The sequence below is a fragment of the Kitasatospora sp. NPDC049258 genome (assembly GCF_040678895.1).
Classification (GTDB): Bacteria; Actinomycetota; Actinomycetes; order Streptomycetales; family Streptomycetaceae; genus Kitasatospora.
On sequence record NZ_JBFAQT010000046.1, the window covers coordinates 1 to 53,375 of the forward strand.

Annotated in this window: 47 protein-coding genes and 1 pseudogene; 12 read left to right on the forward strand and 36 right to left on the reverse strand. The window is 73.3% G+C overall.

Annotated elements, in window-relative coordinates; translation table 11 throughout:
- Positions 1-368 precede the first annotated feature (368 nt).
- The 3 genes from AB0K43_RS27405 to AB0K43_RS27415 all read right to left on the reverse strand — a co-directional run bounded on the left by AB0K43_RS27405 (position 369) and on the right by AB0K43_RS27415 (position 2,251).
- Positions 369-1,169, reverse strand: a complete 801-nt coding sequence (locus AB0K43_RS27405; RefSeq protein WP_363644309.1) for a DUF3710 domain-containing protein — start codon at positions 1,167-1,169, stop codon at positions 369-371.
- A 78-nt stretch (positions 1,170-1,247) separates the two neighbouring features.
- The gene (dut, locus tag AB0K43_RS27410) at positions 1,248-1,715 is read right to left on the reverse strand and encodes a dUTP diphosphatase (RefSeq protein WP_363644311.1); all 468 of its coding nucleotides are present in this window, start codon (positions 1,713-1,715) and stop codon (positions 1,248-1,250) included.
- A complete protein-coding gene (locus AB0K43_RS27415) occupies positions 1,712-2,251 on the reverse strand; it encodes a PaaI family thioesterase (RefSeq protein ID WP_363644393.1) in 540 nt (179 codons plus the stop codon). Before AB0K43_RS27415 ends, dut begins: the two co-directional genes overlap by 4 nt.
- 244 nt (positions 2,252-2,495) lie before the next feature.
- On the opposite strand from AB0K43_RS27415, the gene AB0K43_RS27420 reads away from it, so the two are divergent.
- Positions 2,496-2,954 (forward strand): DUF3093 domain-containing protein, encoded by a 459-nt coding sequence (locus tag AB0K43_RS27420; protein WP_363644313.1) that lies wholly within the window; start codon positions 2,496-2,498, stop codon positions 2,952-2,954.
- Between the two features lie 247 nt (positions 2,955-3,201).
- On the opposite strand, the gene AB0K43_RS27425 is transcribed toward AB0K43_RS27420, so the two are convergent.
- The 4 genes from AB0K43_RS27425 to AB0K43_RS27440 all read right to left on the reverse strand — a co-directional run bounded on the left by AB0K43_RS27425 (position 3,202) and on the right by AB0K43_RS27440 (position 7,291).
- Positions 3,202-3,501, reverse strand: a complete 300-nt coding sequence (locus tag AB0K43_RS27425) for a DUF4193 domain-containing protein (RefSeq protein WP_033817777.1) — start codon at positions 3,499-3,501, stop codon at positions 3,202-3,204.
- A gap of 485 nt (positions 3,502-3,986) precedes the next feature.
- Complete coding sequence (locus AB0K43_RS27430; protein WP_363644315.1) at positions 3,987-4,961, reverse strand: acyl-ACP desaturase; 975 nt, start codon at positions 4,959-4,961, stop codon at positions 3,987-3,989.
- Positions 4,962-5,255: 294 nt separating this feature from the next.
- The gene (locus AB0K43_RS27435) at positions 5,256-6,572 is read right to left on the reverse strand and encodes a HAMP domain-containing sensor histidine kinase (protein WP_363644317.1); all 1,317 of its coding nucleotides are present in this window, start codon (positions 6,570-6,572) and stop codon (positions 5,256-5,258) included.
- 65 nt (positions 6,573-6,637) lie between these two features.
- The gene (locus AB0K43_RS27440) at positions 6,638-7,291 is read right to left on the reverse strand and encodes a response regulator transcription factor (RefSeq protein WP_350640684.1); all 654 of its coding nucleotides are present in this window, start codon (positions 7,289-7,291) and stop codon (positions 6,638-6,640) included.
- Positions 7,292-7,889: 598 nt separating this feature from the next.
- Here AB0K43_RS27440 and AB0K43_RS27445 point away from each other — a divergent pair.
- Positions 7,890-8,075, forward strand: a complete 186-nt coding sequence (locus tag AB0K43_RS27445) for a hypothetical protein (RefSeq protein ID WP_350640699.1) — start codon at positions 7,890-7,892, stop codon at positions 8,073-8,075.
- A gap of 167 nt (positions 8,076-8,242) precedes the next feature.
- On the opposite strand, the gene AB0K43_RS27450 is transcribed toward AB0K43_RS27445, so the two are convergent.
- Positions 8,243-9,049 carry an inositol monophosphatase family protein gene (locus tag AB0K43_RS27450; RefSeq protein WP_363644320.1) on the reverse strand — a complete coding sequence of 269 codons (807 nt, stop codon included), beginning with the start codon at positions 9,047-9,049 and terminating at the stop codon, positions 8,243-8,245.
- Positions 9,050-9,114: 65 nt separating this feature from the next.
- Positions 9,115-10,251, reverse strand: coding sequence for a ferrochelatase (locus AB0K43_RS27455; protein WP_363644322.1), 1,137 nt, complete (start codon positions 10,249-10,251; stop codon positions 9,115-9,117).
- 136 nt (positions 10,252-10,387) lie between these two features.
- Between AB0K43_RS27455 and AB0K43_RS27460 the strand changes: the two genes are divergently transcribed.
- Positions 10,388-11,635, forward strand: coding sequence for an MFS transporter (locus AB0K43_RS27460; RefSeq protein ID WP_363644324.1), 1,248 nt, complete (start codon positions 10,388-10,390; stop codon positions 11,633-11,635).
- Positions 11,636-11,714: 79 nt separating this feature from the next.
- Positions 11,715-13,031 (forward strand): D-arabinono-1,4-lactone oxidase, encoded by a 1,317-nt coding sequence (locus AB0K43_RS27465; RefSeq protein WP_363644326.1) that lies wholly within the window; start codon positions 11,715-11,717, stop codon positions 13,029-13,031.
- 4 nt (positions 13,032-13,035) lie between these two features.
- On the opposite strand, the gene AB0K43_RS27470 is transcribed toward AB0K43_RS27465, so the two are convergent.
- Positions 13,036-13,860, reverse strand: coding sequence for a hypothetical protein (locus AB0K43_RS27470; RefSeq protein WP_363644328.1), 825 nt, complete (start codon positions 13,858-13,860; stop codon positions 13,036-13,038).
- Positions 13,861-14,297: 437 nt separating this feature from the next.
- On the opposite strand from AB0K43_RS27470, the gene sepH reads away from it, so the two are divergent.
- Positions 14,298-15,395: a septation protein SepH gene (gene sepH, locus AB0K43_RS27475; RefSeq protein ID WP_363644330.1), complete on the forward strand. Its 1,098-nt coding sequence runs from the start codon at positions 14,298-14,300 to the stop codon at positions 15,393-15,395.
- Positions 15,396-15,479: 84 nt separating this feature from the next.
- Here the strand turns inward: sepH and AB0K43_RS27480 are convergent, their stop codons facing one another.
- Positions 15,480-16,328: a sulfurtransferase gene (locus AB0K43_RS27480; protein ID WP_363644332.1), complete on the reverse strand. Its 849-nt coding sequence runs from the start codon at positions 16,326-16,328 to the stop codon at positions 15,480-15,482.
- A gap of 133 nt (positions 16,329-16,461) precedes the next feature.
- On the opposite strand from AB0K43_RS27480, the gene AB0K43_RS27485 reads away from it, so the two are divergent.
- Positions 16,462-17,241 (forward strand): VOC family protein, encoded by a 780-nt coding sequence (locus tag AB0K43_RS27485; RefSeq protein WP_363644334.1) that lies wholly within the window; start codon positions 16,462-16,464, stop codon positions 17,239-17,241.
- A 28-nt stretch (positions 17,242-17,269) separates the two neighbouring features.
- Here the strand turns inward: AB0K43_RS27485 and AB0K43_RS27490 are convergent, their stop codons facing one another.
- The 4 genes from AB0K43_RS27490 to AB0K43_RS27505 all read right to left on the reverse strand — a co-directional run bounded on the left by AB0K43_RS27490 (position 17,270) and on the right by AB0K43_RS27505 (position 22,610).
- Positions 17,270-17,926, reverse strand: coding sequence for a thymidine kinase (locus AB0K43_RS27490; RefSeq protein ID WP_363644336.1), 657 nt, complete (start codon positions 17,924-17,926; stop codon positions 17,270-17,272).
- A gap of 34 nt (positions 17,927-17,960) precedes the next feature.
- A complete protein-coding gene (locus AB0K43_RS27495; protein ID WP_363644338.1) occupies positions 17,961-19,124 on the reverse strand; it encodes a nucleotide pyrophosphatase/phosphodiesterase family protein in 1,164 nt (387 codons plus the stop codon).
- 13 nt (positions 19,125-19,137) lie between these two features.
- Positions 19,138-19,728 (reverse strand): DUF5998 family protein, encoded by a 591-nt coding sequence (locus tag AB0K43_RS27500; protein WP_363644340.1) that lies wholly within the window; start codon positions 19,726-19,728, stop codon positions 19,138-19,140.
- Positions 19,729-19,823: 95 nt separating this feature from the next.
- Complete coding sequence (locus AB0K43_RS27505; RefSeq protein WP_363644342.1) at positions 19,824-22,610, reverse strand: GNAT family N-acetyltransferase; 2,787 nt, start codon at positions 22,608-22,610, stop codon at positions 19,824-19,826.
- 98 nt (positions 22,611-22,708) lie between these two features.
- On the opposite strand from AB0K43_RS27505, the gene AB0K43_RS27510 reads away from it, so the two are divergent.
- Positions 22,709-22,987: an HPr family phosphocarrier protein gene (locus AB0K43_RS27510; protein WP_363644344.1), complete on the forward strand. Its 279-nt coding sequence runs from the start codon at positions 22,709-22,711 to the stop codon at positions 22,985-22,987.
- Positions 22,988-23,056: 69 nt separating this feature from the next.
- Here AB0K43_RS27510 and AB0K43_RS27515 read toward each other — a convergent pair whose 3' ends face one another.
- The 4 genes from AB0K43_RS27515 to AB0K43_RS27530 form a co-directional block, all read right to left on the reverse strand.
- Positions 23,057-23,977: a glutaminase gene (locus AB0K43_RS27515; protein WP_363644346.1), complete on the reverse strand. Its 921-nt coding sequence runs from the start codon at positions 23,975-23,977 to the stop codon at positions 23,057-23,059.
- 115 nt (positions 23,978-24,092) lie between these two features.
- Positions 24,093-25,286 carry an RtcB family protein gene (locus AB0K43_RS27520; RefSeq protein ID WP_363644348.1) on the reverse strand — a complete coding sequence of 398 codons (1,194 nt, stop codon included), beginning with the start codon at positions 25,284-25,286 and terminating at the stop codon, positions 24,093-24,095.
- Positions 25,287-25,583: 297 nt separating this feature from the next.
- Complete coding sequence (locus tag AB0K43_RS27525) at positions 25,584-26,951, reverse strand: pitrilysin family protein (RefSeq protein WP_363644395.1); 1,368 nt, start codon at positions 26,949-26,951, stop codon at positions 25,584-25,586.
- 20 nt (positions 26,952-26,971) lie between these two features.
- Complete coding sequence (locus tag AB0K43_RS27530) at positions 26,972-28,312, reverse strand: pitrilysin family protein (RefSeq protein ID WP_363644350.1); 1,341 nt, start codon at positions 28,310-28,312, stop codon at positions 26,972-26,974.
- A 337-nt stretch (positions 28,313-28,649) separates the two neighbouring features.
- Between AB0K43_RS27530 and AB0K43_RS27535 the strand changes: the two genes are divergently transcribed.
- Positions 28,650-31,097, forward strand: coding sequence for a DNA topoisomerase IV subunit A (locus AB0K43_RS27535; protein WP_363644352.1), 2,448 nt, complete (start codon positions 28,650-28,652; stop codon positions 31,095-31,097).
- Positions 31,098-31,159: 62 nt separating this feature from the next.
- Here AB0K43_RS27535 and AB0K43_RS27540 read toward each other — a convergent pair whose 3' ends face one another.
- Genes AB0K43_RS27540 through AB0K43_RS27555 form a run of 4 tightly spaced genes read right to left on the reverse strand, consistent with a single transcriptional unit; the run spans position 31,160 to position 34,205 of the window.
- Complete coding sequence (locus AB0K43_RS27540; protein ID WP_363644354.1) at positions 31,160-31,858, reverse strand: hypothetical protein; 699 nt, start codon at positions 31,856-31,858, stop codon at positions 31,160-31,162.
- Between the two features lie 59 nt (positions 31,859-31,917).
- Positions 31,918-32,481, reverse strand: coding sequence for a hypothetical protein (locus tag AB0K43_RS27545; protein WP_363644356.1), 564 nt, complete (start codon positions 32,479-32,481; stop codon positions 31,918-31,920).
- The gene (locus AB0K43_RS27550) at positions 32,482-33,912 is read right to left on the reverse strand and encodes a putative T7SS-secreted protein (protein ID WP_363644358.1); all 1,431 of its coding nucleotides are present in this window, start codon (positions 33,910-33,912) and stop codon (positions 32,482-32,484) included.
- Positions 33,909-34,205, reverse strand: coding sequence for a type VII secretion target (locus tag AB0K43_RS27555; RefSeq protein ID WP_363644360.1), 297 nt, complete (start codon positions 34,203-34,205; stop codon positions 33,909-33,911). Before AB0K43_RS27555 ends, AB0K43_RS27550 begins: the two co-directional genes overlap by 4 nt.
- A 161-nt stretch (positions 34,206-34,366) precedes the next feature.
- On the opposite strand from AB0K43_RS27555, the gene AB0K43_RS27560 reads away from it, so the two are divergent.
- The 3 genes from AB0K43_RS27560 to AB0K43_RS27570 all read left to right on the forward strand — a co-directional run bounded on the left by AB0K43_RS27560 (position 34,367) and on the right by AB0K43_RS27570 (position 37,268).
- Positions 34,367-35,269: a sucrase ferredoxin gene (locus AB0K43_RS27560; RefSeq protein WP_363644362.1), complete on the forward strand. Its 903-nt coding sequence runs from the start codon at positions 34,367-34,369 to the stop codon at positions 35,267-35,269.
- A gap of 217 nt (positions 35,270-35,486) precedes the next feature.
- A complete protein-coding gene (locus tag AB0K43_RS27565; protein ID WP_363644364.1) occupies positions 35,487-35,891 on the forward strand; it encodes a hypothetical protein in 405 nt (134 codons plus the stop codon).
- Between the two features lie 111 nt (positions 35,892-36,002).
- On the forward strand, positions 36,003-37,268 hold the full coding sequence (locus AB0K43_RS27570; protein WP_363644366.1) for a pyroglutamyl peptidase: 1,266 nt from the start codon (positions 36,003-36,005) through the stop codon (positions 37,266-37,268).
- A gap of 60 nt (positions 37,269-37,328) precedes the next feature.
- Here AB0K43_RS27570 and AB0K43_RS27575 read toward each other — a convergent pair whose 3' ends face one another.
- From AB0K43_RS27575 to AB0K43_RS27600, 6 genes are all read right to left on the reverse strand, one after another.
- Entirely contained in the window at positions 37,329-38,960 is a 1,632-nt protein-coding gene (locus tag AB0K43_RS27575) for a cation acetate symporter (protein ID WP_363644368.1), read from the reverse strand.
- The gene (locus AB0K43_RS27580; protein ID WP_363644370.1) at positions 38,957-39,334 is read right to left on the reverse strand and encodes a DUF485 domain-containing protein; all 378 of its coding nucleotides are present in this window, start codon (positions 39,332-39,334) and stop codon (positions 38,957-38,959) included. The genes AB0K43_RS27575 and AB0K43_RS27580 overlap by 4 nt, the downstream gene beginning before the upstream one ends.
- 369 nt (positions 39,335-39,703) lie before the next feature.
- On the reverse strand, positions 39,704-40,444 hold the full coding sequence (locus tag AB0K43_RS27585) for a response regulator transcription factor (protein WP_363644372.1): 741 nt from the start codon (positions 40,442-40,444) through the stop codon (positions 39,704-39,706).
- Positions 40,414-41,574: a histidine kinase gene (locus AB0K43_RS27590; protein ID WP_363644374.1), complete on the reverse strand. Its 1,161-nt coding sequence runs from the start codon at positions 41,572-41,574 to the stop codon at positions 40,414-40,416. Before AB0K43_RS27590 ends, AB0K43_RS27585 begins: the two co-directional genes overlap by 31 nt.
- 31 nt (positions 41,575-41,605) lie before the next feature.
- Positions 41,606-42,085 carry a DUF1453 domain-containing protein gene (locus AB0K43_RS27595; protein WP_363644376.1) on the reverse strand — a complete coding sequence of 160 codons (480 nt, stop codon included), beginning with the start codon at positions 42,083-42,085 and terminating at the stop codon, positions 41,606-41,608.
- 159 nt (positions 42,086-42,244) lie between these two features.
- Complete coding sequence (locus tag AB0K43_RS27600) at positions 42,245-44,356, reverse strand: DNA topoisomerase IV subunit B (RefSeq protein WP_363644378.1); 2,112 nt, start codon at positions 44,354-44,356, stop codon at positions 42,245-42,247.
- A 496-nt stretch (positions 44,357-44,852) separates the two neighbouring features.
- Here AB0K43_RS27600 and AB0K43_RS27605 point away from each other — a divergent pair, with 496 nt between their 5' ends.
- Complete coding sequence (locus tag AB0K43_RS27605) at positions 44,853-45,083, forward strand: hypothetical protein (protein WP_350640652.1); 231 nt, start codon at positions 44,853-44,855, stop codon at positions 45,081-45,083.
- Positions 45,084-45,280: 197 nt separating this feature from the next.
- On the opposite strand, the gene AB0K43_RS27610 is transcribed toward AB0K43_RS27605, so the two are convergent.
- From AB0K43_RS27610 to AB0K43_RS27640, 7 genes and pseudogenes are all read right to left on the reverse strand, one after another.
- Positions 45,281-46,195, reverse strand: a complete 915-nt coding sequence (locus tag AB0K43_RS27610) for a serine protease (RefSeq protein WP_363644381.1) — start codon at positions 46,193-46,195, stop codon at positions 45,281-45,283.
- Positions 46,196-46,429: 234 nt separating this feature from the next.
- Positions 46,430-48,049: an RNA polymerase sigma factor gene (locus AB0K43_RS27615; RefSeq protein WP_363644383.1), complete on the reverse strand. Its 1,620-nt coding sequence runs from the start codon at positions 48,047-48,049 to the stop codon at positions 46,430-46,432.
- Positions 48,050-48,472: 423 nt separating this feature from the next.
- A complete protein-coding gene (locus tag AB0K43_RS27620) occupies positions 48,473-49,348 on the reverse strand; it encodes a FadR/GntR family transcriptional regulator (RefSeq protein ID WP_363644385.1) in 876 nt (291 codons plus the stop codon).
- A 178-nt stretch (positions 49,349-49,526) separates the two neighbouring features.
- On the reverse strand, positions 49,527-50,372 hold the full coding sequence (locus AB0K43_RS27625) for a hypothetical protein (protein ID WP_363644387.1): 846 nt from the start codon (positions 50,370-50,372) through the stop codon (positions 49,527-49,529).
- Positions 50,369-51,595, reverse strand: coding sequence for an ABC transporter ATP-binding protein (locus AB0K43_RS27630; protein ID WP_363644389.1), 1,227 nt, complete (start codon positions 51,593-51,595; stop codon positions 50,369-50,371). Before AB0K43_RS27630 ends, AB0K43_RS27625 begins: the two co-directional genes overlap by 4 nt.
- Positions 51,596-51,796: 201 nt before the next feature.
- The gene (locus AB0K43_RS27635; protein ID WP_363644391.1) at positions 51,797-52,540 is read right to left on the reverse strand and encodes an NUDIX domain-containing protein; all 744 of its coding nucleotides are present in this window, start codon (positions 52,538-52,540) and stop codon (positions 51,797-51,799) included.
- Between the two features lie 97 nt (positions 52,541-52,637).
- A pseudogene (locus AB0K43_RS27640) lies at positions 52,638-53,375 on the reverse strand (glycogen debranching protein); the annotation flags it as partial.

Genomic DNA, 53,375 nt, shown 5'->3' on the forward strand with positions numbered 1-53,375 from the left:
CAACCGATCCAGAGGACCGGCCGGGGATGTCAACATATCTGGCGTTGACTTTTGGCACGCTGTTGAGTTCTCAAGGAACGGACACTTCCTTCGAGTCACTCTCGTGAACTCTCCGGGCGCTTCGTTCTTTCGTGTTTCCCAGCCTAGCAGATGTTTTCCGCTCCGTTTTCCGGAGTTTCATTCACCAACTGGCCGGTCTTTCGTGTTTCCAGCTTATCAGATGCTTTCTGCTCCGTTTTCCGGAGAATCATTCATCCGATTTGCTGTGGCCGCCCCTCGCGGTGCGACTCCGGAACTGTACGGGGCTCGGCCCCTCGCAAGCAAATCGCCCCCGCCGGCCGGGCCGGCGGGGGCGACAGGGCTGTTGCTCAGCGGACCTCGGTGATCTCCGGGCCGCGGGCGAAGGGGTCCAGAGGGGCGGTGCCGTACCGGCTGCCACCCTCCTCCGCCCCGGTGCCAGGGCCGCCGTCGGCGACCATCTGGGCGTCCTCGGGAAGCTTGAGCACGATCGGGTCGCGCGGAGCCATCGGGGTCTCGCCGCGAACGACGACCGTCTGCTGGAAGACCTGCTCCAGAATGCCGGCCATCTCGGGCTGGACCGCGGCCTGGCCGGAGATCACACCGCGCAGGAACCAGCGCGGTCCGTCGCAGCCCACGAACCTGACCAGCTGGACACCCTGGGTGCCGTCCGGCAGCTGCACGGGGACCTGGGCGCGGAGGTGCCAGCCCAGCGGGCCCTCTTCCTCCTCGATCAGGCCGCCCTGGGCGGTGATGCCGTTGGCGATCTCCTCGCGGACCTCGCCCCAGATGCCCTCGGACTTGGGGGCGGCGAAGGCCTGCAGCTGGATCGCACTGTTACCGAGGACGAGCGTGGCGGCGACGATGGAGTCACCGGCCACCTCCACCCGCAGCTCCATGCCTTCGACCCCGGGGACCAGCAGGCCCCCCAGGTCGACCCGGCCTTCCTCGGGGCCCTCCAGCTCGGAGACGTCCCACGGGCCGTCCGGACGGGGCGCCGGCGGCAGGCCGACCCGGTCGGCCGGGTCCAGCTCGGCGTCGTTCTCGCTCTCGGCGGAGTCCTCGACGTCATCGGCCGTCTCGTCGGCGCTGGTGGCGTCCTCGGCGAGCTGCTCGACAGCGTCCTCGCTCTTGTGGCGACGACGGAACACGGTCACTGTCCTTCCCGGCCCGGACGGATCCAGGTCCGAAGCGAATACCTGCTCGGCTACTGCGAGACCGCGGGCATGCTAGACCGCGGCGTGGCCACCGGTCGACCCGAACCCACCCGCGGCGCGTGCCGACCCCGGCAGCTCGGCCACCTCGTGGAACCGCGCCTTCTCGACCTGCTGGATGACCAGCTGGGCGATGCGGTCCCCTCGGCGGAAGCTGACCCCCTCGCGCGGGTCCAGATTGACGACGATCACCTTGATCTCACCACGGTACCCGGCATCGACGGTCCCTGGGGCGTTCACCAGTGCAACGCCGCAACGAGCTGCGAGTCCCGAACGCGGGTGCACGAACGCCGCGTAACCGTCCGGTAGCGCAATGGCGACACCGGTCGGCAGCACGGCCCGCTCGCCGGGGGCGAGTTCCGCGTCGACCGTGGTGCGCAGGTCGGCTCCGGCGTCGCCCGGGTGCTCGTAGGCGGGCAACGGCAGGTCCGGGTCGATCCGGTTGATCAGGATGTCCACCGGCGGACGCGGGGTGGTGCTCACGGGTTCACCTCGAAGGCTCGGCTGCGCTTCAGCAGATCGGGGTCGTCCAGGGCCTTCTTGATGTCCTCCGGACGACCGTGCGTGGTGAAGTGTTCCAGCTTCACCTGGATGAAGAGTGCCTGGGCTCGCACCGCGACCGGTCCTTCCGGGCCGCCGATCCGTCCCTCCGCCGCGCTGTAGATCTTGCGGCCGTGCACCCCGGTCACCCAGGCGTGGATGTGCAGCACCGAGTCGACCGGCACCGGGCGGACGAAGTCCGTCTCCAGCCGGCCGGTCACGGCCGGGGCGTGGAGCAGCCAGTTCAGCGTGCCGAGGGTCTCGTCCATCGCCGTCATCAGGACGCCGCCGTGCGCCAGCCCCGGTCCGCCCTGGTGGCCGGGGCGGACGGTGAACTCGGCGTCGACCGTGAGGCCCTCACCGGCCACCGCGTCCAGCCTCAGGCCCTGCGGGTGCTGCGGCCCGCAGCCGAAGCAGTGGTCGTAGTGCGAGCCGAGCCGGGCGCCCGGGGCCGGCGCCTCAGGGGCTCGGTCGGGGATGGTGGCACCGGCCGGCGGCGTGGTGGGGGTGAGGAACGGGGCGGCCGCCTTGGGCTCGTCCGCGGGCTGCGACGTGGGCAGCGGGGCGATGGATCCGGTCACAGCCGCGACCCTACCGGCTGGTAGCAAGCCGCGGGGAGGCAGTGTCACACCAGTTGTGTCACAGCCGGCACCCCGGCCGCCCCGGCGCTTCCGGGCGGCTCCCCGGGGGCGGCGTCGGGGGGCGGCCGGCCCGGCGCACACAATGGAGGGCATGTACGACGAACGCCTCACCGTCCCGCGCTCCTGGTGGCTGCTGCCCGTCGCGACCGGGCTCTCGCTCGCGTTGATCATGCTCAGGCTCAGTGAGCTGGGCGCCCTGGCCGGGCTGGTCGTCGGGTTCGTCGCGGCCGCGGCCGCGATCAGCAACTACGGCTCGGCCCGGATCCGGGTGGTCCAGGGCTCGCTGGTGGCCGGCCAGGCCCGGATCCCGGTGGGAGCGCTGGGCGAGGCCCGGCCGCTGGACCGGGCGGAGGCGCTCGCCTGGCGCTCGGTCAAGGCGGACCCGCGCGCCTTCATGCTGCTGCGCAGCTACGTGCCGACCGCCCTGCGGGTCGAGATCTCGGATCCGGCCGACCCGACCCCGTACGTCTATCTCTCCACCCGCTCCCCGCAGCGGCTGGCCGAGGCGATCGAGGCGGCCCGCGGCCGGAGTGCGCGCTGACCGGACCCCGAGCCCGGGCCGGGCACGGCCCCGGACACGGCCCCGGACACAGAGGAGGGACGGCTCCGCATCGCTGCGGGACCGTCCCGTTCTCCGGTGGTGCGCCGGTCACGGCAGGACTCGCCTACCGGGTGCCACCGCTCGCGGCGGCGGCTGATGCTGCCTCCGGCCCTGCTGCCGAGGGTCGGTCGGGGCGGCGTACCGGGCCGGCCGTGGAGGGCCTGCCCGGGCCATGGCCGCGTGGTGCTCAGGCGCCGCAGTCCCGGCAGATCGGCTGGCCGTTCTTCTCGCTGTACAGCTGGCTGCGGTGGTGCACAAGGAAGCAGCTCATGCAGGTGAACTCGTCGGCCTGGCGCGGAAGCACCCGGACGGACAGCTCTTCGTTCGAGAGGTCTGCGCCCGGAAGCTCCAGACCCTCGGCCGCGTCGAACTCGTCGATGTCGACCGTGCTGGTCGCCTTCTCGTTCCGACGTGCCTTGAGCTCCTCGATGCTGTCCTCGTTGAGGTCGTCATCGGTCTTGCGCGGGGTGTCGTAGTCCGTTGCCATTTTCGCTCTCCCCCTTTGGGTGTGTGCGGTATCTCCAGCGCACGTAACGCTTGGGGGGTCGGTCTTGTGCCCGACCCGAGGCCGAGATTGTGCCTTACTTCAAGCCCTGTTACTCAATCGACACCCAACCTCAAGCCCGTTGGGGTGATCGAACAGGTCCCGGACAGCGTCACCGTGCGGCGTCGGTGCCATGACCCCCGGCCACTCGGACAGTCACCCCCGGTAGCCGTCGGAGCGGCGTTCGATCCCCAACTTCCCTGACGCCGAAAGGCTTTGGCGACACGTCAACAAATCCGCCGGCCCGACGCACGGTCACCCCCGGGCCGACCATCACTCGAACGAGTGATCACCCAGAGAGATCACCCGACCGTACCGAGCTACCGGATGTGAGATAGGACACAGCGGGGACTTTTTTGCCGAAATCCAGACATTCGGCACGCCTGGGGCGCACGGCCGGCGCACCACCGGCGCCCGGGCGCCCCTGGTCAGCGCTTGGCGGCGTTGGCCGCGCGGCGCGCGAGCAGGGCGGCCTGGCGCTCGTCGAACTTCGCGGCCTGGGCGTCCAGACCCGCCAGGAACAGGCCGAGCTCCTGCTGGGCCTGAGCGCCCTCCGGGCCCAGACCGGTGGTCTCCATGACCTTGAGGTGCCGCAGCACGGGCTGGAGCACGTCGTCGTGGTGGATCCGGAGGTTGTACACGCCGCCGATGGCGATCTGGGCGGCGGAGCGCTCGAAGCCGGGCATGCCGTGGCCGGGCATCCGGAAGTTGATCACGACGTCGGCGATCGCCCGCATGGCCTGGTCCGGGGCGATCTCCAGCGCCGCGCGCAGCAGGTTCCGGTAGAAGACCATGTGCAGGTTCTCGTCGTTGGCGATCTTCGCCAGCAGCTGGTCGCACAGCGGGTCGCCCGAGGTGTGGCCGGTGTTGCGGTGGGCGATCCGGGTGGCCAGCTCCTGGAAGGCCACGTAGGCCACCGAGTGCAGCATGCTGTGCGAGTTGTCGGAGGCGAAGCCCTCGCCCATGTGCGCCATCCGGGCCCGCTCCAGCTCCACCGGGTCGACGGCCCGGGTGGCCAGCAGGTAGTCGCGAATGGCTATCCCGTGCCGGCCCTCCTCCGCCGTCCAGCGGTGCACCCAGGTGCCCCAGGCGCCCTCGCGGCCGAACATGGTGGCGATCTCGTGGTGGTAGCTGGGGAGGTTGTCCTCGGTCAGCAGGTTGACCACCAGCGAGATCCGGGCCAGCGGGGTGACCTTGGACTGGTCGAGTGCCCAGGCCTCGCCGCCGAGCACGCCGTCGAAGTCCCGCCCCTGGCTCCACGGCACGTACTCGTGCGGCATCCACTCCCTGGCGACCTTGAGGTGCCGGTTGAGCTCGGTCTCGACGACGGCTTCGAGCTCCAGGATCAGCCGCGCGTCGGTCCAGGCGGACGTGGCGGTGCGCTGCACGGGGGCGATGGTCACGGCGGTTCTCCCGGGGGCGGACGAGGGTGGCGGACAAGGGCGGCGGCCGATCGGGCCGGCCGGCCGGGACACCGGCGGAGCCGGTCGGGACGACTGACCTACGGCTGCGTAGGTTACGACACCGTAAGTTGTCTCGGCGCGAAAAGACAAGCCGCCCCTGCCAGGCCTTATGTCAATCCGACACGGCGGGCAGGGGCGGCGAGGACGGTCCGGGCACGGACCGCGGGCCGCCTGGCTGGTGGGCGGCTTCGAGAAGCTCTCGGGGGCGCCCGGCGGGGCTTGGGCGCCCCTTGGTCAGCCGGGGATGCGGACCCGGATGGTCAGGCCTCCCCCGGGCCTGGAGGAGGCGTCGATGACACCTCCGTGGGCCCGGACCACCGAGCGGACGATGGACAGGCCGAGGCCCACCCCCTTGTCGCTCCTGGTCCGGTCGGCGCCCTTGACCCGCCGGAACGGTTCGAAGATGTGCTCCAGCTCGTAGCCGGGCACCACCGGGCCGGTGTTGCTCACCACCAGCTCGCCGCCGCCCTCCGGGGTGGCCCGGGTGATGATCTCCGCCCAGCCGTCGGGGGTGTTGTACCGCACCGCGTTCTGCAGCAGGTTCAGCGCGATCCGCTCCAGCAGCACGCCGTTGCCCGAGACGGTCACCGGAGCCAGTTCGGGGCGCAGTGAGACCTCCCGGGTGACCGCCTCCGGCCGGATCTGCTCGAGGGCCCGCAGGGCGACCTCGGAGAGCTCCACCGGCCGCCGGTCGGTGAGTTCGTTGTCGCTGCGGGCGAGCAGCAGCAGGCCCTCGACCAGCTGCTCGCTGCGTTCGTTGGTGGCCAGCAGGGTCTTGCCGAGCTGCTGGAGGTCGGGCGAGGCGGCCGGATCGGAGAGCTGCACCTCCAGCAGGGTGCGGTTGATCGCGAGTGGGGTGCGCAGCTCGTGCGAGGCGTTGGCGACGAACCGGCGCTGGGAGTCGAAGGCCCGGTCGAGGCGCTGGAGCATGTCGTCGAAGGTGTCGGCGAGCTCCTTGAGCTCGTCGTCCGGGCCGTCCAGCTGGATCCGCCGGTGCAGGTCGGAGCCGGCCACCTCGCGGGCGGTGCGGGTGATCCGGCCGAGCGGGCGCAGCACCCGGCCGGCCATCGCGTAACCGGCGGCGAAGGCGATCACGGCGAGGCAGACCAGCGCGGTGAGGGCCTTGCGGAGCAGGGTGTTGAGCGCCTGGTCGGCCTCGACGGCCTGGTAGTTGTCGATGTAGCGGTCCAGCGCCGTCTGGTTGTTGATGACGATGCCGTCGGGCGTGGTGATCTGGACGTTCGGGCCCAGCCTGAGCGGGGGCAGCGAGGCGCCCTGGAAAGCCTGGCGGACGAAGTAGTACATCAGCAGCAGCAGCACCACGCCGGCCATCAGGAACATGCCGCCGTAGAGCAGGGTGAGCCGGATCCGGATGGTCGGCCGGAGGGCGAGCCAGGCGAACAGGCCGTCGCCGGGGCGGTAGGCCGGGGTCTCGCGCCGGTGCTCGACCGGGTCGGCGGCCCGCGGGGGCCGGGCCGGGCGCGGCGGGATCGGGCCCGGGCCGCCGGTGGGCGTGCCGGGGGCCCCGCCGGCGGGGGGCGGGGTGTTCATGGCTGGTCCTCTCGGGTGCTGCGGTGGCGGGGTGGCGGTGCCTTCGGGGCCGGCTCCGGCGGCCCTCAGATCCGGTAGCCGGAGCCGGGCACCGTGACGATGACCGGCGGGTCGCCGAGCTTGCGGCGCAGGGTCATGACGGTGACCCGGACGACGTTGGTGAACGGGTCGGTGTGCTCGTCCCAGGCCTTCTCCAGCAGCTGCTCGGCCGAGACCACGGCGCCGCCGGCCCGCATCAGGACCTCCAGCACCGCGAACTCCTTGGGGGCGAGCTGGACCGTCCGGCCGTCCCGGATCACCTCGCGGCGGCCGGGGTCGACGCTGATCCCGGCGCGTTCCAGCACCGGCGGCAGCGGGACGGTCGCCCGGCGGCCCAGCGCCCTGACCCGGGCGACGAGTTCGCTGAAGGCGAACGGCTTGGGGAGGTAGTCGTCGGCGCCGATCTCCAGTCCCTCGACCCGGTCGCTGATGTCGCCGGAGGCGGTCAGCATGATCACCCGGGTGGCGAGGCCCTGCTCGACCACGCGGCGGCAGACGTCGTCACCGTGGACCAGGGGGAGGTCGCGGTCCAGGACGACCACGTCGTAGTCGTTGACGGCGATGCGCTGCAGCGCCGCCTCCCCGTCGTAGACGACGTCGACGGCCATCGCCTCGCGGCGCAGGCCGGTGGCGACGGCTTCGGCGAGGAGTTGCTCGTCCTCCACGACGAGTACCCGCACGGTGGTGGTCCCTTCTGCTGGTGCGGCCCCACCGTGGACGCCCGTGCGGGCCGTTGTGCGCCGGGCGCGGGGTCGACACGCCGCGGGCCGCGGGCGGCCTCGGGGCTGGCGGACGACTCCGACGGTGCTGCCCATCCTGCCTGGTTCCCGGCTAAAGCCGCAGTAAGACCGGCCGGCCGGCCCTTGCCCCCCGCCGCCGCGGGTCCTGGCCGGGCCGGGCCGGCGCCCGGGGCCGGACGGAGCCGGGGCCCGGGGCCCGGTGGCCGGGGCGGCCCGGAGCAGGCGGGGCACCCGATCCGGCGACGGCCGCTCCGATTGGACTGTGACGCGGGCAACTTTCTCGCTCGGGGAGGTTTCCCCGGCCCCCGGGCGGGGAGGACAACCCCACACCAGCGATGCCGCCACCGCGCGGGTCGCACCCACCCGCCGCGTGTTCATCCGCACCGGCCTGGGGATCGAATGTCACCGGTAGCCGCCGCAGACCGGCTCCCGCGCCCGACCGGAGAGACAGTCACCGGGCTCGGCGCTTCCGTTGATCTCGATCCGTCGGCCGGGGAGCATGCGGACCGTGCCCGTTCGACACAGCAAGGGGGCCCGTATGGACGCCTTCACCGACGGAATCCTGCAGCGCATAAGGAATGCGGAGCAGGATCTCCACCGCGCACTCGAGTCCGGGGACGATTTCCTGGCCGAGGTCGAGCAGTCCGAGCTGGAGGACCTGCGCAGACTGGCTGCCGAGCACGGGGTCGACGCAGTGCACGAGATGCACCGCGCGGCCGCCTGACCGAGCCCGCAGCCTTACCAGCAGCGGTCGTACCACAGCACCGCACCCGCCCCGCAGCACCGGGGGCGACAAGAAAACGCGAGCCCTGGCACAACCCCTGTGCCAGGGCCCTTCACTGCCCCGCCGCGCGGGGCCGGCCGCTGCGGCGGGCGGCCCCGGGCGGCGGTTCAGTCCCGCCAGGCCCCGATCTCGTCCAGCCGCTGCTGCAGCTGCTCGAACAGCCCGGGCGGGGCGGCCACCGTGAGGTCGCCGTCCGGCTCCTGCCCCGGGCGCCCGCCGGCCAGTGCGCCGGCCTCCCGGGCGATCAGCACCCCGGCCGCCCGGTCCCACGGGGCGAGGCCCCGCTCGAAGTAGCCGTCCACCCGGCCCGCGGCGAGGTCGCAGAGGTCGACGGCGGCCGCGCCCCCGCGCCGGATGTCCCGGAACTCCGGCATCAGGTGCAGGAGCACCTCGGCCTGCCGGACCCGGACCGACTGGACGTAGTTGAAACCGGTGCTGACCAGCGCCTGGCCCCAGGGCGGCGCGGGCCGGCAGGAGACCGGGTGGCCGTCCAGGTAGGCGCCGCCGCCGAGCACGGCGTGGAACAGCTCGCCCCGGGCCGGTGCGTAGACGACGCCGACCACCGCGCGGCCGTCCAGCTCGGCGGCCACGCTGACGGCCCAGTTGTGGAGGCCGTAGAGGTAGTTGACCGTGCCGTCGAGCGGGTCGACGACCCAGCGGACGCCGCTGGTGCCGTTCCGCTCGGCGCCCTCCTCGCCCAGGTAGCCGTCGGCCGGGCGGCGCTCGCCGATCAGCTCCAGGATCAGCTTCTCCGAGGCGAGGTCCATCTCGGTGACCACGTCCACGGGGCTGCTCTTGGTGGCGGCCACCCCGAGGTCGGCCGGACGGCCGTCCCGCAGCAGCGAGCCGGCCCGGATCGCGGCCTCCTTGGCCAGCTCCAGCAGTTCGGCGAGCAGGTCGGGGCTGGGTGACACGGGCTGGTTCCTCCTGAGGGCCTGGACGGACGGCGGGGCAAGGCGGGGCGGCAGCGGGACGGACGTCAGAGCTGGGCGGCTGCGGGCCGGGGCGCGCGCGGGTTGGGGCAGCAGGCGACGGCGCAGACGTCGTGGCTCGCGCCGAGCGTACCGAGGGCGCAGCGCTCCACCGGCACGCCCCGCTCGACGGCCGCCCGCTCCAGCACGAGTTCCCGGACCGCGGCGGTGAAGCGGGGGTCGGTCCCGACGGTGGCCGCCCGGGCGACCGGCAGGCCGAGCTCGGCGGCCTTCGCGGCGGCCTCGGTGTCCAGGTCGTACTTGACCTCCATGTGGTCGGAGACGAAGCCGATCGGGACCAGCACGGCGGCGGCCGCGCCGGCCTGGTGCAGGGTCTCCAGGTGGTCGCAGATGTCCGGCTCCAGCCACGGGATGTGCGGGGCCCCGCTGCGGCTCTGGAAGACCAGCTGCCAGGGGCGGTCCGGCACGCCGGTGGCCTCGGCGACCGCGTCGGCCACCAGCCGGGCGACCTCCAGGTGCTGGGCGACGTAGGCGCCACCGGGCTCGCCGCGGGCCGGGTCGTCGGGGGCGCCCGAGCTGTCGGCCATCGCGTTCGGGATGGAGTGCGTGGTGAAGGCGAGGTGCGCGCCGTCGCGGACGCCGGCGGGCAGCGCGTCGAGCGCGGTCAGGGTGGCGTCGATCATCGGGCCGACGAAGCCGGGGTGGTTGTAGAAGTGCCGGAGCTTGTCGACCCGCAGCTCCGGCAGCCCTTCGGCGCTCAGTTGCGCCAGCGCGTCGGCCAGGTTCTCCCGGTACTGGCGGCAGCCCGAGTAGCCGGCGTACGCGCTGGTGGCGAGGGTGAGCACCCGGCGGTGGCCGTCGGCGGCCAGCTCGCGCAGGGTGTCGGTCAGGTAGGGGGCCCAGTTCCGGTTGCCCCAGTGGACCGGCAGGTCGAGGCCGTGCTCGGCGAAGTCCTTGCGGAGCGCGGCGAGCAGTTCGCGGTTCTGCTCGTTGATCGGGCTGACGCCGCCGAACAGGAAGTAGTGCTTGCCGACCTCGGCCAGGCGCTCCTTGGGGATGCCTCGGCCGCGGGTGACGTTCTCCAGGAACGGCACCACGTCCTCGGGGGCCTCGGGGCCGCCGAAGGAGAGCAGCAGGAGCGCGTCGTAGGGCGCGTGGTCGGTGGCGGTGGGCGTGTCGGACATGGCACCGATCCTGCCACCAGCCGACCCGGGCGCGGCGGCGGGCCGCCGTGGGGGCCTGCGGGGGATTTCCGGTTGCCGGAGTTCGTAAGCTGTGTCTGCGAACCTTGTTCCTTACCCCTTCTTCCGCGGAGCCCCCGTGCTGTCCAGTTACCGCCAGATCTTCGCCGCCCCCGGCAGTCTGGCCTTCTCCTCCAGCGGCTTCGTCGCCCGGCTGCCGATCTCGATGACGGGCATCGGCATCGTGACGATGCTCGCGCAGCTGCGCGGCTCGTACGGGCTGGCGGGCGCGGTCTCGGCGGTGCTCGCGCTCTCCGCGGCCGGTCTCGGCCCGCAGGTCTCCCGGCTGGTCGACCGGTACGGGCAGCGCCGGGTGGCACGGCCCGCCACCGCGGCCACCCTGCTCGCCGCGGTCGGGCTGCTGCTGTGCGCCCACTTCGGGGCGCCGGCCTGGACCCTGTTCGCGTGCGCGGTCGGGATGGGCGTGATGCCCAGCACCGGCTCGATGGTCCGGGCCCGCTGGGCCCACCTGTACAGCGCCGAGCCGCCCAAGCTGCACACCGCGTACTCGCTGGAGGCGGTGGTGGACGAGATCTGCTTCATCGTCGGGCCGATCCTGTCGATCGGGCTGGCCACCGCGGTGTTCCCGGAGGCCGGGTTGGTGCTGGCGGGGCTGTTCCTCGGCGTCGGGGTGCTGCTGTTCACCGCGCAGCGCCGGACCGAGCCGCCGGTGCACCCCTCGGCGCACCACAGCGGCGGCTCGGCGATCGGCTCGGCGGGCCTCCAGGTGCTGGTGCTGACCTTCGTGGCCACCGGTGCGATCTTCGGCTCGGTGGAGGTGGTCACCGTGGCCTTCGCCCAGGCGCAGGGGCAGAAGTCCGCGTCCGGTCTGGTACTCGCGGTGTACGCGCTGGGCTCGTGCCTGGCCGGGGTGGTGTTCGGGACGCTGAAGCTGAAGGGCTCGATGGCGATCCGCTTCGTGGCCGGGATCGCCGTGATGGCGGTCAGCATGGTGCCGCTGCTGCTGGTCGCCTCGACCCTGCGCGGCACCGCCGGCCTGGTCGGCATCGGCGCGGCGCTCTTCCTCGCGGGGCTGTCCATCTCGCCGACCCTGATCACCGCGATGGCCCTGGTCGAGCGGCTGGTCCCGGCCGCTCAGCTGACCGAGGGGATGACCTGGACCACCACCGGGTTGGCCTTGGGCGTGGCGCTCGGCTCCGCCGCGGCGGGCTGGCTGGTGGACGCCGCCGGCGCGGCCGCGGGCTACTGGGTGCCGGTGGCGGCCGCGGGCTTCGGTGTCCTGGTCGCGCTGGCCGGCTTCTCCCGGCTGCGGGGCGGGCTGGCCGCCGAGTCGCCGGCCCCGGCCGGAAGCAGCCTGCCCGGCTGAGCGGGGACCATGGACCGGTGGGGGGTGAGTGACTACGCTCACCCTACCCACTGGTAGTCCGTGAGCAGGAGGCCTCCGCATGCCCCAGAGCACCGCCACCGCAGGCTGGCGCAACTGGGCCGGCAACCAGAGTGCCCGGCCCGGTCAGGTGGTGGCCCCCGCCGGGGTCGATGAGCTCGCCGAGGTGGTCCGCCGGGCCGCCGGGCAGGGGCGCACGGTCAAAGCGGTCGGCTCCGGCCACTCCTTCACCTCGATAGCCTCCCCCGGCGACGGCGTGCAGATCCGCCCGGACGCGCTGACCGCGGTGCGCGGCATCGACCCGCAGGCGGGCACCGTGACCGTGGAGTCCGGCCTCCCCCTGCACCGGCTCAACCGGCTGCTGGAGGCCGCCGGGCTCTCGCTCACCAACATGGGCGACATCGAGGTGCAGACCGTGGCCGGCGCCACCAGCACCGGCACCCACGGCACCGGCCGCGACTCCGGCTCGCTGGCCGCGCAGATCAAGGCGCTGGAGATCGTGCTCGCCGACGGCTCGGTCCAGCAGTGCTCGCCCACCGAGAACCCCGAGCTGTTCCAGGGCGCCCGCCTCGGCCTCGGCGCGCTCGGCGTGGTCAGCGCGCTCACCTTCGGCGTCGAGCCCGCCTTCCTGCTCACCGCGCACGAGCAGCCGATGGTCTTCGACGAGGTGCTGGAGCGCTTCGAGGACCTGGCCGCCGTCAACGAGCACTTCGAGTTCTACTGGTTCCCGCACACCGACCGCTGCTCCACCAAGCGCAACAACCGCAGCCAGGGCCCGGCCGCCCCGCTGCCGCGGTTCAAGGCCTGGCTGGACGACGACTTCCTCTCCAACACCGTCTGGGAGGGCGCCTGCCGGGTCGGCCGCCGCTTCCCCGCCACCATCCCGACCATCGCCCAGCTCGCCAGCCGCGCCTGGTCCGAGCGCACCTTCACCGACACCGCCTACAAGGTCTTCACCAGCCCGCGCAAGGTCCGCTTCATCGAGATGGAGTACGCCGTCCCGCGCGCGGCGGCCACCGAGGTGCTGCGCGAGCTGAAGGCGCTGGTGGAGCGCTCCGACTGGCGGATCAGCTTCCCGGTGGAGGTCCGGGTCGCGCCCGCCGACGACCTCTGGCTGTCCACCGCGAGCGGGCGGGACACCGTCTACCTGGCCGTCCACCTCTTCCGCGGCAGCTCCGAGCAGGGCTACTTCACCGCGGTCGAGCAGCTGATGGCCGCTCACCAGGGCCGCCCGCACTGGGGCAAGCTGCACACCAGGGACGCCGAGTACCTCGCCTCGGTCTACCCGCGCTTCGGCGACTTCACGGCGCTGCGCGACAAGGTCGACCCGGGGCGGCTGTTCGGCAACGACTACCTGCGCCGGGTACTGGGCGCCTGACCGGTCAGCCGACCGGCGTGCCGGAGGGCGGCGCCGCGCCGCCCGGGGCGGTCGACGCCGCGCCGGACGAAGCGCCCGACGGGCTGCCGGACGGACCTCCGGAGGGGCTGCTCGACGGGGTGCCGGACGGGCTGCCCGAGGGCGTGCCGGACGGCGTGGCCGAGGAGCCGCGCGACGGGGTCGCGGACGGCGTGCCGCCGGCGCCCGGGGAGCCGCCGGGCGCGGAGGGCGGCACCGCCGCCGGATCGGAGCCGCCGGTGGAGCGCTCGGGGCCGGACGGGCTGCGCACCGACTCGCCGCGGCCCGGGTTGAACGAGGTCCCGGTCCGCGAGTCCCCGCCGGTCAGGCTGCTCACCGGCTCCCCGGCCAGCACCTCGACCGCCAGGATCGGCACCATCGCGAGAGCGAACACCAGCACGGACACCGCCGCGCCGGTGCGCCAGGTCCAGCGTCTCCTGGCCCGGACCAGCTGCGGCTCGTTCCACTCCCCCGACGGCGCCGCGGGCCCGGCCTCGCACGCCGCGGGCACCTGGCGCAGGCCGTTGGCGGTGGCGCCCGGTCCGCGGTCGACCGCGCCGCGCAACTGCTCGCCGGTGCGCCGGAAGAGGTGCTGGAAGAAGGCGCTGCCGACGGTGGCGCCGACACTGACCACGGCCGCGCCGATGATCGTGCCGTACACGCCGAGCTCGGAGGCGAGCACCGCACCGACCACCGTCGCCAGCGCGCTCGCGGCGACCTGGGCCACGCTCAGGTCCAGCCGCCCGCGGCCGCCCTCGGCCTTCGCCGCGGTGCCGGCCTCCGGTGCGGACTGCTCCCTCTGCTGCGGCATCGACACCCCTTGGTCAGCCCGTCACGTTTTCGAACAAGTCGGTCCATCTTGCACAGAGAAGGACACATGGGGCGAAAATCCGACTCCCTGAAGTCGATATATGTGAAGATGATCACCACTGGCTGATCGATGGTCTGCCATTGGGGTGCGAGCTCTTGAGATTCCGCTGATTCGCGGGAGACTTGAGCGGCGAGCCGCCCCTCTCGATGCCACGAATGGAGTACTGTTCGTGGAGCCTGAGCCTTCGGTCAATCAATCGGCAGTCCGTCGGAAGACGATCGGAAGGCCCGGGCGCAACGTCGACCGGCGACGTGGCAAACAGGCAACCGTGCCACAGCGGCGCGCCCGGGCGAAAGCCCGACACGCCGGGTAACTCTGCAAGGTTGTGGCCACTCGCCAGCGGGCAGGCCACACTCAGTACGGGAGCAGCGACGCAGGTGACGTCGGCAGGCACCACCCGGGAGGTAACCGTGCCCGAACTGCGCGTCGTGGCCGTCAGCAACGACGGCACACGGCTGGTGCTCAAGGCTGCCGACAGCACGGAGTACACCCTCCCGATCGACGAGCGGCTGCGCGCCGCCGTCCGGGGTGACCGCCCGCGGCTCGGCCAGATCGAGATCGAGGTCGAGAGCCACCTCCGCCCCCGGGACATCCAGGCGCGGATACGAGCCGGTGCCTCCGCCGAGGAGGTCGCCCAGGCCGCCGGGATCTCGGTGGACCGGGTCCGCCGCTTCGAGGGCCCCGTGCTGGCCGAGCGCGCCTTCATGGCCGAGCGGGCCCGCAAGACCGCGATCCGCCGGCACGGCGAGTCGACCGGTCCGCAGCTCGGCGAGGCGGTGGCCGAGCGGCTCGCGCTGCGCGGCGCCGAGAAGGACGCCGAGCGGTGGGACTCCTGGCGCCGGGACGACGGCACCTGGGAGGTCATCCTCGCGTACCGCGCGGACGGCGAGGCCCGTACCGCCAGCTGGACGTACGACCCGCCGCGCCGGCTGGTGCAGCCGAACGACGACGAGGCCCGCGCGCTGATCGGCGAGAACGTCGATCGCGAGGAGGACTCGGTCTTCCCGTTCATCCCGCGGATCGCCCGGCTCCCCCAGGACCGGCCGGCCCGCCCGATGATCGAGCGGCCCTCGGCCGACCGGATCATGTCCTCCCGGGAGGTCCGCGAGGTCCGTGAGGTCAGGGAGGCGCGCGAGAGCCGGGAGGCCGTCGCCGACGCCCGGGACTCGCTGACCAGCCTGCTCGACGTGGTGCCCGCCTTCCGCGGCGACCTGGCGATCGGCCCGGCTCCCGAGCCGGCCGTCGTCGAGGAGCCCGAGGTGGCCGAGGAGCCGGCCGCGCCCGCGGCCAGCATCGGCGCCGGCTCGGCGTACGCGGACATCCTGATGCCCCGTTCGGTCGCCCCGCACCGGGAGCGGCTGGTCGGGACGACGGACCGGCAGGCCGAGGCGGACGGCGTCCGGCCGGGCCGCCGGGCCACCGTGCCCAGCTGGGACGAGATCGTCTTCGGCAGCCGGCGCAAGAAGCAGGACTGACAAGACGCCGGACCGAGCAGCAGAGCCAGGCCGAACGGGTGGCGGCCCCTCCGACGAGGGGCGGCCACCCGTTCGGCGTTCCGGTCAGCCGGGCTGTGCCCCGGTCGCAGCCGGGCGCTGCGGCTGCCCGGACCACTCGCTCCAGGAGCCGGGATACAGGGCCGCGCCCGGATGTCCGGCCACCTCCAGCGCCAGCAATTCGTGCGCGGCCGTGACGCCGGACCCGCAGTAGACCCCGACCGCCCGGCCGGCCACGCCCAGCGCATCGAAGCGGGCGGCCAGCTCGGCGGCGGGGCGGAAGTGCCCGTCGGCGGTCAGGTTGTCGGTGGTCGGCGCGGACACGGCGCCCGGGATGTGCCCGGCGCGCGGGTCGACCGGTTCGACCTCGCCGCGGTAGCGCTCACCCGCCCGGGCGTCCAGCAGCAGCCCGGTGCGCGCCAGTTCGGCCGCCCCGTCGGCGTCCAGGGTGGGCAGCCGCCCGGGCGCGGGCTCGAAGTCGCCCTCCGCCGCGGCCGGCGGCTCGGTGCTCTCCGGCAGGCCGGCCGCCCGCCAGGCGGCCAGGCCGCCGTCCAGCACCCGGACGTCCCCGTGCCCGGCCCAGCGCAGCAGCCACCAGGCCCGGGCGGCCGAGGTGGCCGGCCCGGCGTCGTACACCACCACCGAGCGCCCGGCGCTCACCCCGGCGCGGCGCAGTGCCTCGCCGAGCCGCTTCGGATCGGGCAGCGGGTGCCGGCCGGCCGCGCCCGGCGCCTCGGCCAGGTCGTGGTCCAGGTCGAGGTAGTGCGCGCCGGGCAGGTGACCGGCGGCGTACTCCTCGGCGCCGGGCGGGCCGCCCAGCTGCCAGCGGACGTCCAGCAGGGCCGGCGGGTCGGTCGCACCGAGCGCGGACTGCAGCTCGGCGACCTGGATCAGCGGGGTGGAAGTAGCCGTCATGCCGCCATTGTCGCCCCGCACCTCAGCTCTTTGTACGGTCTTTGCCCGGCTCGCCGGTCGGTCGCGGGCTCCCGGCCGGGCCCGGGTGGAACCATTCGGCCTGGAAGCGTCGGCCACCCGGTGAGGGGACGCGATGACTGCGGTGAAGCTGCGGCTGGCTCAGGGCACGCCCTGCTGGGTGAGCCTGATGACCGATGACCTGGAGGGCGCGAGGGCGTTCTACGGCGCCCTGCTGGGCTGGGAGTTCGAGCCGGGGCCGACCCGGCTCGGCCCCTACGTGCGGGCCACCCTGAACGGTGCGAAGGTCGCCGGACTCGGCGTCACCCCGGCCGGCACCTGCTACCCGGTCGAGTGGACCACGTACTTCGCGGTGGACAACGCCGACGAGGTGGCGCAGCGGATCCGGGAGTGCGGCGGGACGGTGGCGGTCGGACCGCTGACGGCGGACCGGGCCGGGCGGATGGCGATCGCCGCCGACCTGTCGGGCGCGGTCTTCGGGATCTGGGAGGCGGCCGAGCACCTGGGCTGGGAGGTGGTCGGGGAGCCTGGCGCGCCGGCCTGGAACGAGCTGGTCACCGGGGACGACGAGAGCGCGGCGGTGTTCTACCGGGCGGTGCTGGGGCGGTCCGTGGTGTCCGCCGCGGCCGGTGCGGTGGCCCGCGGCGAGGACGACGCGCAACTGCTGGTCGGCGGGCTGCCGGTGGCCGGCATCCGGCACAGCACCGACCTGCGCAACGGGCCGCCGCGCTGGCGGGTGCACTTTGCGGTGGCGGACGCCGACCTGACGGTGCACCAGGTGCTGGACCTGGGCGGGGTGCTGCGGGTGGGCCCGTACGACACGCCGTTCGGCCGGGTGGCCCGGCTGGCGGACCCGCGGGGCGGCCAGTTCTCGGTGGTCCAGCCGACCGGCTGACCGGGGCCCCGGGGGTCGGGGCCGAGGCTCAGCGGGAGTGCTCCTCGAAGGGCAGGACGTCCGGGGAGAGCACGGCGGCGCGAGCGGTGGCCGCGGTGAGGCGGCGGCGGTGGTGGCGCCGGCAGAGCACCTCGTAGCCGATCTCGTCCTCGTTCACGGCGACGTCGCCGACCACGACCTGGGCCCCCTCGACCACCATCACCCCGCCGACCGTCCGGGCGTTGTGGGTGGCCCGGGCGCCGCACCAGCAGAGCGCCTCGACCTGGAGCACCTCGACCCGGTCGGCGAGCTCGATCAGCCGCTGCGAGCCGGGGAAGAGCCTGGTCCGGAAGTCGGTGGTGATGCCGAAGGTGTAGACGTCGATGCCGAGTTCGTCGACCACCCGGGCGAGCTGGTCGATCTGCTCGGCGGAGAAGAACTGGGCCTCGTCGCAGATCAGGTAGTCCACCTTGCCGCCGGCCGAGAGCAGGTGGACCACGTGCGCCTGGAAGTCGAAGTCGTCCGCGACCTCGACCGCGTCGGCCCGCAGCCCGAGGCGGCTGGAGATGGTGGCGGCGCCGGCCCGGTCGTGGCGGGTGAAGATGATGCCCGTCCGGCCGCGCGCCGCGTGGTTGTGGTCCATCTGGAGCGCGAGCGTCGACTTGCCGCAGTCCATCGTGCCCGAGAAGAACACCAGTTCAGCCATGGGTGGAGCGAGGGCCTTTCAGTGAGATTGCCGGTCAGGCACGGACTTCGAGGAGCGGCACCAGCTGTTCGACCGGGGTCATCGAGCCGTGCAGGCCGATCATCGAGGACTCGCCGGGCTCCTTCCGGGAGGCGATCACCGCGATGTCGTCCCTGGCGGCCGCCACCACATCGCCGATCCGGTGGTAGACCCGGTCGTCCACCACGGGGCCGAACCAGCCCGCGGCTATCGCCTGGTCCCGGGTGGCGACCCACATCCGGTCGCCGAGCACCTCGCTCCAGACCGTGAACACGTCCGCGGCCGCACCGGGCACCGCGTACACGTGCCGGGCCCGGCCCTCGCCGCCGAGCAGGGCGACGCCGGCGCTCAGCTCCCAGTCCTCGTCGAAGTCGATCCGGTCCTCGGGCGCGATGTCGATCATGCCGTGGTCGGCGGTGACGTACAGCGCGGAGCGCGGCGGCAGCTGCTCGGCCAGCCGGCGGGCGAGCCGGTCGACGGTGTTGAGCATCATCCGCCAGTCGTCGGAGTCCACGCCGAAGCGGTGGCCGGCCCCGTCCAGCTCGCTGACGTAGGTGTAGACCAGCGCCCGGTCGTGGTCGGCCAGCCAGCGGGCCGCCTCGTCCATCCGCTCCTCGCCGGTGGTGCGGCCGAGGAAGGAACCGCCGGACAGCGCGACCCTGGTCAGCGGGGTCTGGGCGAACAGCGGGGAGGAGACCTGGCTGGTCGCCACCCCCGCCTGGTGGACCTGCTCGAAGACGGTCGGGTACGGCTGCCAGCTCACCGGGTCCACCGGGGGCTGCCAGCGCAGCTGGTTCATCAGGTACCCGGTGCCGGGCACGGCCACCGTGTAGCCGGCCAGCCCGTGCCGGCCGGGCGGGGTGCCGGTGCCGACCGAGGCCAGCGAGGTGGCCGTGGTGGACGGGAAGCCCGCGGTGATCGGGCTGGAGCCGGCCATCAGCGAGGTCAGGAACGGCGCGTACTCGGGGTGGCGCCGGACCAGCTCCCAGCCCATCCCGTCGACCAGGAACACGCAGACCCGGTCGGCGGGCTCCAGCACCAGCCCGCTGTCGAAGCCGGGCAGGCCGAGGCCGGTCGCCACGGCGGGCAGCAGGTCGGCCAGCGAGCCGCTGCCGTAGGCGGGGACGGGGGCGTCGGAGGGGTCGAGGATCTCGAAGGAGTCGTAGTCGAGGTGCGGCATTCGCTGGCGGACCTCAGACCCGGGTGCTGACGGTCGCCTCGGACAGCGCGCGGGCGAACACCAGGGCCTGGGCCACCGTCTCCGGGCCGTCCCCCGCCTCGCTGACCCGCAGCGACAGGTCGTCCGCGGTGGCCGAACCGGTGTAGCCGTGGTCCGCCTCGCAGTTCGGGTCCGAGCAGCCGGCCGGCTCCAGGTCGAGGCGCTGCACCGCGCCCCAGCCGATGGTCAGCACGACCTCGCGCGGCAGCGTGCCGGGCGTGTACGTCTCGGGGTTGGCGACCATGCGGCTGACCACCACGGAGTTGATCCGGTCCAGCCGGACCGTCTCGGTGGAGGTGGTCGCGTACGGCACCGGGTTGCCCGCGTCGCCGTTCTGCTCGTCGGTGTGGCTCACCACGAAGCGCGAGGAGGTCAGCACCAGCACCGTCACGTGCCGGCGCACCTCGTTGGCGTCGAAGGTGGTCTCCTGGTGGACCAGGTAGGAGCTGATCGGCTCGGGGCCCACCGCGGACTCGACCGCCTCGGACACCAGCGCCGGGTAGTAGCCGCTGCGCTCGATCGCGGACCGCAGGTCCTGCGTGGTGGTGGTACCGGTCTTGGCCATAACTCCATCCTGGCATGTCCCGCCGACGAAGCGGGCGGCACTGCGCCGAGCTTCCGGGCCTTCCGCGCCCTTCGAAGGGGCGCAACCACGAAAGGTTACAGGGTGCTCATGGCGCGCGGTCCCAGATCGGTCCGGACCGGCAGGGGCGCGATCCGCACCTGCGCGCCCAGCACCGCCAGCCCGCGCGGGGCCACCACCACCGGTTCGAGGTCGACCGATGCCACTTCCGGCAGGTCGTCCACCAGCCGGGAGACCCGCAGCAGCAGCTCCTCCAGGGCCCCGGTGTCCACCGGGGCGGCGCCGCGCCAGCCGAACAGCAGCGGGGCCGCCCGGACTTCCCTGATCAGCTCGGCCGCGTCCCGGTCGGTGGCCGGCACCAGCCGGTGCGCCAGGTCACCGAGCAGCTCGGAGGGGGCGCCGGCCAGCCCGAACGAGAGGATCGCGCCGACCGCCGGGTCGACCGCCGCACCGATCACGGTGTCCACCCCGCGCGGGGCGAGCCGCTGCACCACCAGCTCGGCCCGGCCTGCCCCGCCGAGCAGCGCGTCCAGTTCCCGGTGCGCCCGGCGCAGCTGCGCCTCCCCGGTCAGGTCCAGCCGGACGCTGCCGAGGTCGGCCCGGTGCCGCAGGTGGTCGGCGGTGGCCTTGAGCGCGACCGGGTACCCCAGGTGGGTCGCGGCGCGCACCGCGCTCTCCTCGTCCGGGGCCGGCAGCACCGGGCTGACCTCGATGCCGTAGCGGGCCAGCAGGCTCAGCGTGTCGGCCTCGGGCAGGGTGACCCGGGCGCCGCCCGGCTGGGTGCGGGCGGCGACCGCCGCCCTGGTGTTCAGCGCGGCTTCCACCAGCGCCCGGGCGCCGGCCTCGTCGATGCCGTCCAGCTCGGGCACCCGGGCGGTCTGCTCGGCCTCGGCGGTGCGCCGGCGCCAGTCTGCGTACCGGACGGCGTCGGCCAGCGCGTGCACGGCCCGCTCGGGGGCCGGGTAGGCGGGGATCCGGCCGGGGCGCAGCCGTTCGGCCAGGCCGGTCAGCGCGAGGTGGTTGAGCAGCAGCGGCTTGCCCAGCTCCCGGCCGAGCGCGGCGGCGTCCAGCAGCGCCGCGGCGATCTCCGGATCGTCCGCGCGCAGCTCCTGGTCCGGGCCGGTGCCCTGCACGCCGATCGGCGGGATGGCGACCGCGATCACGGCGTCCACCCCGGGGTCGCGCAGCGCGGTGTGCAGCGCGATCCGGAAGTTCTCCCCGGTGGCGGCGGTGGTCAGGTCGACCGGCGTGCGCGGGCGCAGTCCGGCGCTGAGGCAGGCGTCGTGGGTGAGCAGGCCGAGCGAGTCGGAGTTGCCGACCACGGCCACCCGGTCGCCGGCCGGCAGCGGCTGACCGGCGAGCAGCTCGCCGGTGTCGAACAGCTCGGTGATGGTGTCCACCCGGACCACCCCGGCCTGCTGGAACAGGGCGTCCACGGTCGCGTCCCGGAGCCGGCCGGCGGCCGGCTGGACGGCGTGCCCGGGCGGCAGGCTGCCGGTGTGCCGGGCGCCCTTGAGCACCACCACGGGCTTGGCGGCGGCCAGCCGGCGGGCGATCCGGGTGAACTTGCGCGGGTTGCCGAAGGACTCCAGGTAGAGCAGCAGCACCTCGGTGGCCTCGTCCTCCTCGCCGTACTGCAGCCAGTCGTTGCCGGACACGTCGGCCCGGTTGCCGACCGAGGCGAACGAGGAGACGCCGAGCCCGCGGCGGTGGGCCGCCTCCAGCAGCGCCACCCCGATCGCGCCGGACTGGCAGAACAGGCCGAACGGCCCGCGGTCGGGCAGCACCGGCGCCAGCGAGGCGTTCAGCGGCCGCCCGGGGTCGGTGTTGATCAGGCCGAACGCGTTCGGGCCGACCACCCGCATGCCGGCCGCCCGGGCCTGGCGGACCAGCGCGCGCTGGCGGTCGCGGCCCTCCGGCCCGGTCTCGGCGAACCCGGCGGTCACCACCACCAGGCCCTGCACGCCGTGCGCGCCGCACTCGGCGACGGCCGCGGCGACGCCGGGCTCCGGGACGGCGATGATCGCCAGGTCGACCGGCCCGGGGATGTCCCCGACCCGGCGGTGGGTGGCCACCCCGTCGAGTTCGGTGCCGGCCGGGGCGCTCCGGTTCACCGCGTACACCGGGCCGCGGAAGCCGGCCAGGTCGCGCAGCAGCGAGCGGCCGACCGAGTGCGGGCTGCGGGAGACCCCGAGCACGGCGACCGAGCGCGGGGTGAGAAGCCGCTGCACCGAGCGGGCCTCGGCGCGGTGCTCGCGGGCCCGCATCACCGCGAGCGAGGCGGCGGTCGGCTCCAGGTCGAACTCCAGGTGCACCACGCCGTCGGCGATGCTGCGGTGCTGGGTGTAGCCGGCGTCGGTGAAGACCTTCACCATCTTGCGGTTCTCGGGGAGCACCTCGGCGGTGAAGCGGCGGATCCCGCGCTCCTGGGCGACGGCCGCGATGTGTTCCAGCAGCGCGGAGGCGACGCCGCGGCCCTGGTGCGCGTCCTGGACCAGGAAGGCCACCTCGGCGTCGGTGCCGGTGGTGGACGGGCGGCCGTCGGCGTCGATCCGGTCGTAGCGGACGGTGGCGATGAAGCGGTCGCGGACCACCACCGCCAGGCCGACCCGGTTGATGTAGTCGTGGTGGGTGAAGCGCCGGACGTCCTTGTCGGACAGCCGCGGGTACGGGGCGAAGAAGCGGAAGTACTTGGACTGGTCGGAGACCTGCTCGTAGAAGTCCACCAGGCGCTGTGCGTCGTCCTCGGTGATCGGCCGGATCCGGGCCGTGCCGCCGTCGCGCAGCAGGACGTCGGCCTCCCAGTGCTGGGGGTAGCTGTGCTCGTCGCCCCGGTGCGGGGGGCGGGCCGCGGAGTCGTCCACGATCGTCAGGTTATCGGGCGGCGGGCCGGATGGCGCCCGGCATGCAACACTGGTCTAGACAACATGGCTGTACCAGCACCACCTGAAAGGCACGTCTCATGGCCGAGCGCCGCGTCTCCATCGGTTGGCCCGAGGGCCTGCACGCCCGTCCCGCCTCCGTCTTCGTCCGCGCCGTGACTGCCACCGGCCTGCCGATCACCATCGCCAAGGAGGGCGGGAACGCGGTCAACGCCGGCTCCATGCTCGGCCTGCTCGGCCTCGGCGCCGAAGGCGGCGACACGGTCATCCTGGCCTCGGACGCCGACGGCGCCGACGAGGCGCTGGACCGCATCGCCAAGCTGGTCCAGGAGGGCCTGGACCAGCTGCCGGCCGCCTGAGCCCGCACAGTCCGAAGGGGTGCCCCCGCCGAACCGCTGGGGCACCCCTTCGACGTGCTCGGACCGGTCTCAGAACACCGACCACCCGGTCGCCGTGGTCAGCGCGTCCAGCGCCGCCACCCCGAGCACCGAGTTGCCCGCCGCGTCCAGCCCCGGGCTCCACACGCAGACCGAGCCACGCCCGGGCAGCACCGCGAGCACCCCGCCGCCCACCCCGCTCTTGCCCGGCAGCCCCACCCGGAACGCGAACTCGCCCGCCGCGTCGTACGTCCCGCAGGTCAGCAGCACCGCGTTGATCCGCTTCGCCTCGCTGCGGGTCAGCAGCCGCGAGCCGTCCATCCTTATCCCGTGCCGGGCCAGGAACAGCCCGGCCATCGCCAGGTCGCGGCAGCTCGCCGCGATCGCGCAGTGCGCGTAGTAGTGCACCAGGACGCTGTCCACCGGGTTGCGCAGATTGCCGTAGCTGGCGATGAAGTGCGCCAGCGCCGCGTTCCGGTGTCCGTGCCGCGCCTCCGAGGCCGCCACCGCGTCGTCGGTGTCCACCCCCGCGCGGCCCGACTCGGCCCGCAGGAAGTCCCGCACCGCACCGGCCGCGTCCCCGGTCAGCTCCAGCAGGCGGTCCGTCACCACCAGCGCGCCCGCGTTGATGAAGGGGTTGCGCGGGATGCCCTGCTCGGTCTCCAGCTGCACCAGCGAGTTGAACGGATTGCCGGACGGCTCCCGCCCGACCCCCCGCCACAACCCGTCGTCGCCCTCGGCCAGCGCCAGCGCCAGGGTGAACAGCTTCGACACGGACTGGATCGAGAACGGCTGGTCGCAGTCCCCCGCCCCGTACACCTCGCCGTCCACCGTCGCGATCGCCATCCCGAAGGCCTCCGGATCGGCCTCGGCCAGCGCCGGGATGTAGTCCGCGACCCGCCCCCGCGCCTGGCCGCGCAGCGCCTGGTCCATCACCTCGTGCAGCAGTCCCTGGTAGTCCACGGGGGCCATTGTGTCCTGCGGGACGAATGTGTCTTGCAGGACAGGTGTGTCCTGCGGGACGCGACGGACCGGGACAGCGCGGCGGGCCGGGGCGCGGCTCCCCCGCACCCCGGCCCGCCGACGGTCAGCCCTTGACGCAGACGACCTGCTTGAGCTCGGCGACCACCTCGACCAGGTCCTTCTGCTGCGCGATGACCTTCTCGATCGACTTGTACGCGCCGGGGATCTCGTCGACCACGCCGGAGTCCTTGCGGCACTCCACGCCCTTGGTCTGCTCGGCGAGGTCCTGCTGGGTGAAGCGCTTCTTCGCGGCCGTCCGGCTCATCTTGCGGCCGGCGCCGTGCGAGGCCGAGTTGAACGAGGCCTCGTTGCCCAGGCCGCGGACGATGTACGAGCCGGTGCCCATCGAGCCCGGGATGATCCCGTAGTCGCCCGAGCCGGCCCGGATCGCGCCCTTGCGGGTGACCAGCAGGTCGACCTCGTCGTACCGCTCCTCCGCGACGTAGTTGTGGTGGCAGCTGATCATCTCGTCGAAGGCCACCTTCGCCTTCGGGAACTCGCGCCGGACGACGTCCTGGAAGAGCGCCATCATCATGGCCCGGTTGTTCTTGGCGTACTCCTGCGCCCAGAACAGGTCCTGCCGGTAGGCCGCCATCTGCGGGGTGTCCGCGATGAACACCGCGAGGTCGCGGTCGACCAGGCCCTGGTTGTGCGGCAGCGAACGGGCCACCCCCATGTGGTACTCCGCCAGCTCCTTGCCGATGTTGCGCGACCCGGAGTGCAGCATCAGCCACACCGCGCCGGTCGTGTCGACACAGACCTCGATGAAGTGGTTGCCCGACCCGAGGCTTCCCATCTGCTGGGCCGCCCGCTCGCGCCGCCACTTCACCTCGGGTGCGATCGCGTCGAAGCGGCCCCAGAAGTCGTCCCACCCCGCCGCGGCGAAGCCGTGCAGCTTGCCCGGGTCGACCGGGTCCGTGTGCAGGCCGCGGCCGACCGGGATGGCCTGCTCGATCTTGGAGCGGAGCCGGGACAGGTCGTCCGGCAGGTCCTTGGCGGTGAGCGAGGTCTTGACGGCCGTCATCCCGCAGCCGATGTCGACGCCGACCGCCGCCGGGCAGACCGCGCCCTTCATGGCGATCACGGAGCCGACCGTCGCCCCCTTGCCCAGGTGGACGTCGGGCATCACGGCGAGGCCGTGCAGCCAGGGCAGCGTGCTGATGTTGCGCAGCTGGTCCATGGCCTGACTCTCGACGGTGGCCGGGTCGGCCCACATCCGGATCGGGACGCGGACGCCGGGAACCTCGGTGTACGACATGGTGGTACGACCTCCCAGGGTCGGTTGTTTCAAGCGTAGGAGAGTTGCCGCGCACATGAAGTCCCGGCGTGGCTCGGGGAAGTCGCGAAGGACCGCGCTCAGGCCGACAACCGTCGGGAGGACGGTCGTGGGGAGCATGGACGACCGGGCTCGACCCGCATGGTGACCGCCTCCTTCCGCGATGTCGTGGCAGCGGTGACGGGAGCCATCTACCCACGGCGCGCAAGGGCGGCGCAAGGCAATAACACCGAAGGGCCCGCCGGAGCTGATGCTCCGTCGGGCCCTTCGTGGGCGGACTCAGTTGGCGATCACCGTGACGTCGCCGATGCCGAGCTCCTTGACCGGGTCGGCGATCACCGAGGCGTCCCCGACCAGCACGGTGACCAGGCGCTCCGGCGGGAACGCGGCGACCACGGCCTCGGTGGCGGCCGCGGTACCGAGCTCGGCGAGCTTGCGGTAGACCTCGGCCTGGAAGTCGTCCGGCAGGTACTGCTCGACCTGGTCGGCCAGGGTCGCGGCGACCGAGCCGGCCGTCTCGAACTTCAGCGGGGCGACACCGACCAGGAACTGGACGGCCTCCTCCCGCTCGGCGTCGGTCAGGCCCTCGGCCGCGAGGGTCCGCAGGATGGTCCAGGTGTCCGCCAGGGCCGGTGCGGTGGAGGCGGTGTCCACCGAGCCGCTGATGGCGAGCATCGCCCGCCCGGAGCCGTCGGCGGCCGAGCGCAGCGGCTGCGCGAAGGCGCGGACGCCGTAGGTGTAGCCCTTCTCCTCGCGCAGCACGCGGTCCAGGCGCGAGGTGAGGGTGCCGCCGAGGCAGTAGGTGCCGAGCACCTGGGCGGCCCAGGTCGGATCGTGGCGGTCGGGGCCGATCCGGCCGATGAGCAGCTGGGTCTGGACCGAGCCGGGCCGGTCGACGATGATCACCCGGCCGGTGTCGTCGGCGGTGACGGGGGCGTGCGCACCGGGCGCGTCCGTGCTGCCGGTCCAGCGGCCGAGGGTGGCTTCCAGCAGGGCCGGCAGGTCGATGCCGGTGAGGTCGCCGACCACCACGGCGGTGGCCGTGGCGGGCCGCACGTGCGCCTCGTAGAAGGCCCGGACGGCAGCGCGGTCGATAGCCTTGACGGTGTCGGCGGTCCCGCTGCGGGGGCGCGACAGCCGGTCGGCCCCGTCGAACAGGGCGGCGTACAGGGCCTTGGCCGAGCGGCGCGCGGGGTTGGCCTGCTCGTGGACGATCTCGTCGAGGCGGTTGGCGACCAGGCGCTCGATCTCGTCGGCGGGCAGCGCGGGGGCGCGCAGCGCGTCGCCGAGGAGGGTGAGTCCGCGCTCCAGGCGGGAGGCGGGGACTTCGAGCGACACCCGCAGGGCGGGATGGTCGACGTGGGCGTCGAGGGTGGCGCCGGCCCGCTCCAGCTCGCCGGCGAACTCCTCGGCGGTGAGGGTGTCGGTGCCCTCGCTGAGGGCACGGGCGAGGATGTTGCCGACGCCGTCGAGGCCTTCCGGCTCGGCGGCGAGCGGGGCGTCGATGACCAGGTCGACTGCGACCAGTTGCTGGCCGGGGCGGTGGCAGTGGAGCACGGTGAGGCCGTTGGCCAGGGTGGCGCGCTCGGGTGCGGGGAAGGCCCAGGGCGACGGGGTGCCGGGCCGCGGCTGCGGGTGGAAGGTCATCGCGGGGGTGGGGTCGGTGCTCATGCCGCCGTCTCCTCGGTGGTGTCGTCGGCGGTGGTGCCGTCGTCCGACGTGGTGGGTTCGTAGACCAGGACGGCCCGGTTCTGCGGGTGCAGCCGGGCGGCGGCGACGGCCCGGACCTCCTCGGCGGTGACGTCGAGGACCTTGGTGAGGGCGTTGTTGAGCAGCTTGGGGTCGCCGAACAGGACCGCGAAGCGGCAGAGTTCGTCGGCGCGGCCGGCGACCGTGGTCAGGCGGTCGAGCCACTCCCGCTCGATCTGGGCCTGGGCCCGCTCGAGTTCGGCCTCGGTGGGGCCCTCGGCGGCGAACCGGGCGAGTTCCTCGTCGGTGGCGGCCTGGATCTTGTCGATGGTGGCGTCGCCGGAGGTCTTCACGTCGAGCCAGCCGAGCGAGGGCGCGCCGGCCAGCCGGAGCAGGCCGAAGCCGGCGGCGACGGCGGTGCGGTCGTGCCGGACCAGCCGGTTGTAGAGGCGGCTGGACTCGCCGGAGCCGAGGATGGTCAGCGCCAGGTCGGCGGCGTCGGCCTCGCGGGTGCCGTCGTGCGGGAGCCGGTAGGCGGCCATCAGCGCGCGGGAGGGCACGTCCTCGTGGATGACCTCGCGGACCTCGCGGCCGATGGTGTCGGGGAGGGTGCCGTCGCGCGGCGGCTGCTTGCCGTCGTGGGCGGGGATGGTGCCGAAGTACTTCTCGACCCAGGCGATGGTCTGCTCGGGGTCGATGTCGCCGACGATCGACAGCACGGCGTTGTTGGGCGCGTAGTAGGTGCGGAAGAACGCCCGGGCGTCCTCCAGGGTGGCCGCGTCCAGGTCGGCCATCGAGCCGATCGGGGTGTGGTGGTAGGGGTGGCCGTCGGGGAACGACAGCGCGGTGAGCTTCTCGAAGGCGGTGCCGTAGGGCACGTTGTCGTAGCGCTGGCGGCGTTCGTTCTTGACGACGTCGCGCTGGTTCTCCATCGAGGCCTCGTCGAGCGCGGTGAGCAGCGAGCCCATCCGGTCGGCCTCCAGCCAGAGCGCGAGCTCCAACTGGTGGGCGGGCATGGTCTCGAAGTAGTTGGTGCGCTCGAAGCTGGTGGTGCCGTTGAGCGAACCGCCGGCGCCCTGGACCAGTTCGAAGTGGCCGTTGTTGGAGACGTTGGCGGAGCCCTGGAACATCAGGTGCTCGAACAGGTGGGCGAGGCCCGTCCGGCCCTTGACCTCGTGCCGGGAGCCGACGTCGTACCAGAGGCACACTGCGGTGACCGGGGTGAGGTGGTCCTCGGAGAGCACCACCCGCAGGCCGTTGGCCAGGCGGTGCTCGGTGATGGCGAGGCCTCGGGTGGAGGCGGGAGCCGGGTTGGCCATGCGGGTTCCGGTCCTTTCGGGGAAGCGGGCGACTTCCGTGGAGTTCCGTGGAGGCGGGAGTCTTCCCGTCCTCGGGTCGGTCGGGGGGCGGATGGCGATCGGGGGCGGATGGCGTTCCCCCATTGTGGTGCAACGCCCGACGGTGCGTGATGTGTCCGCGCGGGGCGCGCGTTCGCCACGGGCGGAAGCGGGCACGGCGGGTGGCCTGCGGCGGTGGCTGTCAGCCGGAGGGTCCACAATGGGGGGCGCCGTGCCCCCGTACGGTTCGACGCAGTTACCACAGACTCGGTCCGACAAGATCTGACGCACCCGACAGACGCAAGGGAGCCCCGCCGCGATGGCCCGCCGCAGTTCGCCCACCCCGCCGCCCGGTGACTTCGAGGAGCGGATCCTCGATGTCGACGTCGTGGACGAGATGCAGGGCTCGTTCCTCGAGTACGCCTACTCGGTGATCTACTCCCGCGCCCTGCCGGACGCCCGGGACGGTCTCAAGCCGGTGCACCGGCGAATTCTCTACCAGGCCAACGAGATGGGCCTGCGCCCGGAGCGCGGGCACGTGAAGTGCGCCCGTCTGGTCGGCGAGGTGATGGGCCGGCTGCACCCGCACGGTGACGCCTCCATCTACGACTCCGTGGTGCGGATGGCGCAGCCGTTCTCGATGCGGCTGCCGCTGATCGACGGGCACGGGAACTTCGGCTCGCTGGGCAACGACGACCCGCCGGCCGCGATGCGGTACACGGAGTCGCGCCTGACGGCGGCCTCGATGTCGATGGTGGAGTCGATCCACGAGGACACCGTGGACTTCGCGCCGAACTACGACGGCAGCGAGCAGGAGCCGTCGGTACTGCCGTCGGCCTTCCCCAACCTGCTGGTGAACGGCGCCTCCGGGATCGCGGTCGGGATGGCCACCAACATGCCGCCGCACAACCTGGCGGAGGTGGTGGCCGCCGCCCGGCACCTGATCAAGCACCCGGGCGCGGACCTGGAGACGCTGATGCGTTTCATCCCGGGTCCGGACCTGCCGACCGGCGGTCGGATCGTCGGGCTGTCGGGCATCCGGGACGCGTACGAGTCGGGCCGGGGCACCTTCAAGATCCGGGCGACCGTCTCGGTGGAGGCGGTGACGGCGCGCCGCAAGGGCATCGTGGTCACCGAACTGCCGTACAGCGTCGGCCCGGAGAAGGTGATCGCCAAGATCAAGGACCTGGTCGGCGCGAAGAAGCTGCAGGGCATCGCGGACGTCAAGGACCTGACCGACCGTGAGCACGGCCTGCGGCTGGTGATCGAGGTCAAGAACGGCTTCGTGCCGGAGGCGCTGCTCGAGCAGCTCTACAAGCTGACGCCGATGGAGGAGACCTTCGGCATCAACAACGTGGCGCTGGTGGACGGCCAGCCGCTGACGCTCGGCCTCAAGGAGCTGCTGGAGGTCTACGTCGACCACCGCTTCGAGGTGGTGCGCCGGCGCAGCGAGTTCCGGCGGCGCAAGCGGCAGGACCGGCTGCACCTGGTCGAGGGCCTGCTGATCGCCCTGCTCGACATCGACGAGGTCATCGCGATCATCCGCTCCAGCGACGACGCCGCGCAGGCGAAGGACCGGCTGATGGAGCGGTTCGGGCTGTCGGAGACGCAGACCGCGTACATCCTGGACACCCCGCTGCGCCGGCTGACCAGGTTCGACCGGGTCGAGCTGGAGACCGAGCAGGCGAAGCTCACCAAGGAGATCCAGGAGCTCACCGAGATCCTGGAGTCGGACACCAAGCTGCGCAACGTGGTCTCGGGCGAGCTGGGCGCGGTGTCGAAGCAGTTCGGCACCGAGCGGCGGACGGTGCTGCTGGAGGCCGGCGCGGTGCCGAGCGCGGCGCTGTCGGTGCCGCTGGAGGTGGCGGACGACCCGTGCCGGGTGCTGCTCTCCTCGACCGGTCTGCTGGCGCGGACGGCGGACGGCGAGCCGCTGGAGGCGGGCGGTTCGCGGGCCAAGCACGATGCGGTGGTCTCGGCGGTGCCGGCCACCGCGCGGGCGGACGTGGGCGTGGTGACGACGGCCGGCCGGGTGCTGCGGCTGCCGGTGATCGACCTGCCGGCCCTGCCGCCGGGCACCTCGGCGCTGGCGGGCGGGGCCGCGGTGAGCGAGTTCCTGCGCCTGGAGGCGGGCGAGCGGGCGCTGGCACTGACCACCTTGGACGAGTCCTCACCGGGCCTGGCGCTGGGTACGGCGCAGGGCGTGGTGAAGCGGGTGGTGCCGGAGTGGCCGGCGAACAAGGACGAGTTCGAGGTGATCGCCCTCAAGGACGGCGACACGGTGGTCGGCGCGATCGAGCTGCGCACCGGCGAGGAGGACCTGGTCTTCATCGCCTCGGACGCACAGCTGCTGCGCTACCCGGCCGGTCAGGTACGGCCGCAGGGCCGCCCGGCGGGCGGTATGGCGGGGATCAAGCTGTCGGACGGGGCCCGGGTGCTGTCGTTCACGGCGGTGGACCCGGCGGCGGACGCGGTGGTGGTCTCGGTGGCGACGGCCTCGGACACGCTGGCCGGCGGCGAGCAGACCACCTGGAAGGTCACGCCCTTCGAGCAGTACCCGCGCAAGGGGCGGGCCACCGGCGGTGTCCGGTGCCAGCGTTTCCTGCGCGGTGAGGACGCGCTGGTGTTCGCCTGGGCGGGCCCGGAGCCGGCCCGCGCGGCGGGCGCCAACGGCGCGCCGGTCCAGCTCCCGGAGCGCGACCCGCGCCGGGACGGCTCGGGCTCTCCGGTGACGGCACCGATCGCCTCGATCGGCGGCCGGCTGTAGCAGCGCGGACAGCACGACGGGGGCGCCCGAAGGCGCCCCCGTCGTGCTGTCCGGGGTGATCGCTAGCCGAACGCGGCCGCCACCCGGGCGGCGGACTCGGTGGACTGCTGCGCGGGGAGGCCGGACGAGCGGCCGTGGTCGAGGAGTTGGACGGTCTCGGCGAGTTCCGACAGCAAGGCCACATAGTGCGGCAGGTCCGGAAGCGACGGCGTGGTCAGCGACATCACCAGGAGAGACCTCGCCTCCGGGAGCGGGAGGTAGGCGTCGACCCTGGCCATCGGGATCGCGGCGGGCGGCGCCTGCCCCTCGGCCACCGGTGGTGTCCACTGCAGGCCGGTGAACTGCACCAGCGCCGGGCCCGCCTCGACCTCGGTCCGGTAGACGTCGCAGTCCGGATCGAGCGAGAGCGTCTCGTGCAGGATCGCGGCAATGGCTTCCACCTCACCCGGCTCGATCGTCTCGCTCCGGACGATCAGTGAGGCGCTGCTGACCCGGTCGTCCTCGGTCGCGAACATGCACAGCCCCGCGTAGCTCGCCCCGTCCGCGGCGGCGGCGTCCGCCACATCGGCATAGAGCTGCCTGACCCCGCTCCGCTGGTCCGGTGTACCGCCGGACCAGACCTCCGCCGCGACCTCCTCCAGGTGCTCCCAACGCTGCTCGTCCGAGAGGTGCATGCCGAGGTCGTGGAAGGCCACGGGCACGTCGAAGGTGAACCCGACCTCCGGCGACGTCAGCTGCGCCGCCTCCTGCTCAACCGACATCCGTCCGTCTCCAAGTCCGTCCGCCATGGGCCCTTGCGGCCGCTCCTCGATCAGCCCGCTCACGGGTGTCGGACCTCCTGGTCCGACTTCCGACCGCCCGCAGGTACCAGGGTGATGCCGAGCGGTCCGGCGGAACGCGCCACCAGACCGCGCCCGGCCGCGATCGCCTGGATCCGCTCACCGGACAGCCCCCGGTAGTCCTTCGGGGAGATCAGCAGCGCCCTGCCCTCGGCGCCGTGCCGGATGAACGCCCAGCCCCGGACACCGACCGCTCCCCGGCTCTGCCGCTCGTAGACCCGCAGGGCGGTGTCGCACAAGCGGTTCAGATGCGCGTCCCAGAGCCCTTGGGCCGGCCCCCACTCCCGGACGAACCGCACCGGGCCGACCCAGCGGGTGGCCGGGCGGGCCAGGAACCGGAGCCACTCCCGATCGGGGCGCTGACCATCGCTCAGGACTTCGCTCAGCACCAGGCACGGGACGATCAGCAGCCTCGCCAGGAGGTCGACCGGCACCCAGACCCATTGCAGGACGAACCAGGCCAGCAGTCCGATCCTGGACCGGCGACCGGCGGACGGCGTCAGGTGCGCCGAAGGCGGAAGCGGCGCTGTGTGGTTCCCGTACATCTATCCTCCGGTCACAGCGTCGTAGACGTCGGTGGCGATGCCGGGCAGCTCCGCCGCGGCCAGCGGGCCGCGGGACCACCAGGACATCGGGTCGAGCGACCCGTCCGCGCGGATCGCCGCCTTGAGGGACGGGATGTCCCGCAGGACCGGCAGCTGGGCCAGCTTGCTCGTCTTGAGCCCTTCGAACATGGACTCCCCCGCGGTCACGCCCACGTGGGTCTGCCAGGCGAGCTTCATCCGGTTGCCGAAGCCGGGCAGGGCCTTGAAGTCCGTGACGATGTCGGTGCCCTCGTCGACCAGCCGGGACACCCGAACCGCGGAGCCCCGGGTGGCGTTGCCGAGCTGCCGGACGAGCTGCGCCTTGCCGACCTCCCGGACCACCTCGGTCGAGGAGCGGACACCGTTGACCACCTTGGGCACCAGCTTGGTGGCAACCTTGGTGCCTCCCTTGAGGGCCGTTCCGAAGAACTTCCCGGCCGGCAGGATGCCCAGCCCGTCACCGATCAGGTCCATGGCCCCGACGTCCGCGCCGCCGAGCTTGGCGAGACCGTGCGTCGCCAGCGCTCCGGCCGACATCACGCCGCCCGCCAGGGCGAGCGCACCCGCGAGCGGCGGGAACCACGCCGTGCACAGCGCCGCGACGCCCAGCACGGTGGAGGCGATGGACATCCAGTCGCCGATCTTCTTCAGCAGATCGGCGTGCTTGGTGGCCCACTCCTTGATGGCGTGGCCGGCCCGCTTGAGCGAGTCCTTGAACTTGTCCCACATGCTGGTGCTGGGGGCGTTCTGGTTGGCCTTGCGCAGGGCCTTGGCCACCTTCTCGGCGGCGTCCTGGTGATCCTCCTTGAGCTCCTTGGCCTGCTTGACGATGGCCTCGAAGGCGTCCTTGGCGTCCTCCAGGGAGTGCTTGGCGTCGTCGAGTTCGGCGCCGGCCACTTCGAGCTCGCGCTGGGCGGCGTCGATCCTGGCCTGGGCCTCCTTCAACTGGGCGTCGTCCGTGAAGAACTGGCCGCCGAGGCGGAAGGCCGGGGCGTCGGCCGCGGAGTTGTAGCGGCTGTCCGCCCGGTCCTTGGCCGCCTCGCACTGCTCGCAGCGCTGCTTGGCGGCCCGGGCGTCGACCTCGTAGCGCCGCGCGGTGTCCTGGAAGGAGACCAGTTGACCGCGCCAGGAGTTGAGCTGCTGGGCGGCGGTGCGCACGGCGTCGTCGCTGTCCTGCAGCAGACCGGGGAGTTCGGTGACCTTGGCGGCGAAGGCCTGCGCCGCGTCGCCCTGCCAGGAACCGCCGACCCGGGTGAGCGAGGAGAGGCTCTGGTGGGCGCTCTCCAGCGCGCCGGCGGCCGTGTTCAGCCGGGTGACCAGGGTGTCGACACTGCCCGGGTTGCCGGGGGCCGGGTCGAACCCGAGTGCGGGGAAGTCCGCCGCATCGCTCACTTGGCACCGCCCGAGAAGGCGTCCCGCAGGGCCTGATCGGTCTCGGTGTACGCCTTCTTGGTGATGTTCAGCCCCTCCTCGACCTGCTGGGTGCCGTCGGCGATCTTCTTGATGGCGTCGTCCCAGCTGTCGTGGAACTCGTCGCAGGCGTGGTCCAGCGTCTGACTGCCGGTGCTCTTCGGGCCGGTGTCGCGCATCGCGTTGAGCGCGGTGCGCAGTTCGTCCTGACTCCGGTGCAGATCGGCCAGCAGTCGGTCGAGGTCCCCGACCTCGACCGAGAAGAACGAACCCAAGACTCCCCCAAGGATTGGTCAACAACGGTAATTGGATCAGCATAGCCACGGTATTCGCGGGCCCCGTCGGGCGCCCGGCCCCCGGCGTCGGGGCTCCGGGGGCCGGGCGCCGGGCCTCGGCGCCGGACCCGGACGGGCGGGGCCCGAGTAGGGTTGACCGGGTGAGCACCTGCACAACGCTGTCCCGCGAACTGACCGAGCCGCTGGCCGCGACCGCGGCGACCGCGACCACCTGGCTGCTGCTGGAGCAGGCCGGCCCGTGGGGGGCGAAGGCGCTCACCGAGAGCCACCTGGACCAGGAGCTGGGGCGGGCGCTGGACTCGGCCGCCGCCGGCACCGGGGTCCGGGTCGCGCTGATCCGGCGCCCCGGGCGCCACGCCGACCTGGAGCCGGACGCCGAGCACGAGGTGATCGTCGCGCACACCCGGCCGGGCGCCTCGTGGATCCGCCGGCTGCGCACGGCCGATCCGGCCCGGCTGCTGGAGCTCGACCTCGCCGCCCTGGGCGCCGGCCGGCACGACGGGCTGGGCACCGAGCACCGCGGCGATCCGATCGCCCTGGTGTGCACCAACGGCCGCCGCGACCGGTGCTGCGCGGTGCTCGGGCGCCCGCTGGCCGCCGAGTTGGCCGCCGCCGGCCACACCGAGGTCTGGGAGGTCACCCACCTGGGCGGCCACCGCTTCTCCCCCACCATGCTGGTACTGCCGTACGGCTACGCGTACGGGCGGCTCAGCGGCGCCGCGGCCAAGGAGGTGCTGACCGCGACGGCGGACGGGCGGACGGTGCCCGAGTGGTCGCGCGGGCGCTCCTGCTGGGACCGCCCCGGCCAGGCCGCCGAGCAGGCGGTCCGCGAGTCGACCGGCGAGGGCGACGCCGAGGCGCTGACGCTGGAGCAGCGGCCGGACGGCCACGGTGGCTGGACCGTCGAGGTGGCCCACCGGGACGGGCGGCGCTGGCGGGTCTCGGTGGCCGCGGGGGTCAGCGAGCCGCCCCGGCCGGAGAGTTGCGGCAAGGCACCGGGGCTGCCCTCGCGGATGGACGTGGTCGCGATCACGGCGATCTGACCGACCGACAGTTTCGGTTCGCCGGTGGGCGGATGACAGATTTCACCATCTGTCATCCGCCCTTCGTCATTCCATGCCCCGCCCCGCCGCATCATGGCCGACCGAACGTTCCGACGCCTCGTCAAACGTGAGACAACCCACAGTGACCAACCGGTCACGTACATGACATGCTCGGCACTGAAAGCCACCCGGCTCTGATTCAAAGGAGAACAGTGCCATGATTTCTCGTATCGCAAGCCTGCTGGTAGCCACGACCGGGGTTCTCGCCCTGGCTGCCGGCCCATCCGTCGCAGCGACCCCGGCCGGCACCTCCTGTCCCACCCTCGCCAACACCCCGTGCGCCTGGCATCAGCCCACCGGCACCGGAACCGGCATCATCGGCTCGGCGAGCATCAACGCCGCCTCCAGTAGCCAACTCACCATGCTGCGCGTCGAGGTGAAGGTCCAGCGGGCCTGGGGCAGCCCCTGGCAGACGGTGGCCTCCGCCACCCGCATCCAGTCCGGATCCATCCAGCTCAGCACGCCGGCCGTCACCACCGACTTCCTCACCCTGGTCTGCGCCACCGGGGGCCCGGCCGGCCGGGTCGACCTCCAGTCCACCACCTGCACCAACCCGCACTGACGCCCGGTCGGTCGCATCCGACGCCCCGGCAGGGGTGGAGCCCGACCGGGCGCGGGCCCGTCCGGTTTCACCCCTGCCCACCGGAGAGGTGCAAGTGTAATGTCACATGGCATGAAACCCTCCCCCCGTCTTCCGCTGGCCGCCGCCCTGCTCGGCGCGGCTGCCCTGCTCACCGCCCCACCCGCGGCCGCGGCCCAGGACACCACGCCCGGCTGCCGCACCGCCGCCGTCGCCCCGGACCGCGAGCAGAGCAGGCTCCAGGACCCCCGCACGACCGCACTGGTCGACCGGGCCGGGCTGAGCACCTTCACCGCCCGCTTCCCGGCCGCCCTGTGCACCGTCCGCAACCCGGCGGAGGCCGGGCGACTGCTGGACGCCTGGGGCGAGGCGCTGTGGCAGACCGCGGTCGACCGTGCCCAGGGCCGACGCCCCGGCGGCGCCCTGGCGGCCGGCGACGACCGCCCGCTGTACTGGACCAGGGTGACGATGACCACCCAACTGGACTCCTGGCAGCCGGCGTTCGCGATCGACCGGGCCGCGCTGCGGACCAGGTTCGAGGACGCCTCCCGCGGCCTGAGCGACAACGGCTTCAGCGCAACGCCCGGCGTGCGACGGGTGTTCATCAGCGGCTTCGACCCGTTCGGCCTGGACGGGGACGTCCGCACCGCCAACCCCTCGGGCTCCGCCGCCCTTCAGCTCAACGGCCGCAAGGTCACCATGGCGGACGGCAGTCGGGCCGAGATCAGGGCTGTCGTCCTCCCGGTCCGCTACGCGGACTTCGACCAGGGCATCGTGGAGCGCGCGTTCGGCCCCCGGATGGCCGCCGGACCGCGGGCCGCCGACCTGATCACCACCATCAGCCAGGGCTACCCGGGCCTGTTCACCCTGGAGGCCTGGGCGGGCCGGGCCCGTTCGGCCGACCCCTACCCGGACAACCGGGGCGCGCTGTCCGGCGGTAGCTACGACCATCCCGTGGACGCCCCCGGGCTCGGCCCGGGCCCGGAGTTCATCGCCAGCACGCTGCCGACGGGCGCGATGACGGCCGCCACCCGGACGCCGTACCCGGTCCTGCTGAACACCGAGGTCAGCGAGATACCCGCCGGCGCGACGGAGCCGGTGGACCGCGAGGACGGGCCAACGCCGGGCTCCCGCGCGGTGGCCGGCGGGGGCGGCGGCTACCTCTCCAACGAGGTCGCCTACCGCAGCAACCGGCTCCGGCTGGAGCTCAACCCCGCGCTGCCCGGCGGCCACCTGCACACCCCGGTGCTGACCGGCCTGCCCGCCGACCGCGAGCAGCTCACCGGCCCGGAGTTCGAGCGCAACGAGAGCGCGATCACGGCGGAGATCCTCACCGTCCTGACCGCCGCGACCTCCTGACCGCCGCACCCTCCTGACCGCACCGAACTCCCCGTTCTCGCGCGCTGACCGGGGCCGGCCTCAGACCGCGCCCGCCCCGGTCAGCGAGCGGACCTCCAACTCGGCGTACCGGTCCGCGTCCGGCACCTCGCGGGAGGTGACGGTGCCGATCCAACCGGCCAGGAACCCCAGCGGGATGGAGACCAGACCGGGGTTCTCCAGCGGGAACCAGTGGAAGTCCACCCCTGGCAGCACCGAACCCGGCGAGCCGGACACCACCGGCGAGAACAGCACCAGCAGCACGGCCGGCACCAGGCCGCCGTACACCGCCCAGACCGCACCCCGGGTGGTGAACCGGCGCCAGAACAGGTTGAACAGCAGGGCCGGCAGGTTGGCCGAGGCCGCCACGGCGAAGGCCAGCGAGACCAGGAAGGCCACGTTCAGCCGCTGGGCGAACAGGCTCAGCACGATCGCGACGGCCCCGATCACCACCGCGGCCGACCTGGCCACCGCCAGCTCCTGGCGCTCCGTCACCTCCCGCTCGTCGGGACGGCGCCAGGCGCGGGCGTAGAGGTCGTGCGCGAAGGCCGCGGAGGAGGCCAGGGTCAGGCCGGCCACCACCGCGAGGATGGTGGCGAAGGCGATCGCCGAGATCAGCGCGAACAGCACCACTCCCCCGGTCGACCCCGCCCCGCCGCCGAGGTCGAGGGCGAGCAGCGGGACCGCCGTGTTCCCGGCCGGGTTGGCCGCCCGGATGCCCGCCGCGCCCACCAGCGCACCGGCTCCGAGGCCGAGCACCACGGCCATCAGGTAGAAGCCGCCGACCAGGGCGATCGCCCAGACGGTGGAGCGCCGGGCGGCCCGCGCCGTGGGCACGGTGTAGAAGCGGCTGAGGATGTGCGGCAGCCCGGCGGTGCCCAGCACCAGGGCGAGGCCGAGGCTGACGAAGTCGAGCCGGCTGGTCCGGCTGGCACCGTACTTCAGGCCCGGCTCCAGGTAGGCCGCGCCGGCCCCGCTGCGGTCTGCCGCGGCGCGCATCAGCGCGGCCACGTCCCCGTGGAAGCGGGCCAGCACCAGCACCGTGAGCAGCACCGAGCCCACCAGCAGCAGCAGCGCCTTGACGATCTGGATCCAGGTGGTGGCGCGCATCCCGCCGACCGTGACATAGACGATCATCAGCGTGCCGACGGCCACGATCGTCCAGGCCTTGGCGGCGCCGCTGTCCGTGCCGAGCAGCAGCGCCACCAGGCTGCCGGCCCCGACCATCTGGGCCACCAGGTAGAGCAGCGAGACCACCACGCTGGCGGTGCCGGTCGCCGCCCGGACCGGACGCCGCCGCATCCGCACCGCCAGCACGTCGGCCAGGGTGTAGCGGCCGGCGTTGCGGACCAGCTCGGCGACCAGCATCAGCACCAGCAGCCAGGCCACCAGGAAGCCGATGCTGTAGAGCACGCCGTCGTAGCCGTAGAGCGCGATCAGGCCGGTGACACCGAGGAAGGAGGCGGCCGAGAGGTAGTCCCCGGAGAGCGCCAGGCCGTTCTGCAGCGGGCCGAACCCACGGCCGCCGGCGTAGAAGTCCTCGGCGGCCTGGCCGCGCCGGCCCACCCAGAGGGTGATCGCCAGGGTGACCAGCACGACCACCGCGAAGAGCGCCACGGCCAGGCCGTGGTGGGTACCGGTGGGAGCCGCGGGGGACGCCAGGTGGCCGGTCACCGCAGCTGGTCCTGGGTGTCCCAGCGCAGCTCGAGCGCGGCGCGGTCCCGCTTGGTGCGGGCGTTGCGGGCGTACAGCCAGGTCAGCACGAAGGTGGAGCCGAACTGGAGCAGGCCGAGCAGCCAGGCCACGTTGACCGGCCCGGCCACCTGGCGGCGCATCAGCCCGGGGGCCGCCGCCTGGGCACCGAGGTACAGCAGGTACCAGCCGAGGAACAGCCCGGTGGCCGGGAAGGCGAAGCCCCGGTAGCTGCGGCGGATCTGCTGGAAGGCCGGGCTCTGCTGGACGGCGCGGTAGACCTGGCCGGTCGCGGCGGTGCGCTCGGCGGCGTCGGCGGCCGTCGGCGCGGGCCGGGCCACGGGCACCGCGGGCATCGCCAGGAAGACGGGGTCGGGGCCGGACTCGGGCGCGGGCGCGGGCCTGCCGGATCGCCCGCCGGGCCCGGCCGGCGTTTTCGCGGCCGGGCCGGCCCCGGGCCCCGGGGACGGCCGGACGGCTCCGGCCCGGCGTGCCGGTTGTCCCGCCACGCGCCCGGCGGGCTCGGCGGCCCACCAGTCGAACCTCTCCTGCTGTGCCACTGGTACTCCATGACCGGGACGCTCCGCGTGGGGGGCGGGGCGTCGGGTTCGCCGACCGGAGGGGGTGCTTCCGGTCGTACGCTGACCGCACCAGGATCCGCGCTTCTCGGCCCGCTCGGGCCGGGTTGCAGATACGTTCACCCAATCAGGTGAGGGCCCGTCAGATCACGAACTGCGGCGGACCCCGTGCCGGAAGGCGTAGGCCACCGCCTGGGCGCGGTCCCGGACCGCGGTCTTGGCGAAGAGGTTGTTGATGTGGGTCTTCACCGTGGCCTGGCTGACGTAGAGCTCCTGGGCGATCTCGGCGTTGGACATGCCCTCGGCGATCAGCGCCAGCACCTCCGCCTCCCGCGCGGTGAGCCCGTCCGGCGGCGCGGCCCGGTCGCCCGGCGGCGCGGGAGCCGGCGGCACCGCGGCCTGGGCGGCCGGGGCCTCGGGGGCGGCGGCCCCGGAGAGCCGTTCCAGCAGCCGCCGTTGCACCTGCGGCGAGAGCCCGGCGGCGCCCGAGCGGACGTCGGCCACGGCCCGGGCGATCTCCTCGGCGCCGGCGTCCTTGGTGAGGTAGCCGCGAGCGCCGGCCTGCAGGGCGGCGAACAGCGAGTCGTCGTCGGCGTACGTGGTGAGCACCACCACCTCGGTGGCCGGGTGCCCGGCCCGGATCCGACGGGTCGCCTCGACCCCGTCGCAGCGCGGCATCCGAAGGTCCATCAGCACCACGTCGGGCGCCCGTTCGGCGACCATCCGGAGCGCCTCCTCCCCGTCCGCCGCGGCACCGACCACCTCGATGTCCGGCAGCAGCCCCAGCAGCATCACGATCCCCTCGCGCACCACCGTCTGGTCGTCCGCCACCAGCACCCGCACCGGCTGCCCGGCGCTCACGCCGGCACCTTCAGCAAGACCCGCCATCCGCCGTCCACCTCGCCCGCCTGCAGTTCACCGCCGAGCAGTTCGGCCCGTTCGCGCATTCCGAGCAGACCGTACCCGCTGCCACTGGCCGCCAGCTCACCGGCCGGTCCGCCGCGCGGCGACCGGTCGTTGCGGACCTCCAGTTCGACCGTGTCCGCCAGGTAGCGGACCAGGATCTCGGTCCGGGCCCCCGGAGCGTGCTTGCGGATGTTGGTGAGCGCCTCCTGCGCGGTACGGCGCACCGCCAGCCCCGCCTCGGCGGCCAGCGGCCGGGGGGTGCCCTCGACCAGCAGCGGGGCCTGCTCCCGCCCGGCGAGCTCCACCAGGAACTCACCGACCGGGGTGAGGTCGCCACGCAGCGCGGACAGCGCCTGCCTGGTCTCCGACAGCCCCTCCTGGGCCATCCGCCGGGCGGCCACCACCCGTTCGCGGACCTGCTCGCGGGCCGCCCCGGAGTCCAGCATCAGCCGGGCCGCCTCCAGGTGGACCAGCTGCGCGGACAGGCTGTGCGCCAGCACGTCATGGATCTCCCGGGCGATCCGGGCCCGCTCGGCGAGCGCCGCCGACTCGGCCTCGGCCGCCCGCGCCGCGCGCTCCTGCTGGAGCAGCCGGTGCTGGGTGCCGCGCGCCTCGGCGTCCAGCCGCAGCAGCCAGCCGAGCAGCCCCAGCCCGCCCGCCGTGGCCAGGCCCGCGAGCAGCGGCTCGTCGCCCAGGGCCGCGTAACTGCCGAGCGCGGCCAGTGCGGTGGGCAGCCCGGCGGCCCGCGGCAGCCGGATCAGGGCGGTGATCCCGAGCCCGCACCACAGCACCCCGGCCAGGACGTCCGCGCCGCCCTCCTTCGCCAGCGCGGCGATCGCGAGCAGCGCCCCGGCGGCGAGCAGCGCACCGAGGATCCGCCGACCCCGGGCGGCCCGGAAGAACAGCGCGAACAGCAGGACGGCCGACACGATCCAGCCGGCCGCGACCACCGCCGCCCACCCCGTGAACCGGCCGTCGGCGAAGGTGCTGGTGAGCGTCGCCGCGAGCAGGACCAGCCGGCCGGCCAGGCCCAGCGCCTGCCGGGGCCGGGTCGGCCGGTCCCCGCCGTGGGCACCGGCCGCCGGCCAGCCGGTCCAGGTCTCCTGGTTCACCTCGGGTCCTTCCGGGCCGGTGCTACGGGGGTCAGGCCGCGACGTGCTGCGGGTGCTCCAGGTGCTGGGTGCGCCAGTTCACCACCAGCGAGCGGACCAGCAGCAGGCCGCCCAGCGACAGCAGCAGCGCGCTGCTGCTCTGGTGCACGTGCAGGGCGGTGCCCAGGCCGTACCAGCCGAGCCGCAGCACCATCATGCCGACCCAGGCGGCCATGGTGGCCTTGGTGCCCCGCGCCCAGACCGTGCCGTCCTCCGAGCGCCACAGCCGGACGGTCCAGCCCCAGACGCAGCCCATCGCGAGCACGGTCAGCACCGAGGCGGCCAGCAGACCGATCGCCTCGGCCCGGTGCGCCGGGTCGATCAGCTGCGGATCCCGCAGCGCGAGGACGGCCAGGACGGCGGGCAGCAGCCAGAACCGGCGCTCGGTGGCGACCTTGCGCGGGCGCAGCTGCCTGGTCACCACGAGGGCGATCACCGCGAGGATGACGAGGGCGTTCACGAGGCCGCTCATGGCGGGGGCTCCGTTCGGACAGGGGCGTTGCTGACCCTGTGAACGCTACGGATCACGGCCCGCCGCGGCCTCGGAGCAGGGGTGGAACCGCAAGCCCGAGGGGCTCTCCACCCTCGGGTGGAGAGCCCCTCGGGGGCGGGCCGGATGCTCCGACGGAGGTCAGGCGTCGATGCGCGAGCGGTCCATGGTGGCGGCCGAGTTGACGATGAAGTCCCGGCGGGGCGCCACGTCGTTGCCCATCAGCAGGTCGAAGGCCTTCTCGGCGGACTCCAGGTCGACCAGGTTGATCCGCCGCAGGATGCGGTGGCGCGGGTCCATGGTGGTCTCGGCCAGCTGGTCTGCGTCCATCTCACCGAGGCCCTTGTACCGCTGGATCGGGTCCTTCCAGCGCAGGCCCTTGCTCTGGAAGCCCAGCAGGGTGCGGCGCAGCTCGGAGTCGGAGTAGGTGTAGTGGTACTTCTCCTGGCCGCGCTTGGGGTTGGTGAGCTCGATCCGGTGCAGCGGCGGGACGGCGGCGAAGACCCGGCCCTTCTCGACCATCGGGCGCATGTAGCGCTGGAAGAGCGTCAGCAGCAGGCAGCGGATGTGCGAGCCGTCGACATCGGCGTCGGCCATGAAGATGACCTTGCCGTAGCGGGCCTGGTCGATGTCGAAGGACCGGCCGGAGCCGGCTCCTATCACCTGGATGATCGAGGCGCACTCGGCGTTCTTGAGCATGTCGGCCACCGAGGCCTTCTGCACGTTGAGGATCTTGCCGCGGATCGGCAGCAGCGCCTGGAACTCGGAGTTGCGGGCCAGCTTGGCGGTGCCGAGGGCGGAGTCGCCCTCGACGATGAAGAGTTCGCTGCGGTCCACGTCGTCGCTGCGGCAGTCGGCCAGCTTGGCGGGCAGCGAGGAGGTCTCCAGCGCGGTCTTCCGGCGCTGGGCCTCCTTGTGCTGGCGGGCGGCGACCCGGGTGCGGGCGGCGGCGACGACCTTCTCCATGACCGCGCGGGCCTGGACCTTCTCGTCCTTCTTGGTGGAGGCGAGGAAGGCCTTGAGCTCCTTGGCGAGCACGGCGGAGACGATCCGGTTGGCGGCCGAGGTGCCGAGCACCTCCTTGGTCTGGCCCTCGAACTGCGGCTCGGCCAGCCGGACGGTGACCACCGCGGTGAGGCCTTCGAGGGCGTCGTCCTTGGTGATGTCGTCCTCGGCGACCCGCAGCAGCTTGGCCGAGCGCAGCACCTCGTTGACGGTCTTGGCGAGCGAGCGCTCGAAGCCGGTGACGTGGGTGCCGCCCTTGGGGGTGGCGATGATGTTGACGAAGGAGCGCAGGGTGGTGTCGTAGCCGGCGCCCCAGCGCAGCGCGATGTCCACCCCGAGGGTGCGGGTGACCTCGGTGGGGGTCATGTGGCCGACCTCGTCCAGGACGGGGACGGTCTCCTTGAAGGTGCCCTCGCCCTGGAGCCGCAGCACGTCGCAGACGGGCTTGTCGGGGGCGAGGAACTCGCAGAACTCACCGATGCCGCCGTCGAAGCGGAAGATCGATTCCTCGACCTTCTCGCTCTCCGTCAGGCGCTCGTCACGGACGATGATGGTGAGGCCGGGGACCAGGAAGGCGGTCTGGCGGGCACGGCTGTGCAGGCTCTCCAGCGAGAGCTTGGCGTCCCGCAGGAAGATCTGCCGGTCGGCCCAGTACCGGATCCGGGTACCGGTGCGGCCGCGCGGGGCCTTGCCCTTCTTGCTCAGACCGTTGCCGGCCTCGAAGGGGGCGTCCGGGCTGAGCTCGGTGAAGATCCCCGGGGTGCCGCGGCGGAAGCTGATGGCGTGGGTGTGCCCGCTGCGGTCCACCTCCACGTCGAGCCGGGCGGAGAGCGCGTTGACGACCGAGGCGCCGACACCGTGCAGGCCGCCGGAGGCCGCGTAGGAGCCGCCGCCGAACTTGCCGCCGGCGTGCAGCTTGGTCATCACGACCTCGACCCCGGACAGTCCGGTCTTGGGCTCGACGTCGACCGGGATGCCGCGGCCGTTGTCACGCACCTCGACCGAGCCGTCACCGTGCAGCAGCACCTCGATCTTGTCGCAGTAGCCGCCGAGGGCCTCGTCGACCGAGTTGTCGATGATCTCCCAGAGGCAGTGCATCAGACCGCGACTGTCGGTCGAACCGATGTACATGCCGGGCCGCTTGCGGACGGCCTCCAGGCCCTCCAGGACGAGCAGGTGCCGAGCGGTGTAGTTGGAGCCGTCCTCCCCGGCGACCAGAGCGGACGGCACGGACGTTTCAGCACTCACTCGCTGCACTCCTCAATGACGTTCTGACTCGGCTGACCGGACGGCCGCCCGGAGGCGCCCCGCTCTCTCAGCAACTGAGACACCGGCTTCCCGGCTCCGTTCGGCTTGTACGCGCTGCGCGAACAAGACCTTCACCGGAGCCTGCGGCTCCAGGGTGCCATCTCCACCTGACACCACGGTTCCTGGCGGGCCGTAGAACCGGGAGCAGGCGGCGGAGCTGCTGGGATGCAGGGTAGCGGGGCCCGGGACGGGGCTTATGCTCCAACCCAGCAGAGGATTATGCTACGCGGACCCCGGACATCGCTTCGCTAGGACGTTCGAGGCCGATCGGCGGGTCGTCGGATTCGGTACGCATGAACCACCGAACCCCGGGGCACGTCCTCATCAACAACACTGCAGAATCCTCGAACCGAGAAAAGCCACGAGCGGGAACGAAATCGACCTGGTTGGATGTTGACCCTGGTACGACAGCTCGTCGAGCTAGAGAAGAGGCGACGTGACTACTGTTCTGACCCCTGCGAGCCCGCTCACCGCGGCTGACCGCTGCGACCGGTGCGGCGCCCAGGCCTACCTGCGCGTTGTCCTCGCGAGCGGCGGAGAGCTGCTCTTCTGTGCCCACCACGGGCGGAAGTTCGAGCCTGAGCTCAAGAAGATCGCCGTGGAGATACAGGACGAGAGCGGTCGGCTGACCGCGACGCCTGCCACGGCCGGCGAAGACGAGCGCTGATCTCCGCGCTCGCCCCGACGAGCTGAGTCGACCGCCAGGTCGATGGGCCGGTGGGCAGGCTTTCGAGCCTGCCCACCGGCCCCGGCGTTTTTCCGCCCACCGCACGTGAGCGTCCGGTCACCCGCTGACACCGTGTCGAGTGGCATTCCCCACACCGGGGTTGAGCGTGCGCGGCCACGGGGCCGCGTGGCGCTGCGTCACCGTGCGAGCACGGAGCGCACATCATCGGAGACCGAAGCGACCCGGGTGTAGACCCCGGGGTGGGCCGCCTCGGCACAGCCGGTGCCCCAGGAGACCAGGCCGACCAGTCGGCCGGCCACCACCAGCGGCCCGCCGCTGTCCCCCTGGCAGGCGTCCTTGCCACCGTGCTCAGCCGCGGCGCACACCATCGTCCGCGCGTCGAAGGCGCTGTCGGCACCGGGCGGATAGGCGTGCGCACAGTCCGCGTCGGGGATGATCGGCACCTCGACCTCGCGCAGCGTCGGTGAGTAGCGACCCTTGCCCGTGGTGTCACCCCAGCCGAAGACCTGGGCCTGGGTGCCCGCCCGGTACGGATCGCTCTCGCCCTGGCCGACCAGATCGATCGGCTCCCGGCCGGACTGCGGCTCGGCGAGCGTGAGCACCGCCACATCCCGCTCGTTGGTGGTGAAGTTGTAACCCTGGTCGACCCAGACGTCCCGGACGGCCACCTCCCGGCCGTCCCGCGTGTTCAGATCGTCACGGCCGATGACCACGCGCAGGCCGGGCCGGTCGGTGCGGCGGCCGGTGCTCTCGTTGTAGAAGCAGTGCGCCGCCGTCACCACCTTGGTGGCGGAGATCAACGCGCCACCGCAGAACTGGCCGGAGCGCGCGCTGCCGAACTGCTCCCGGCTGGACAGCGCCACCATCCAGGGGTGATCCCTGGTCGTGGTGGTCCAGCCGCCGACGATCCGGCGCTGCGCGGCGGCCGGGGCCGCCGCACCCAAGGTGATCAGCGGGGCCGGCAGGGCGGCCAGCGCCAGCAACGCGACCGCCCTGCGGGATCGGCCGGCGACGGCCGGGGCGGGGCGGGGCGGGCGGGCGTCCGAGGTGGGCAGCACCAGGTCTCCCAAAGGTGGTTCGACAGCAGCCAACCGCCACAGCGTAGTCGGACCGGCACGCTGGGTCGCGAAGGCGCCCGCGAGGCCACCCGGACGAGTGATCACCAGCTCCGCGAGTGACGCCGCCAGGACCTCCGGGGAACGTCAGGGCTCCGGGGACCTCAGAGCGCCCAGGAGCCCGGAACGCCGAGGAGCCCGGCACTCCCCCGCAGTGGGGAAGCGCCGGGCTCCTCGGTCGGCCGGCCGAGCGAGCGGCCGGCCGGAATCTCAGTCCAGGTAGTCGCGCAGCACCTGGGAGCGCGACGGGTGGCGCAGCTTGGACATGGTCTTCGACTCGATCTGGCGGATGCGCTCACGGGTGACCCCGTACACCTTGCCGATCTCGTCGAGCGTCTTCGGCTGGCCGTCGGTCAGACCGAAGCGCATCGAGACCACGCCGGCCTCGCGCTCGCTGAGCGTGTCGAGCACCGAGTGCAGCTGCTCCTGGAGCAGGGTGAAGGAGACCGCGTCGGCCGGGACGACCGCCTCGGAGTCCTCGATCAGGTCACCGAACTCGCTGTCGCCGTCCTCGCCGAGCGGGGTGTGCAGCGAGATCGGCTCGCGGCCGTACTTCTGGACCTCGATGACCTTCTCGGGGGTCATGTCGAGTTCCTTGGCCAGCTCCTCCGGGGTGGGCTCGCGGCCCAGGTCCTGGAGCATCTGGCGCTGCACGCGGGCGAGCTTGTTGATGACCTCGACCATGTGCACCGGGATGCGGATGGTGCGGGCCTGGTCCGCCATGGCGCGGGTGATCGCCTGCCGGATCCACCAGGTCGCGTAGGTGGAGAACTTGTAGCCCTTGGTGTAGTCGAACTTCTCGACCGCACGGATCAGACCGAGGTTGCCCTCCTGGATCAGGTCCAGGAAGAGCATGCCGCGGCCGGTGTAGCGCTTGGCCAGCGAGACCACCAGGCGGAGGTTGGCCTCCAGCAGGTGGTTCTTGGCCCGGCGGCCGTCCTCGGCGATGATCTCCAGCTCGCGCTTGAGCTTCGGCGCGAGCTTGTCGGCGGCGCTGAGCTTGTCCTCCGCGAAGAGGCCGGCCTCGATCCGCTTGGCGAGCTCGACCTCCTGCTCGGCGTTGAGCAGCGGGACCTTGCCGATCTGCTTGAGGTAGTCCTTGACGGGGTCGGCGGTGGCACCCGCGACGGCGACCTGCTGGGCCGGCGCGTCGTCCTCGTCGTCGTCGGAGAGGACGAAGCCCTCCGACTCCTCCTCGGGCTCCGCCTCGGCCTTGTCGGCCGGCAGGGCGGTGTCCTCGACCAGCAGCTCCTCGTCGCCCGAGGCCTCGTCGCCACTGCCCTTGCCTGCGGCCTTGGCGGTGGTGGTCTTCTTGGCGGCGGTCTTCTTGGCGGGCGCGGCGGCCTTCTTCGCCACGGCCTTCTTGGCCGGGGCGGCGACGGCCTTCTTCACGGTGGCACCGATCTCGGTGACCGTCTCGACGACGGTGACCTCGGCGGCCACCGCAGCGGCGACGGCCGCGGCGGACGGGGTCGCCGAGGGGGCGATCCGCACCGGCGGCTTGGTGGGGGCGGACGGCGTGCGGGTGGTGACCGCCTTGGTCGCGGTGCGCTTGGTGGTGCTCTTGGCCGCAACGCTCTTGCGCTTGGCGCCCGCCGGCTCGGCGGCGCTGACCATCAGATCCACCCCCTCCTCAATCAGAACCTGGTTGAGGCTGCGCATGACGTTCTTCCACTTGGTGACCGGGATCTGGTCCGCCTCGAACGCATGGCGCACGTCGTCACCGGCGATCTGCCCCTGGGCCTTGCCCCGCTCGATGAGCGCGAGCAGAGCCGCGGACTCGGCAATCTCGGGGGGGAGCGAACGGGATGTGCTGGCCGACACGAACAACCTCTCGGACGATGAGTGGACTCGAACCCCGGCCCGGCTGCCCGGGCCGACCCGGATGCGCCGCCGCACGCCAGCGCGCGGTAACGGTTCCGGTCGACTCGGGGGTGGGGACGTGGACTGGGTCTGTAGGACGGCAGCAGCGCCGCAGACCAACACAGCATTCTGACATGCCCGTGTTGTTCCGGAGCTGCTTCCGCTCCGTACACATCGCTGCCGCCCCTCAAGTGTTACGCATGGCCTTCGTGGCGCCCGTCACATCGCGGCGCGGCGGATCACCAGCGGCTGTTCGGGGGGCGTCCGCAGCGCCGTTCGGGGTGTCCGGCGAGGTACCCTGCGCGGCCCGGGTGCGACGACGGCCCTCCGGCCGCCCCGTCCGGGCGGCTGAAGGGCCTGGCGCCACCTCCGGCCGGGCTCACCGCCCGGTCAGTGCTCGCGGGGTGCCGGGACGGAGGGCTCGACCTCCGCCGGGTGCACGGTCAGCAGAGCCCGGATCGCCGCCTCCGCCGCGGTGCCGTCACCGGTGCCGAGCGCGTCCACCAGCCGGACGTGCAGGCTCAGCGAGGGGTCGCCGGGGCGCTCGCAGGTGGTGGTCGGGCCGCCGGAGACCTGGAGGGCGCAGCCGACGATGCCGGACAGGTGCTCCAGCATGCGGTTGCCGGCCATCTGCAGGATCAGGCCGTGCAGCTCGGCGTCGGCCCGGGCGTAGTTGACCACGTCGCCCTGGGCGCCGGCGTGGCTCATGATCTCCGTCAGCTCGACCAGCCGGTGCTGGACGTCCTCCCGGCCGTGGCCGGCGGCCAGCCGGGCGGCCAGCGGCTCGATCGCCCAGCGCAGCTCGAACAGCTCGCGGCGCTGCTCGTCGCGCTGCGGGCCGAAGGCGCGCCACTCGATGATGTCCGGGTCCAGCAGGTTCCAGTCGCCGACCGGGCGGACCCGGGTGCCGACGTTCGGGCGGGCGCTGACCAGACCCTTGGCCTCCAGCACCCGCAGCGACTCGCGGACGACGGTGCGGGAGACCTCGAACCGCTGGCCGATCTCCTCGGGCACCAGCGGGCGGTCGGCCCCGAGGTCGCCGGAGACGATCATCTGGCCGAGCTGCTGGACCAGCTGGCCGTGCAGGCCGCGGCCGCGGCTGCTGGTGGTCTTGCGGCCGACCCGGGACAGGTCGGACTCGGAGCCCTCCCAGCGCGGGGCGGGCGGGGTGGGCCGGTCGGCATAGGGGAAGCGGTCCAGCTCGCCGGGGCCGATCGCGTCGGCCGGGCGGGCTGCGGTCATGGTGGGGTGCGCAAGGGTACTCACACGTCCTTTGTCGGCGATCGGGGGGCTCGCCTTGAGGATTCTCGTGAAAAGCACACGAAAGGGTGATCGACCGTGACCGGATAATTGACTTCTTATCAGGCAGAACCTGTCATTCCGGACTTGAGCGTGAACAGGCTCACTGACGTTCGGTCACCGCGGGCGAGGATACCCGGACCGGTCAGAACGCACGACGGCGCAGCTGCATCAGCAGGCACAGCAGCAGCAACGCGACTCCGGGCACGGCCAGGGCCACCAGCAGCTCGGCCGCACCCGCCACCGGCAGCGCGGCCGCCGGGCGCGGCCACCCCATCCAGTCCGGCGCGAGCTGCCCGGGGCCGTACCGGAACGGCATCAGCTCCGCGAGCCAGCCGGGCCGGCGGACTCCGGCCCGGCGCAGCGCCAGCGCCGAGACGGGCGCCAGCAGCAGGGGCAGGGCGGCCAGCATGAGCAGTCCGGCCAGCGCGCTGCGCACCACCGAGGTGATCAGCAGACCGGCCCATCCGCTGATCACGACCAGGACCAGGAAGGCCGCCAGCGCGAGCAGCGGACCGGCCCAGGCCGCCTCGCCGACCAGCTCGGGCCGCAGCAGCGCCGGGTCGGTGTACCCGCCCAGGGTCACCCCCGGCGGTAGCGCCAGCCGGACCACCAGCGCATCGGTGGTCAGGGTCACCAGCGCCAGCGCCAGCGCGACCGGGGTCAGCACGGCGAGCTTCGCCGCCAGCAGCGCGAACCGCCGCCCGACGGTGACCCGGGCGGCCGGCAGGCCGGGGTGGCGCATCTCGTGCCGGTACGACAGCGCGCCCAGCACGCCGGCGCCCAGGGCCGCGATGGGCAGCGGCAGCACCGGGAGCAGCGCGGTGAGGGCGTGGACGGCGTCGGCGGCGGAGAGCTGCCCGGCCGGCAGCTGCCGGGTGAGCACGGCTGCCGTCGCCACGTCGCAGCACAGCACGGTCGCCACGATCAACCAGGTGGAGCGGAGGCTGCGCAGACGGCGCACCTCGTAGGCCAGTACGCGCACGGTCACTCGCTCAGGTGGTCGGGCCCGAGGGCCGGGCGGGCGGAGGCGGGGTGGTCGGAGCGGTCGAACCGGTCCGTCCGGTCAAGGTGGTCGACGCTCTCGCGCGACTCGGGCCGGGCGGGCGCCGCCGGGACCAGGTCGGCGTGCGCCGACTCCGGGACGGGGCCGCGCTGTTCCGGGGTCGGCGGGTGCGGATGCTCACCGGGCGGCCGCTCCACCGCCAGGTGCTCGCCGAGCGCGGCGGTCTCGGTCGCGGACGGGCGCGCGTGGCGCCGGCCGCGCGGTTGTTCCGGGCCCTGCGCCTGCGGCTGGACCTGGAGCTGGACCTGGCCCGAGCGACCGGAGGCAGCCGGCAGGGTCGGGTGCGGGACCGGCTGATCGACCACCCGGTCGGCCAGCTCGTGCAGCAGGATGCCGTGCCGGTAGGCGAGTTCGCCGATCTCGGTCCGGGCGATGCCGCTCACCGCGATGCCGGCGGTGCCGTCCGGGCGGACCTCGACACCTTGGGCGACCAGCAGGTCCGCCAGCCGGGCCATCTGCGGGCCCCGCACGGCGACCTCGCTCCGGAGCCTGGCGCGGCGGAACTCCGTCACCGGCTGGTCGGCCGTCAGCCGCCCCTGGTCCAGCGTGATCACCCGGTCGGCCAGGGCCGCGGCCTCCTCCGGCACCCTGGTGGTGACCAGCACCGTCCCGCCGGCCACCGCGAAGGAGCGGAGGAAGGAGTGGAACCACTCCGCGGTGCGCGGGGAGAGGCCCTCGGTGGGGGCGTCCAGCAGCAGGGTGGCCGGACTCCCGAGCAGCGCGCCGGCCAGCGCGAGCCGCCGGTTCATCCCGGGCGAGAAGGACCGCAGCCGGTGGTCGGCGACGGTGGCCAGCCTGGTCTGCTCCAGCAGTTCGTCCGCGCGGCGGGCGGGCACCCCGACCGCCGCGGCCAGCATCCGCAGGTGGGTGAGGGCCTGCTGCCCCGGGTGGCCCGCGGCGCCGGCGGCGAGCAGGACGCCCACCTCGCGCTCGGGTCGGCGCAGCTCACGGTAGGTGCGGCCGCCGAACAGGGTGACGCCCTGGCCCCGTTCCAGCTCCACCATCAGGCGCACGGCGGTGGTCTTGCCCGCACCCTCGGCGCCGAGCAGGGCCGTGACCGCCCCGGGTCGCGCGTCGAAGGTGAGGTCGAGCAGCGCCGGCGGGCGCCGGCGCCGGTAGGCCTTGGTCAGTCCGGTGATCTGGATCATCGCTGCGGGCTCCCATGTCCTCGTCCGACCGGGTCTGCGAGGCATGGGGGCGAGCCCGCCGGTGCCTGCGCCAGCACACTAGGGCGCGATCGGGCCGAATTCGGGCATTACGGGCGGTTCCCGGGCGGCGTGGCCGTCCAGCTCACTCGATCAGGGGACCGGCCGTCAGCCCGGAGGGAGGCAGCTGCCCTCCGGGCGCGCTCAGCCCTCGGGGCGCAGCATCGGCGGGTTGAGCACGGTGGCGCCACCGGCGGTGAACAGCTGCGCCGGGCGCCCGCCCTGACGGGTCGTGGTGCCGCCGGAGGGCAGCAGGAAGCCCGGGGTGCCGGTCACCTTGCGGTGGAAGTTCCGCGGGTCGAGCGTGACCCCCCAGACCGCCTCGTAGACCCGACGCAGCTCCCCCACGGTGAACTCCGGCGGGCAGAACGCGGTGGCCAGCGAGGAGTACTCGATCTTCGAGCGGGCCCGTTCGACGCCGTCCGCCAGGATCTGGCCGTGGTCGAAGGCCAGCGGGACGCCGTCGGCCGGGGTCTGGCCGAGCAGTTCGCCGACCGGCGCCCAGCGTGCGCCGCTGGCGTCGCCACCGGGGCGCGGGGTCGGCAGGTCGGGGGCCAGCACCAGGTGGGCGACGCTGACCACGCGCATCCGCGGGTCGCGCTGCGGGTGACCGTAGGTGGCGAGCTGCTCCAGGTGCGCGCCCGCCGAGGCCTGGCCGGGGGCGGAGGAGGCCCGCAGCCCGGTCTCCTCGGCCAGCTCTCGGGAGGCCGCCTCGGCCAGCCCCTCGTCGGGGCGGACGAAGCCGCCCGGCAGTGCCCAGTAGCCCTGGAAGGGTGCCTCACCCCGCTTCACCAGCAGCGCGCAGAGCGCGTGCTCGCGAACCGTCAGCACCACCAGGTCGACCGTGACTGCGAACGGGGGGAAGGCCGACGGGTCATAACGCGACATGGCGTCGATGATAGTCGTCTCTTTGACGATAAGCACAGAGCCCGTCCCGGCCGGTGTCAGGTCCGGCCAGACCCCGATCGCCTGCCCCTGATACCGGTCAGCCCGCGCCGAGCTGGAGCCGGGCCGAGGCCTCCTCCACCACGGCCACGCCGATCCGGCTCACCCGCACCGAGAACGGCTCGCCCGCCACCCGCAGTCCGGTCAGCTGAAGCTCCCCCAGCGGCGCGGTGCTGGCGGGTCGGACCGCCACCCGGCCGGACGGGACGTCGGGACGGACACCCGCGAGCGAGAGGACGAGGTGGACGGCGGCCGCCGCCGAGACCGCCGCCGGACGGCAGGCAGCCGGGTGCGGCGCCGGCGGGCAGTGCGCCACCCGCTGCTCCCCCGCGTACATCTCGGGGAGCCGGCCCTCGAAGTGTCGGGCGGCGTCCAGCAGGCCCTCCAGCAGGACGCCGGCCTCCCGCTCGAAGCCGGCCTCGGCCAGCCCGGAGACGGCGAGCACCGTCTCGTGGACCCGGACGGCGCCGCTGCGGTGGCCGAGCGGGTTGAACCGCGGCGACTTCGCGCTCAGGGTGCGCAGGCCCCAGCCCGCGTCCAGCTCGGGTGCGACCAGGCGCTGGGCCAGGATGCGGGTCTGCTCGCGGTCGAGCAGGCCTTCGTGGAGCTCACCCTCGCCGCCCAGGCCGCGATCGAGCAGATGCACGAACGAGGCCGCGACGGCGGGCACCACCCGGGCGCCGGGGAGCAGCGCGGCGGCCGGCCGGCCGCCTGACAGGTCGTCGATCCAGAACCGCTCCCGGAAGCGCTCCCGCAGCCGGGCGGCCCAGGCCCGCCC

Bases quoted from the DNA above. Each gene is read 5' to 3' on its own strand.
- AB0K43_RS27420 (WP_363644313.1), top strand. From the start codon at position 2,496: ATGGAGGGCATGTACGACGAACGCCTCACCGTCCCGCGCTCCTGGTGG.
- AB0K43_RS27425 (WP_033817777.1), bottom strand. From the start codon at position 3,501: ATGGCAACGGACTACGACACCCCGCGCAAGACCGATGACGACCTCAAC.
- AB0K43_RS27435 (WP_363644317.1), bottom strand. From the start codon at position 6,572: ATGAACACCCCGCCCCCCGCCGGCGGGGCCCCCGGCACGCCCACCGGC.
- AB0K43_RS27445 (WP_350640699.1), top strand. From the start codon at position 7,890: ATGGACGCCTTCACCGACGGAATCCTGCAGCGCATAAGGAATGCGGAG.
- AB0K43_RS27455 (WP_363644322.1), bottom strand. From the start codon at position 10,251: ATGTCCGACACGCCCACCGCCACCGACCACGCGCCCTACGACGCGCTC.
- AB0K43_RS27465 (WP_363644326.1), top strand. From the start codon at position 11,715: ATGCCCCAGAGCACCGCCACCGCAGGCTGGCGCAACTGGGCCGGCAAC.
- AB0K43_RS27470 (WP_363644328.1), bottom strand. From the start codon at position 13,860: ATGCCGCAGCAGAGGGAGCAGTCCGCACCGGAGGCCGGCACCGCGGCG.
- AB0K43_RS27480 (WP_363644332.1), bottom strand. From the start codon at position 16,328: ATGACGGCTACTTCCACCCCGCTGATCCAGGTCGCCGAGCTGCAGTCC.
- AB0K43_RS27485 (WP_363644334.1), top strand. From the start codon at position 16,462: ATGACTGCGGTGAAGCTGCGGCTGGCTCAGGGCACGCCCTGCTGGGTG.
- AB0K43_RS27490 (WP_363644336.1), bottom strand. From the start codon at position 17,926: ATGGCTGAACTGGTGTTCTTCTCGGGCACGATGGACTGCGGCAAGTCG.
- AB0K43_RS27495 (WP_363644338.1), bottom strand. From the start codon at position 19,124: ATGCCGCACCTCGACTACGACTCCTTCGAGATCCTCGACCCCTCCGAC.
- AB0K43_RS27500 (WP_363644340.1), bottom strand. From the start codon at position 19,728: ATGGCCAAGACCGGTACCACCACCACGCAGGACCTGCGGTCCGCGATC.
- AB0K43_RS27510 (WP_363644344.1), top strand. From the start codon at position 22,709: ATGGCCGAGCGCCGCGTCTCCATCGGTTGGCCCGAGGGCCTGCACGCC.
- AB0K43_RS27515 (WP_363644346.1), bottom strand. From the start codon at position 23,977: ATGGCCCCCGTGGACTACCAGGGACTGCTGCACGAGGTGATGGACCAG.
- AB0K43_RS27520 (WP_363644348.1), bottom strand. From the start codon at position 25,286: ATGTCGTACACCGAGGTTCCCGGCGTCCGCGTCCCGATCCGGATGTGG.
- AB0K43_RS27525 (WP_363644395.1), bottom strand. From the start codon at position 26,951: ATGACCTTCCACCCGCAGCCGCGGCCCGGCACCCCGTCGCCCTGGGCC.
- AB0K43_RS27530 (WP_363644350.1), bottom strand. From the start codon at position 28,312: ATGGCCAACCCGGCTCCCGCCTCCACCCGAGGCCTCGCCATCACCGAG.
- AB0K43_RS27535 (WP_363644352.1), top strand. From the start codon at position 28,650: ATGGCCCGCCGCAGTTCGCCCACCCCGCCGCCCGGTGACTTCGAGGAG.
- AB0K43_RS27540 (WP_363644354.1), bottom strand. From the start codon at position 31,858: ATGTCGGTTGAGCAGGAGGCGGCGCAGCTGACGTCGCCGGAGGTCGGG.
- AB0K43_RS27545 (WP_363644356.1), bottom strand. From the start codon at position 32,481: ATGTACGGGAACCACACAGCGCCGCTTCCGCCTTCGGCGCACCTGACG.
- AB0K43_RS27565 (WP_363644364.1), top strand. From the start codon at position 35,487: ATGATTTCTCGTATCGCAAGCCTGCTGGTAGCCACGACCGGGGTTCTC.
- AB0K43_RS27570 (WP_363644366.1), top strand. From the start codon at position 36,003: ATGAAACCCTCCCCCCGTCTTCCGCTGGCCGCCGCCCTGCTCGGCGCG.
- AB0K43_RS27580 (WP_363644370.1), bottom strand. From the start codon at position 39,334: ATGCCCGCGGTGCCCGTGGCCCGGCCCGCGCCGACGGCCGCCGACGCC.
- AB0K43_RS27585 (WP_363644372.1), bottom strand. From the start codon at position 40,444: ATGGCGGGTCTTGCTGAAGGTGCCGGCGTGAGCGCCGGGCAGCCGGTG.
- AB0K43_RS27595 (WP_363644376.1), bottom strand. From the start codon at position 42,085: ATGAGCGGCCTCGTGAACGCCCTCGTCATCCTCGCGGTGATCGCCCTC.
- AB0K43_RS27630 (WP_363644389.1), bottom strand. From the start codon at position 51,595: ATGATCCAGATCACCGGACTGACCAAGGCCTACCGGCGCCGGCGCCCG.
- AB0K43_RS27635 (WP_363644391.1), bottom strand. From the start codon at position 52,540: ATGTCGCGTTATGACCCGTCGGCCTTCCCCCCGTTCGCAGTCACGGTC.